Raw genomic sequence first — 57,105 nt, 5'->3', positions numbered from 1 at the left:
TGGATCGCACCGCGCGTCTCGAGTCGTCGCACGCGATCGACGCGATCATCACCCGCCTGGACGCGGGCGGCGGCACCGGCGCCGCCCGGCGGGAGCTGCAGTCGCTGCTGGTCGACCTCGCCGACAACGCCTTCGTCTCGACGATGTCGGGCGACATCGGCATCGCGATCCAACGCAACCTCGGGGTCATCCCGCTGCCGTTCGACGGCCCCGGCGAGCTCGCCGAGAGCTACCGCGAGCTGCGCGACGCGATGCTCGAGGGCGATGCGGACGCCGGCGAGCGCATCATCCGCGCGCAGTTCGACATCGCCGACGAGTGACCGCGGGCCCGTGAGCCCGCGGCTCAGAGCAGGCCGTGCTCGCGAGCGGCCGCGACGAGCTCGGAGCGCCTCGTGACGCCGAGCTTCCGATAGACGGCCTGCAGCTGCGTCTTGACGGTGTTCTCCGAGACGGCGAGCCGCTCCGCCGCCTGGCGCACGGACAGCCCCGAGCCGATCGTCTGCGTGACCCTCCGCTCCTGCGGCGTCAACGGCACGAACACGTGAGCGAGCGTCGGGCGGCGCATGCGCGGGCTGTGCATCGCGTTGAGCGACGGGCTGTCGGCGCGCCCGACCAGCGCCGCCAGCGCGGCCAGCTCGTCTTGTGAGACGAGCCCTAGCGCGGCCGGCAGCCGATGACGGTCCGCGAGGTCGACCGCGCGCCCGAACACCTGCCGGGCGGCGTCACGCGATCCGCTGCGCAGCTTCACGACCGCGAGCACCGCGAGCGCCTCGACCGCGAATCGCGGCATCACCGCGCCGGCTTCGTACGCCATGATCGCGGCGAGCTCGGCCGCCTGACCGTCGCCGCGATGCAGCAGAGCCGACGCGCGACGCGCCTCGACGAACGCCGGCCGCCGGCCCGGCTCCCCGTCGAGGACGCTCAGCGCCTGAGCGGGACGTCCGTCGAGCACCAGCCGATACGACTCCGCGTACGCCAGCGCGGCGCGATTGAGCGGAGCGCCCAGCAGCGCCCTCGGCGACACCTCGCAGACGCGCCGCAGCCGCTCGTCCGCGCGCTCCGCGTCGTCCCCGCCGAGGTGGATCGCGTACATGGAACCGGCACTCGCCGCGAGGATCCGGTGATCGAACAGGTGGTCCCCCGAGAGCGACGAGAGCGCCTCGAGCGCGCCGGCGAAGTCGAGTCGATCGCCGCGACGCATCGACTGCGCGATGCGTATGGGGGACGCTCCTGCGCCGTGCTCCGCATCGATCCGCCCCAGGATCTTGGCGCGCTCGATCCACTGCGCCGCGGCGCCGGAGCGCCCCGCGAACGCCTGCAGCCAGGCCATCTCCGCCGCTGCCCGCGCGGCCGTCTCATGGTCGTCGCGGGCGAGGGCCCAGGAGAACGCCTCGTCGAGCTGCTCCTCCGGTTGCGTGTCCCACCCCGTGTGCGGCATGGGGCCGCCCACCACGAAGGCGAGCGCCCACTCGAACATGAGCCGCGGCGCGAACGACGGCACCTCCCCGCGGCCGGAGATCCGATGGAACGCGTCCCTCGCCGCGAAAGCGCTCTCGACGGCGACCGCGATCTCCCCCGCGACGCGCGCGGAGCGGCTGCGTGCGGTGAGCTCCGCGATCTCCCGCCAGCCGGCGTCGTCGACCGCGGCATCGAGCGCGCCGGGCGGTGCGGACAGACGGCGGCGACCGAGCAGCTGGAGCCCGTCCCACCGCGGCCGCCCGGAGAGGAGATGCGGGGGGACGGCCTCCGCCACCGCCCGCAGGACCGCGACGTGGGCGGCTCGGAGGACGTCCCAGTCGGCCTCCGCGAGCGCGACCGCGCGGTCCCACTGGGAGTCCGCCAGCGCGAGGTACACGCCGCCGAGCACCCCGGCTGCCGGTCCGTTCACAGGAGTCCTCGCGTCCGCGCCACGACCGACAGCCCCTGGCGGTCGTGCACGCCCAGCTTGCGGTACAGCGAGCGCACCTGCGTCTTCACGGTGTTCGCCGACACCGTGAGCCGCGCAGCCGCCTCGACCACGGTGAGGCCGCCCGCGAGAAGCGAGAGCACCGTCCGTTCCCGCGCAGTGAGCCGATGATCGAGGCCGGCCGACGGGAACGCCACGGAGGTGTCCACGACGTGTCGCGCCAGCCTCGCCCCCGGGTCGGCGGCAGGCAGCACGGCGCCCAGCGCCCGCAGCTCGTCGGCGGGCACGATCGTCAGCGCGACGAGCAGGCGGTGCTCGTCGATCACCCGCAGCGCGCGCGAGAAGGTCTCGGCCGCGCGGCCGTCGTCCCCGCGCCGCAGCTCGATCGCCGCGCGGGCCACCAGGGCGTCGGCGCGCACCCGCGGCGACAGCGTCGGCGCTGCGAGGATGCGGGACGTGAGCGACGACGCGCGCTCGTGCTCCCCGAGCAGATGCAGGAGCGAGGCCGCGCGCCCCGCCTCGAAGCTCAGCTCCTGCGACGGCTGAGCGTCGGGAAGCGCCCGCAGCGCGCGTTCCGGCTGTCCCGACCGCTGCAGAAGGCGCGACCGTGCCGCCCCGAGGACGACGGCGTTGAGCCGAGCGCTCGTCCAGCCGTCGTAGACCGCCTCGATCTCCCCGTTCAGGTGCGCCAGAGCGGTGTCGGGGTCGCACAGCGGATCGTGCGCGTCCACCAGCGCGCCCAGCGCGCGCCGCAGCAGCTCGTGCTCACGGGCGTCCTCGATCGCCGCGAGCTCGGACCGCGCCCCGGCCAGATCGAGCTCGTCGAGCAGCAGCAGCGCTCGCGCGATGCGATCGGACTCACGGGTGCCCCGCACGTCCGGCTGATCCGCTCTCAGCTGCTCGAGGCGCAGGAGCCAGCCGAGCGACGCGCCCCGCCGGCCCGACACGGCGGCGAGCCAGGCGAGCTCCGCCGCGGCATCCATCGCCGCGCGCGGGTGACGGAGCTCCGTCGCGAGGGAGAACGCGCGCTCGAACAGCACGACGGCGTCGTCGGCGTGCCCCGCGAACGCCGAGATCTGCGCCCATTCCTGGTGGACCTCCGCGAGATTGAAACGCCCTCCCTCGAGGTCGCGGGGCGTGGCCGCCCGCAGCAGCTGTCGCGCCTGGGCCGTCAGGCCCAGGGCCTCGTCGAGCCGTCCGCGGGACCGTGCCGCCATCGCCCGCGCCGTCAGCGCGACGATCCGCTCGTTGGCGGAGGACCCCGGTGGCAGCGGCAGGTCGGGGGCGACCCATACCGTCGGCCGCAGCCGCCCGAGCGCCGCGTGCCTGAGTCCCTGCCTGACGACCGCCCAGGAGGGGTGCGCGCGCAGCACCTCGTCGGCGACGGCGCGGCGCACCTCTCCGCGGAAGCTGGACAGGAACGACCAGTGCCGCTCGGCGAGCGCGATGGCACGCTCGTGGTCGCCGGCGGCGAGGGCGCGGAAGATCGCGCTGACCCGCGGGTCCTCCGCCTGCTGCGCCATGCGATCCACATCTCTCGTCCGAAGGCACGCGTGGCCGGCGCCGGCTGATGCCCGAGATGCCATTGTGTCCGACGATCGGCTGATCGGACGAGAAAACCTCGGTCTCCGGGAGGCGATGCGACGGAGGATCCCCTCGCCACCGGCAGACTGCCGGTCGAGCGAACGCGCGCCCCGCGACGGGTGGAACGCTACCGGCGCGCCTCGGTGAGGGCGGCGTCGCGCTCGTCCCGCCACGACGATCGGTACGGATACGCCGCGTCCTTCTCATCGGCCTCGACGACCGCCGCGGAGGCGACCGCGAGCCGCCTGACCTCGTCGGCGTCCCGTCCGTGCCCCAGCGGGAAGGCGAACTTGCCGCGGAAGTGGGCCATCCAGAGGACGACGAGGTCGCGATCGTCCACGAGTCCCTCCGGCGTCCGCGTGCCCCTCTCGCTGCGGACGATGCGCCAGCCCGCGCCCCCGTCCGGCGCGGCGAGGAAGTCCGGGTCGTCGAGCCAGCGCCACTCGCCGGCGCTGCCCCGCGTCGGAGCACCCGATCGAGGACGCAGCGACCGTGCGAGAGCGTCGGGCGTCCACGGCGCGGGGAACCAGCTCGTCAGGCTGACCGAGAGCTCGAGCGGCGTGAGCCACTGCGTGTCCCGATCGTCGGGCCGCCGTCTCGGGCGTTCGAGCGCGAGCGACAGCGCGACGGTGGACAGCGAGGGGGCCCCGCCGTCGACGAGGGCCAGGTGGAGCTGGAGCTTCCGCGCATACGCCGCGTGCGCGCCCTCGTCCTCGAACGGGGGCAGCGGGATGGTCGGGTCGACCGGCGATCCCCACGGCGCGTCCTCCGCCCAGAACCCCATGACCGATCTCCCCTCCGGGCGACGCAGTGCCGGCCCCGCTCTGTCTATCAGCCGATGTCGGTCCCGTGGGCGCATTCGTCCCCGAACGCCAGACGGCCCGCCTCCGAGGAGGACGGGCCGTCTGGCTGATGGTGCACCCCCTGGGACTTGAACCCAGAACCCACTGATTAAGAGTCAGTTGCTCTGCCGATTGAGCTAGAGGTGCATGGTGCGGAGAGGATTTCTCGCTCTCTCGAACCGAGGGACTACGTTACCAGGCGGGTCGCCGTCGCGCCAATCGGCGCGGCCCGGCGCACGACTCGGGCGTGTCCGGTCGCGACATGCGCGCGAGCGCCGCCGGGTCACCGCACGGTCCGCCGGTATCCTGATCCCGTGAATCCCGCCGCGCCCACGTCCCCGGTCTCCCAGGGCGATCTCGGCGCGGACCTGCGCCTCGCGCTCGACCTCGCGGACGCCGCCGATGCCCAGACCCTGCCGCGCTTCGACGCGGCCGACCTCGACGTGTCCCGCAAGGCCGACAGCACGCACGTCACCGACTCCGACCTCGCGGCGGAGCGCGCCGTGCGCCGGCTCCTGGCCGAGCGGCGTCCCGAGGACGGCGTGCTCGGCGAGGAGTACGGATCGGACGACGCGGCGGGCTCCGCCGACGCGTCGTCGCGCCGGTGGATCATCGACCCGATCGACGGGACGGCCAACTTCCTGCGCGGCGTGCCGGTGTGGGGCACGATGATCGGCCTGCAGATCGACGGCACGATGCGTCTCGGCGTGGTCAGCTCGCCGGCGCTCGGTCGGCGCTGGTGGGGCGCGGAGGGCCTCGGCGCCTGGACCAGCGCCCCGGGCGGCGAGCCCCGCCCGATCCGCGTGTCGGACGTCGCGACGCTCGACGACGCGAGCGTCAGCTTCCAGAGCATCGCGCAGTGGGACGGCGCGGGCCGGCTCGACGCCCTCGTCGCACTGACCCGGCGCGTCTGGCGGGACCGCGCGTACGGCGACATCTGGTCGTACATGCTGCTCGCCGAGGGGCGGCTCGAGATGGTCGGCGAGTTCGACGTGAAGGAGTACGACCTCGCGGCGGCGGCGGCGATCGTCACCGCCGCCGGCGGCCGGTTCTCCTCGTTCGACGGCACGCCGACGATCGCGGCGGGATCGGCGGTCGCGACGAACGGCGTGCTGCACGACGCGATCCTCGACGTGCTGCACAGCCCGGCCTCTCCGGACACGGGCCCCCGATGACGACGCTGCGCCGCGTCGGCGGTCGGACCGCGAGCCTCCTGCTGGTGGCCGTGGCGTCGCTCGCGCTGGCATCGTGCGGCGCCGGCTCCCCCGACCCGGCCGACCCCGACGCGGCGCCGACCGGCATGCCCTCCGCCGACGCCACCTCCGGGCCCGCGAACCCCGACGCCCAGCCCACGTGCGACACGATCATCCCCGAGTCGCTCGTGTCCGATTTCGAGGGCTATGGGATGTCGTCGCAGGAGGAGCCGTTCCTGGTCGGCCCGGACCAGGAGCTCGAGGGCGGCATCCAGTGCACCTGGGGCAACCTCGACGTGGCGACCGACGACGTGCAGATCTACGGCTGGGCGCCGATCGACGCCCAGCGCGCCGCCGAGCTCCAGGCCTACCTGGAGGAGCAGGGCTGGGTGCGCGAGGAGGCGGACGGCTACGTCTACGTCAGCGAGGACCCCGAGCTCGCGATGCACGTCGACGACGACGGCTACGGCATGACCTACGCCTTCGGCGAGGACCACGTGCTGCTCGCGGACACGAAGCAGGGCATCACGCTGGTCACCTGGCGCTGACGCCGCGGCCCCCGCCGGTAGACTCGACTCCCGTGCTGATCGGCGTCATTCGTCCCACCGAATCCCAGGACCTCACCGCGGAGGGCGACTCCCTCGCCGCCATCGGCGACGCGCTCAGGACGCAGGTGCCGGAGGGGTGGCAGCTCACCGACTCCAAGGTGACCATGCCGAAGGGATCGACGATGCTGACGGCGGTCGGCCGCATGGCGCGCTGGGGCGAGACGCGCGAGATCCAAGGCGCCGACGTCGCGGCACTGGAGGCGCAGGTGCCGGACGGGTGGGCGCTGCTCTCGGTGCGCTCGACCGACTGACGTCCGGCCCCGAAAACGCGAGAAGCCCCGCGATCCTCACTGTCGTGAAGGATCGCGGGGCTTCCGCTCGATGCGACAACGTCCGTGGAGCTGGGGGGAATCGAACCCCCGTCCAGCGCCGAGTCTCTGGGGCTTCTCCGGGCGCAGTCTGTGAGAGCGTTCTGCTCGGCTCCGACCTTTGTCACAGACACCTAAGTCGACGAGCCCAGTCGAGGACGAGTCCCGCGTGACGTCTCGACACCGTCACGCAGCGAGATCCCTAGATGACGCCAGGATCCGTGTCGGGATCGACCACGGTCTGACGGACTATCGAGCTCGCTTACGCAGCGAGGGCGAAGTCAGTGCGCTTGGATTCGGCACTTATTGGTTTGCGGGGAGCGTTAACGAGATAACCCTGCATCCTCGGCCCGCTTCTCGCAGATTCACAAGCACTGTCGAAACCGATCAGCCCCGTGATTCCCTCGAAAGAAGGAGGCGTTGTCGCACTGTGGAGTTGCCATCCCGACGCTGACGCCGGGCCGTCTCGACGTCGTGCGCCGAGCTTCACAGACTACAACGGATCCCCCGGCGACGCCATTCCCGGCCGCCCCACGGCGCGCGTGCCGTCTCACGCGCCGCCCGCTCACGCACCGGCCCAGCCGTGCCCTAATGTGAGCGCATGGCAGACCCGTGCCCTTCCCCTTCCCCCGCGCGGCCGCGCGAGGCGCCGCGCCGCGACGGCATCGGCGAGCGTCTCTCACGGATGATCCGCATCCCCACCGTCAGCGCCGAACGAGAGACCCGCGGCGCGCAGCCGTTCGAGGACTTCGTCGCCTTGCTGGCCGAGCTCTATCCGCGCGCGCACCGCGAGCTGGAACTGGAGCGCATCACCGACCTCGGTCTGCTCTATCGATGGCCCGGCGCATCCGACGCCGCGCCCGTGGTGCTGATGGCGCACTTCGACGTGGTGCCCGCCGACGAGACGGACGGCTGGACGCACCCGCCGTTCGACGGGCGGATCGTCGACGGCTGGGTGCACGGACGCGGTGCGCTCGACGACAAGGGGCCGCTGCTGGTGGTGCTCGAAGCCGTCGAGGACCTGCTCGCGTCCGGGTTCCGGCCCCTCCGCGACGTCTATCTGTCTTTCGGGGGCAACGAGGAGACCTACGGCCACGCCGCCGCCGCGATCGCCCGGGCCCTGCACGACCGGGGCGTCGAGCCCTGGCTGGTCATCGACGAGGGCGGCGCCGTCGTCGACGCTCCCCTGCCGTTCGTGTCGGGCCGCGCGGCGATGATCGGCGTCGGCGAGAAGGGCGTCGCCACGTTCCGTCTCACGGCCCAGGGTGATGGCGGCCATGCGTCCGCGCCGCACGGTCCCACGGCGGTGGCGCGCGTGGCCCGCGCGGTCGCGCGGCTCGGTGCGGGCACGTTCCGCGCCCGCACGCCCGTCGCGATCTCGCGCATGCTCCGCGTCCTGTCCGAGCGCGCGAACGGACCGGCCTCCCTCCTGCTGCGCGCGCTCGCGGCGTTGCGCCCCGTCACGGCGCGGGCTTTCGCGGCCGCGGGCGGAGAGCCGGCGGCGCTCGTCCGCACCACGATCGCGGCGACCGTCCAGGACGGCGGATCGGCGGCCAACGTGCTGCCGGCGCGTGCCTCCGCGACGCTCAACGTGCGGATCCTGCCGGGCGAGACCGTCGACGGGACGCTGCGACGGATCCGCCGCCGCGTCGCCGACGGCGGGGTGACGGTAGAGGTGCTCGAGGGGAGCGACCCCTCCCCCGAGTCGCCCATCGACGGACCGCAGTTCGCCGCCATCGCCGCAGCCTCGCTCGCCGCCTATCCCGATGCCCTGCCGGCGCCGTACATCATGATGCAGGCCAGCGACGCCCGCCACTTCCACCGGTTCTGGCCCGCCGTGTACCGGTTCGCCCCGCTGGAGATGTCGGCGGCGCAGCGCGCCGGCATCCACGGCGTCGACGAGCGCGTCGAGATCTCGTCGCTCGAGCGCGGCCGGGACTTCCACGTGGCCCTGCTGTCCTCCCTCTCGCCGGCGACCTCGGCATGACTGCGGCCGTCCGCCCGCCCCGGGCGCGCCTGGGCGCGCTCCTCGGAGTCGTCGGTTTCCTCGCTTTCGTGGAGTTCACGAGCGGCGTCCTGCAGGGCTACTACACGCCCATGCTCACCGACATCGCGCGCAACCTCGGCGTCCACGACGCCGACGTGAACTGGCTGGAGGGCTCGCAGCTGATGCTGTCGGCGCTCGTCGTCCCGATCTTCGCGAAGCTCGGCGACATGGTCGGGCACAAGCGCATGCTGCTGGTGTCCACCGCGCTCACCGCCGCCGCGTCGCTCGCGCTGCCGTTCACCGACTCGTTCGCCGTCTTCCTCGCGGCGTGGGCGCTGCAGGGCTTCTACGTCGTCTGGCTGCCGCTCGAGATCGCCCTGATCTGGTCGCGGTCCCGCGCGACCGGCGCGGGCGCGCTGCTGACAGCGCGCGCCGCCGGCCTGCTCGTCGCGGCGCTCGAGGCCGGCGCGATCTCCGGCGCCCTCATCGGCGGGGCGTTGATCGACGCGCTGCCGCTGTGGATCGTTCTGCTGATCCCGGCGATCGCGGTCGTGGCCTGTTTCTTCGTCATCCTGCTCGGCGTCACCGAGTCGCCCGACCTGCACGGAGGCCGCTTCGACACGACCGGCGTCGTGCTGCTGACCCTCGCCCTGCTCGCCTTCACGGGCGGCCTGAGCGTCCTCCGCCTGGATGCGGGCATCTTCGCCTGGCTCCTGACCGCGGGCGGACTCGCGCTGCTCTGGCCGTTCGCGGTCTGGGAGCGGCGCACCCCCGATCCTCTGATCGATGTGCGGACGTTCGCAGACCCCGCGCTGTGGCCCGTGTTCCTGACCGCCGGGCTGTTCGGCGTGAGCGTGCTCGGCGCACAGGCGCCGCTGTCGACGTTCGCGCGCACGGACCCGGCCGTCTACGGGTACGGGCTTGGCACCACCGGCTTCGCGACCTCGCTCATCATCGGCCTCTATCTCGTCGCGATGATCGTGGGCGCCCTGTCCTATCCCGTCGCCGCGCGGCTCGGGACACCGCGGCGGGCGTTGATCGGCGCCAGCATGCTCGTGGGGGTCGGGTATCTGATGTTCCTGCCGTTCCACGACGCGTACGGACAGCTCGTCACCAACATGGCCATCGCCGGACTCGGCTCGGGCGCGCTCGTCGCCGCCCTGCCCGCCGCAGCGGCGGCCGCCGCGCCCGCGCGCGCCACCGGCCAGGCCACGGGCCTCACCAACGGCGTGAAGACCGTCGGCGGCGCGATCGCGTCCTGCGTGTTCGGCATCGCGCTCCTGAACGGCGCCCAGGGGGCGGCCGAGGGCACGGCAGGCTCGTTCGCCGGCTATGTGACCGTGTGGATCGTCTGCGGGCTCACGGGCCTCGCCGCCGCGGCCGCGCTCGTGCTGGTGCCGCGGAACGCGTTCACCGACCGCGCGGCGGGCGCCGTCGAGGTCGCCGGTCCCGCGGGAACCGCCTCGTAGGAGATATCCACGGCGTCGGAGCCGCTCGACCTCCAGGCTCCTACCCTGTGGATGACTCCTCTGCCGTGGCGGCGACGGACGAAGCGGATCCGGTCACCGGGCGGAGCGCGCGTTCCACTCGTCCCACTTCGACATGAGCTGCTCGATCGCCGCGTGGAAGCGTGCCGTCGCCGCGCCCGGCGAGGTGTCGCCGAAGTAGTGGCCGACCCAGTGGTGCAGGCGCTCGGTGGCTCCGGGGTCGGACAGCACGCGGTCGATCGCGTCCTCCACCCGCGGGGCGTCCTCGGCGCGCAGCCACTCGCACGCCGAGAGGTAGCCGCCCTCGTCGATCTCCGCCTCCGCGGCGACCGGGCGGGTGATGAGCAGCGGCCGGTCGGCGGCGAGACGGTCGTACACCATCGCCGAGATGTCGGCGATGGCGACATCGGCCGCGGCGAGCTGCCAGCCGAGCTCGGGCCCGTCGTCGTAGACGTGGTGCGCGGACGGGTCGGCGTCGTTCGCCGACTTCAGCGCCTGGATGATCCGCTGGTTCGCGGCGCCGAACTCGGCGTCGACGACCCCGCTGCGCGGATGCGGCCGGTAGATCACGCGATGACGGCCGGTGGCGAGGAGAGCCGTGACCAGGGCCTCGCCATGGCTCTTCACGGATCCGTACAGCGCGGCCGGCCTGTCGCCCTCCCACGTCGGCGCGTACAGCACCACGGTGCGCTCGTCAGGTGTGTACGGCAGCTCGCCCGAGTAGTGGTCGGCCTGCGGCCTGCCGATCTCGATCGCGCGACGCTCGACGTCGAAGTCCCACAGTGTGCGGGTCAGGCGCTCGCGCGCGGCCTGCCCGGCGATCAGCGCGTAGTCGTAGGCCTTGTACTGGTTCGTCGTCATGTACATCTTGTCCGACTCGCCGTGGTTGATGAACACGTGCCACCGCTCGCCGTAGCGGAACATCTGGAAGTTGCGCGTGTTCTGGTTCACGTACAGGACGATGCGGATGTCCTGCGAGGCGAGGAAGCGCTCCATGTCGCGCACGGACGGCACGTACGCCACGGGGATCGCGTCGTCCGCCAGCAGCGCGGCGGCGCCCGTGGCGTTGCGCGACATCACCACGACGGGGTGGGCCTCGGCCAGTCCTGCCAGCGGCCGGTACCACTGGCGCATCTGGTACATGTTCACCGCGCCGTCGGCGAAGTACACCGCGACGCGGTAGCTGCGCGGGGTGTGGGGCGGCCGCGCGGCGACCGCCGCACGGATCGCGCGCTTGGCGTCACGGGCTGCGAGGGCCTTCCGGAAGAGCTCGACTGCCTTCTTCACGTCCCGCGCAATGCCCATCCGACAAGCCTAGCCAGCGGGCTCTCGGCGCCCCTCGTGGGATGATCGTCGAATGCGTAACGATCCCGCCGAGCGGCCTCCGTCGTCTCCGCGGGACCGGCCCCGGCACGACGGGCGGCGCGACGCTCCCCCGGTGCCGGACGGATCCGGGGTCTCGTTCGTCATGCCCGTGCTGAACGAGCGCGCCTACCTGCGCCGCGCCGTCGAGACGGTCCTGGATCAGGACGTCGACGGCCCCGTCGAGGTGGTCCTCGCCCTCGGCCCGTCGAGCGACGGCACGACCGAGCTGGCGCGGACCCTCGCCGCGGAGGATCCGCGCATCGTGCTGGTCGACAACCCCGCCGCGGACATCCCGGTGGGCCTGAACGCGGCGATACGTGCGAGCTCGCATCCCACGGTCGTGCGGGTCGACGCGCACTCGGAGATCGCGCCGGGCTACGCGTCGCGCGCCCTCGAGATCCTCGCCCGCACGCGCGCGGGCAACGTCGGCGGGGTCATGCGCGCCGACGGCCGTTCGCCCTTCCAGCGCGCCGTCGCCCGCGCCTACAACTCGCGGATCGGTCTCGGCGGAGGCGCGTACCACGGCGGCGATCGGCCGGGCGAGGCGGAGTCTGCCTACCTCGGCGTGATGCGCCGCGCCGTGCTCGACGAGGTCGGGCTGTTCGACGAGTCCATCCGGCGTGGGGAGGACTGGGAGCTGAACCTGCGCATCCGTTCGGCCGGTTACCGCGTCTGGTTCGACCCCTCGCTGTCGGTCACCTACTGGCCGCGGGAGAGCTGGCATCGCCTGGCTCGCCAGTTCGTCGCCACGGGGACCTGGCGGGGCGAGCTGGTCCGCCGCTACGGGATGCGCAACTCGGCGCGCTTCTTCGCTCCGCCGGCGCTGGTGGTCGCCCTCGTCCTGAGCCTGCTGGTCGGTCTCCTGCAGGTGACGGGGGTGATCGCGGGCGCCCTGTCCGTGCTCGCATCCGCCGTCTACGTTCCGGTGCTGGCATACGTCCTGCTGGTCGCCGCGGTCGCTGTCGGGCCGGGCGGCGGGACCGGAGTGCGCGACAAGCTCTGGACGCTCGCGGTCCTGCCGACGATGCACCTCGCGTGGGGGGCAGGCTTCATCGCCGGCCTGCTGCGCGGCGCGCACGACACCGTCGACACCTCGCGCCTGGCCGGCCGCAACACCCCGCTCCCGTAGCGCGCTGCGCCTCAGCGGTCGATCAGTCCCTGGTCGAGGATCCGCGCGACCACGCGCTCGGAGGCCCGGCCGTCGTCGCGCGCGTTGAACCGGGCCGTCCAGGCCCGGTACCGCCCGGCGTGATCGGCCGTGCCGCTCTGGAGAGCGGCGATCAGCTCATCCTGCGAGCGCACGATCGGACCCGGCGCGTGGGCGACCAGGTCGAAGTAGAACCCGCGCAGCTCTCCCCGGTAGTGCTCCATGTCGGGCACGAGGAAGTACATGGGCTTGCCCGTCACCCCGAAGTCGAACATCACCGACGAGTAGTCCGTGATCAGCGCGTCGGCGGCGAGCAGCAGCGGCGCGGTGTCCGGGTACCCCGTGACGTCGACGACGCGCGCGCCGGCGAGGTCCTGGCCAGGCAGCAGCGTGCGGGAGTGGCCTCGCACGAGCACCACGGCGCCGGTCTCCTCGGCGAGCACCGCGGGGTCGAGGAAGTCGACGATCTCCGCGCGGTCGTCTCGCCAGGTCGGCGCGTACAGCAGCACCCGCTCGTCCGAGGCGATGCCGAGCTCGGCCCGGACGGCCGCGGGGTCGCCGTGCACGAGGACGTCGTTGCGGGGGTACCCCTCCACCCACAGCGGGCGGCCGAGGAAAGCGTACGCCTTGCGCAGGATCCGAGCGGCGTACGGGTTCTGCGCAAGCAGCACGTTCCAGCGCAGCGACTCCTTGATCACGGCGCCCGCACGCCGCGGGTCGAAGCCGGGGCGGTGGAGGGCGAGGCGTTTCAGCGGCGTCCCGTGCCATGTCTGCAGCACCTTCTGCCCGCGGCGCCGCGCGAACCGGCGGCGCAGCCAGTCGTTGACGACCAGCAGCCGGGCGGCGCTGCGCGCCCGCCACCAGTCGGGACTGCCCTCGACGACGGCGATGGCCCCCTCGGGCACGCGGACCGACAGGTCGATGACGCTCCAGTAGCGGGTCACGCTCGGCGCGACGCGCGCGAGCTCGCGGTCGATCGCGAGCGGGTTGCACCCCGCCCCGCGTCCGTAGAAGCTCTCGAAGAACACGGCGTTCTCGAGCGGCTCGGATCGATCGACGTAGCGCCGTTCGAGGGCGCCCTGGGCCTCGGCCCCGTCGTACACCGGGTCGACGGGGGCGCCGATCACGAGGCGGTCGCCGCGCAGCTCCGCGCGCACCCCCGCGAAGACCCGGGGCGGGATCCGCACGTCGAGGGCTCGGTCCGCGCCGCCCTCGACGTCGATGCGGACGACGTACTCGCCGGACGGCAGGGGGAGCTCCGGCCCACCCCACCGCGAGGCGCGCAACGGCAGCCGCACCGTCCAGGTCTTGCCGCCGCCGGTGATCCGGCCGTCGACGTGAGCCCGGCGCCCCTCCAGCGCCGCGGAGGACGGGCGGGCGCCGGTTCCCCGGATCACGAGCAGCGCGTCGTCCGGCTCGAACCGGGCGGTGGGCTGGGAGGTCATCTGGTCGCCTTCCGTGGGGAGGTCTCGGTGCGCCGCACGATCGCGTCGTACACGCGCTCGGCGCTGCGTCCATCGCGGTGAGCGTGCACGCGCTCGCTCAGAGCGGCCGAGCGCGCGGTCGCCTCCGCAGCGGCCTCCGCATCGCCCAGCAGCCGGTCGAGGCGCGGAGCGAGCGCGGCCCAGCTCTCGGCGGCGTCGCCGCCGGCGACGTCCTCGAACCGGCCGTAGAAGCCTCGCCGCCGCGCGTAGACGGCGACGTCCGGCGCGAGGAACAGCACCGGCAGCGGCACGAGCGCGACGTCGTACGCAAGCGAGGAGTAGTCGGTGACGAGCACGTCCACACCCGCCAACGCCGGCGTCACGTCGGCGAGCAGATCGGCTCCGAGCGCGCGCACATGCCCCACGTCCGCGGGCGGGCGGTACTCCCCCGCCCCCAGACGATGCGAGCGCACGAGCAGCACGGCGTCGTTCCGCGCCATCACGTCCTCGATCGCCCGCCAGTCCTCCGCGCCGGGCACAGCGGGATCGGGCTCGCCGTCCCGCCACGTGGGCGCGTAGAGCACGAGCCGCCCGTCAGCGGGCAGGTCGGGGATCAGCCGACGGATCAGGGCTCGGCCCTCCGCCCGCCGCTCGGCATCCGACCCGCGGGACAGCACATCGGCCCGCGGCTCTCCGGTGACGACGATCCGGTCATCCGGCAGCCCGAACGCCGACTCGAGACGCCCGCGCACGAGGTGGGACGCCGCCGGCATGAGGTCGATGCGGCGCGCGGCGGTCCGGTACATCCCGCGCAGCGCCACTCGGAGCGCCGGCGCGAGGAGCCGCAGCGGGCCGCGCGTGTCGTCGAGCGGGCTGCGCACCGTCTCCGGGGCGTCGAGCCCGATGCGCTTGAGCGGGACGCCGTGCCACAGCTGGGCGACGAACCCCCCGCTCACGGCGTAGGGGTTGACGTCGCCGAACCCGTAGGCCACCACGAGCACCCCCGCTCGAGCCGTCTCCCAGAATCCGGCGAACGAGGACTTGCGCACGGCCCGCATGCCTCGTGCCCGCGCGTCGCGCAGCTCGTCCTCGTCGTCCGACAGCCACACCGCGTCCCGTCCGCGGTCGACGGCGACCCGCCACAGCTCGAGCGGCCCGTCGCCCAGGCCCGCACCGCAGCCGAAGGCCCAGCGGTCGGTGCGCGGCGTCACCGCGGTGACGAGCCGGCCGAGCGCATACAGCGGCAGCCGCGCGATCTTCCGCGCGTTGCCCGCGCCGAAGGAGAAAGACGCCACCCCGCGAGCCTATGACATCCGATCCAGCGGATGTCATGGCTCGCGGGGCGGCGTCGATCACCGATGACGCTGTGCGGGCGCGTGCCCGAAGGCGCGGTCGCGGCGCTACTGACCGAGGTCCCCGAGGGTCACGTCGATCGTCTGCTCGCTGCCGTCTCGCACGTACGTCAGCGTCGCGTCGCTTCCGCCGGCAGCGGCACGCACCTGCGCCGTCAGGTCGACGGCGGATCCGATCCGCACGCCGTTGAACTCCGTCACGATGTCCCCCTCACGCAGGCCGGCCTTCTCGGCGGCTCCGCCCGAGGTGACCTCGGCGATCAGGGCACCGGCCGTGGTCGCGTCGCTGTCGACGCTGGCCGGCTGCACGCTGGCGCCGAGCAGGCCGTGTGTGGCCTCCCCGTCGTTGATCAGCTCGTCGCTGACACGCTGCACCACGTTCGAGGGGATGGCGAAGCCCACGCCGATGGAGCCGGACTCCTCGCTGTCGCCCGAGGACGCGATCGCCACGTTGATGCCGATCAGCCGACCCTGCGAGTCGACCAGCGCCCCGCCCGAGTTGCCGTGGTTGATGGCGGCGTCCGTCTGGATCACGGCGATCGAGATCGACTCGTTGGGCACGCTCTGCTCCTCCTGACCGTTGTCGAAGCGGAACGGGCTCTGCTGCTCCTCCTCCGGGGTCTGCTCGGCGTCGTCGCCCGACTCGGGCGCCGCGGAGGACGCGATCTCGATGCTGCGGTTGAGCGCGCTGACGATGCCGGTCGTGACCGTGTTGGACAGGCCGAGCGGCGCGCCCACGGCGGCCGTCGTGTCGCCCACGTTCAGCTGGGACGAGTCGGCGAACTCGATGGGCGTCAGTCCCTCCGCGTCCACCAGCTTGATGACGGCGAGGTCGTAGGTCGGGTCGGTGCCGACGACCTCCGCCTGGTAGATGTGACCGTCCGACGTCGTGACGCGGATCTCGGGGTCGGCGGTCGCGCCGCCGAGGGTGACGACGTGCGTGTTCGTCACCACGTACCCGTCCTCGCTCAGCACGACGCCCGAGCCGCTGCCGGCCTCCGAACCACCGCTCACGTCGATGGTCACGACGCTCGGCAGCACCTGGGTGGCCACGGCCGTCGCCTCGTTGACGGAGCCGGGGTTGTTCACCGTGATGCTGGACGGGCCGCTCGCCGCGCTGGTCGTCGTGCCGGAGCCGAACAGCTGAGTGCCGGCGAACGATCCGCCGAGACCGGCGGCTCCGCCGACGAGGGCTGCCGCGACGAGGAGCGCGGCGACGCGCCCGGCACCCGACTTGCGGCGCTCGGGCTTCTCCTCGACCGGCGCGATGCGCGTGTCGTACGGAAGGGGCTCGGTCGCCTGCGTCTGCTGGGCGCCGTACGCGGCGGGTCCGAACGCGTGGCCCGGCGCGGCGCCCGCGTACGGATGCCCGGACGTCTGCGGCGCGGAGGGCGCGGCGAAGCCCTGCGAGGCGGCGCCGGGGATCGGGGGGCGCGGCGGGATGTACATGCCGGGCGGGACGTCGCCGGCGGGTGCCTGCGGCGGAGTGCTCGCCGGGGACGCCGTCGTCGGCGCCTCCGGGACGGAGGTCTCGGCGGCCGAGGTCTCGGCGGCCGGGGTCTCGGGGGTGGAGGCGGCGGGCTCCTGGGGGTCCAGGTTCTCGTCGGAACGATGCGTGTCCATGAGTGCTCCTTCTTCCAAAGCCCTTACAGGGTCACGCCGCAACCTTTGCGATGCCTATGACGACGATAAGTCGACTGTGTGACTTCCGACATCCTGAGCGGCACCGGCGCGCCGGTAACCTGGCGTGATGCGAGACGTGGCGGGCGCCTGGAGAAGAACTGCCGACGGTGCCGGGCTGCTGAGCCCCGACGGCGCCGTGGCGAGCACCATCTTCGCAGAGATGACGGCGCTGGCGGCGCGCACGGGCGCGATCAACCTCGGCCAGGGCTTCCCCGACGAGGACGGTCCGTCGGAGGTGCTCGACGCGGCTCGGGAGGCGATCGCGGGCGGCGCGAACCAGTACGCGCCCGGGATCGGGATCGCGCCGCTGCGGGAGGCGATCGCCGACCATCAGTCGCGCTTCTACGGCATCGCCCTGGACCCGGACACCGAGGTCGTCGTGACGACCGGCGCGACGGAGGCGCTTGCGAGCGCGCTCCTGGCGCTGGTCGACGGGCCGGAGGACGAGGTGGTGGTCTTCGAGCCCTACTACGACTCCTACGCCGCGTGCGTCGCGCTGTCCGGGGCGACGCTGCGCACCGTCCCGCTGCGCGCGCCCGACTTCCAGCCCGACCTCGACGTGCTGGCCGACGTCGTGAACGAGCGCACCCGCGTGATCCTCGTCAACAACCCGCACAACCCCACCGGGGCGGTGTTCGATCGCGCGGTGCTCGAGGAGGTCGTCCGGCTCGCGCACGCCCGCGACGCGATCGTGGTGACCGACGAGGTCTACGAGCACCTGACCTTCGACGGCCCGCATGTGCCGGTGGCTTCGCTGCCCGGCGCGCGCGAGCGCACGCTGACGATCTCCTCGGGCGGCAAGACGTTCCGCACGACGGGGTGGAAGATCGGCTGGATCACGGGGCCGGCCGAGCTGCTGACGGCGGTGGTGACGGTCAAGCAGTTCCTCACCTACACCAGCGGCTCGCCGTTCCAGCCGGCGATCGCCGCGGGCCTGCGGCTGCCGGACGCGTTCTTCGACGGCATCGCGCAGGACATGCGGCGAAAGCGCGACGTGCTCGGCGCCGGGCTGCGCGCCGCGGGCTTCGAGGTCTTCGAGCCCCGCGGCTCGTACTTCACGGTCGCCGACGCGGCTCCGCTCGGCGCGACCGACGCGCAGGCGTTCTGTCGCGGCGAGCTGGTCGAGCGCGCCGGCGTCGTCGCCATCCCCATCACGGCGTTCGTCACACCCGGTCGCCGCAGCGAGTATGCGACGCTGGTGCGCTTCGCCGCGTGCAAGCGCGTCGAGGTGCTCGAGGAGGCTGCGGCGCGCCTGGCTTCCCTGTCGGGCTGACGAAGCCCGGTCAGCGCGGCGCGACGCGATAGCGTCGAAGCTCGAGCGCGGGGTTGACGCGACGGACGTTGTCGATCGCGTCCCGGTCCGCCCAGCCGACCACGACGTCGGTTCCCGTGCCGATCGCCGCCACGGTCACGCCTTGCGGGTCGACGACGACCGACCGGCCGACGCCGAGCGTGGGCGGATGGTCGGCGGCCGCGACATACATCGTGTTCTCGATCGCCCGCGCCGACAGCAGCGTGGTCCAGTGCATCTCCTTCAGCGGGCCCCGCACCCATTCCGCGGGCACCAGCGCGACGTCGGCGCCCGCGTCGGCGAGCATCCGTCCCACCTCGGGGAAGCGCAGGTCGTAGCACGTCATCAGTCCGAAGCTCAGCCCGCCCGCCTTGAACGTCTCCGGCGCTGTCAGCTCGCCCGGCTCGATCCAGTCGGACTCGCGCTGCCCGAACGCGTCGTAGAGATGCTGCTTCCGATAGCGGGCGACGATGCCCGTGCCGTCCACCGCGACGACCGTGTTGCGCACCCGGTCGCCCTCGGCGCGCTCGGCCATGCCCGCGACGAGATGAACGCCCAGGTCGCCGGCCAGCGCAGTGAGCTGGCGCACGAAGGGACCGTCGAGGTCCTCGGCGTTCTCGGCGAACGACGCGTCGAACGGATCGGTGAAGAAGCTGGAGTACTCCGGGAAGAGCACGACCGCCGCTCCCCGGTCGGCGCCTCGGCGCGCCAGCTCGGCGATGGTCGCCCGGTTCGACGCCGCATCCGCCGTCGGGGCGAACTGCGCGACTCCGATGCCCACCGCTTCCGGCCCTGTGTCGGTCATCTCTCTCCCCTTTTCTCGTTCGCGCGAGCGATCCGTCCGCCCCCTGGACCGCAGACCTGCCTCATGCCGACTCCTCGCCGCGGCGAGCGCGCAGCGCCACGGGCACCACGACCCACACCACGACCACGAACGCCGCCAGCAGCCCGCCCGAGATCCACGCGGACGTCGGACCCACGACGACGTCGAAGACGAACGCCACCACTCCCACCAGCAGCAGCGAGACGATCACCAGCGCCGTCAGCAGCGCGGCATGCCCGTAGTCGACGATCATGCGCTTCGCCCCCTCGCGGAACATCAGCCGGTGCAGCGCGACGGGCGCCAGCGCGATCACAGCGCTCAGGGCGGACAGCACCACCAGCACGAGGTAGAGCGCGCGCTGCGCGCCGTCGAGGTCGAGGAAGGCAGGCTGGAAGGCCAGCGCGAGAAGGAAGCCGGTGAGGATCTGGGTGCCGGTCTGCAGGACGCGGAGCTCCTGCAGCACCTCTATCCAGTTGCGGTCCGATCTCTCGGCCGGCGTCTCGTCGCGCTGGGCATCGTGCCCGCGTTCGCCGATCATGCGCCCATCCTGCCGCCGAGGCGGCGTTCCGACAAACCGCTCCGGTCGATGACGAAGCCCGGGTCCGGCGACGGATGATCCGCCACGGACCCGGGCTCAGGGTCGCGTCCTCCCCCCGGAGGCGCGGGTCCCGACGGCCGATGAGCCGGCACGGTGGCATCCCCCCGGACGCCATCGCACCCGTTCAGGGTCCCACCGCGCGCGCGATGCCGACATGGGTTGTTCTCCCCACCTGCCGCCGCGTGCCCGGCGCCCCCTCGCTGCGGTCGATCCGCGTCGTCCCCTCGTCGGGGCGGGAGATGCGCGCTAGCCGTCCGTCGGAACAGGGTCAAGCCTCTGCTGCGGCGACGACCGCGCGGCGAGACTGATCACCCACGTCCCAGAATCGGAGCATCTTCGTGTCCGTCACCAGCACCACCCGCGCCACCGCACCGCACTCCCACCGCCCCTCCCTCACCCCGCGTGGCCCCGTGAGCGAGGCCGTGATCACCCGCCTCACGGGCGCACCCGACGACGAGCGGCTCGAGGCGCTCGCGCAGGACGCCGTCACCGCGACCGCCGACATCGTCGAGGACGATGACCTCCAGCTCGCGCTGTTCGCGCTGTACGCCTCCTCTTACGGCTCGCTCGACGAGCTCTCGCCGGAACTCGAGTGGGATCCGCGGCTCATCGCCACGCGGCGCATCCTCGAGCAGGCGTTCGAGCAGCGGCTGCGCGCCATGGTGCCGATGCCCGACCTGCCCGAGCCGAGCGTCGACGCGGTGGCCCGCGCGCTGTTCGCGCTCACCGAGGCGGACAGCGGACCGAGCCTGTCGCGCTATCTCGCGAAGAAGGCGACGGCGGAGCAGGCGCACGAGTTCTTCATGCAGCGGTCGATCTACACCCTGCGCGAGGCCGACCCGCACTCCTGGGCGATCCCCCGCCTGCACGGCCGCGCGAAGGCCGCGCTGGTCGAGATCCAGTCCGACGAGTACGGCGGCGGGCGGGCCGACCGCGTCCACGCGACCATCTTCGCCGCCGCCATGCGCGGCGCCGGGCTGGACGACACCTACGGCGCCTACGTCGACGACGTCCCGGCCGTGACCCTGGCGTCCCACAACACGATGTCGATGTTCGGCGTCAACCGCAGGCTGGTGGGGGCGATCGTCGGTCATCTGGCGGCGTTCGAGATGACGTCGTCGATCCCGAACAGGTTCTACGGCGACGGGTTGCGCCGTCTGGGGTTCGGCGAGGACGTCACCGACTACTTCGACGAGCACGTCGAGGCCGACGCCGTGCACGAGCAGATCGCCGGCCGAGACCTCGCCGGCGCGCTGGCCGAGGATCGTCCCGACCTGCTGCCCGACATCATGTTCGGGGCCGCAGCCTGCCTGGCGGTCGACGGCTGGGTCGGCGCTCACATGCTCGACGCCTGGCAGGCCGGCGAGTCCTCGCTGCGGGCGGTCGGCCATGCGTGACGAGCGTCCGTCGATCACCCCTTACCCGGACGGGCCGATCCTCGTCCGCGGCGACGTGGACCTGCGCGACGCTGACGGCGAGCCCATCCCGCGCAACCGGCGGACGATGGCGCTGTGCCGGTGCGGTCTGTCGTCGATCAAGCCGTTCTGCGACGGCACGCACAAGCCGGCCGGGTTCCGCACGGACGACTGACTCACGGCGTTCGCCCGGGGAGGCCGTCTCCGACGTCTCACCCGCCCCGTCGAGTGACGGGGTCCGGCAGCTCCTGCCAGAATGGCCCCGACCGTCGTCGCCGCGCGCGACGCCGGCGCCGACGGGAAGGAGCGCGTCGTGAGCACGGTGGACCCGGAGCTGCGCTGGTGGAGGAACGCTCGTACGTTGCGCGTGGTCGCGATCGTGCTGTGGTGCGCGGTGTTCGCCACGTCGCTGGTGACCGGCTGGTCGAACGCCCTGTACCTCGCAGGCGGGCGATGGGTCGAGTGGGCGGGCGCGGAGTGGCTGGTCGGCGTCGAAGGCGTCACCGAGCCCGTCGCTCGGATCGCCGAGGCCTCCACGCTCGTCGTCGTCTGGCCCGTGCTGATCGCGGCCGTGGTCGACGGCTACGCCCGGCACCGGCGCGGCGGCGGGGAGGCCTGGTGTCTTCCGCTCGCGTTCGGCTGGCCCCTGCTCGGCCTCGGTCTGGGCTCGCTCGCCGCGGTGGCCTCCGGCCCGGTGGCGTGGCCGCTCCCGGCGCTGCTCGCCGCGGTCGGCGGGATGGTGCTCGCCATCCACCCCGTGGCCCGACGCGTGCTCGCCGCACGCGCGGCACGCCAGGACTGGACTCGCGCGCACGGAGTGGTCGCGCAAGCGGTCGTCACGAAGGTCGACGTCGAGACGATCGCCGGGATCGATCGCTGGCGGGTGACGCTGCGCTACGACGACCGGGCCGGACAGACCCGCTGGCATCGCTCCTCCATCGCCTTCCAGGAGCGCGTCGCCCCGCGCGTCGGCGACCGTTACGAGGTCCGTTACGACCCCGAGCACCCCGGCCGGCGCGCGTCCATCCACGTGGACCTGTCCAAGACCAGGGGCGCTCTGCGCTGAGGCGAGGACTTCACATGACCGGCATTCAGGCGGACCGAGGGACACGAGCGGCGAGAGGGACACGCGCGGGACTCGTGCTCTCGATCGGCATCGCGCTCGGCATCCTCGCCATCGCCGTGTACGTCCTGGGGGCGCGCGCCGCCGCCCCCGTCGGCCCGTCCACCACGGCCCCGAGCGCGATGCTCGTCGCCGGGTTCGCCGCGGCGTCGCTGATCTGGATCACCGGTGCCGCCTGCGTCGCACACGCCCTCGGTGTGACACGGCCGGATCGCGCCGTCGCCTCGCGTGTCGCGACCTTCGCCCTCGGCGCGGTGCCCATCGGGTTCGTGGGGACGGTGCTGCTGCTCTACGCGCCGGCGGTGCCGGTGCTCGCAGCCGCCGCGACCGGGCTGGTCACTCTCGCGCTCATCCCCCTCGGAGCGACGTTCGCGGTCTTCTCGCGGCTCCGCTGAGACGTGCCTGCAGCGGGGCGCGCCGTTCGCGTTCGACCCCTCGAACCCGGCCGTGCGGCTGGCCGACGCTAGGGTGAGCGGATCATGGCCAGACCGACGGACGACGAGGTGGACGACCGGATGACGGCCGCCCCGTTCTCCCCCCGGGCCATCGGGCGTGCGAGGGGGTGCGCGCGGCCGGCCAGGCGGTTCCGGGCTCGCCGCCCCGTGGACACCGCATCGGATACGTCGCCGTGACCGTCGCGCTGGTCCTGTTCCTCGCGGTGCCCCTGCTGCTCCTCGGTGCCGGCGTGGCCGGCATCGTCGTCGCCGTCGTCTCCCTGCGGAGGCGGCCTGCCGCGCGCGCCCGGAGTCCTGCGGATCGTGGCCAGCGCCGGGCTGGTGGTGTGCGCGTGCCTCGCGACGGCAGGTCTCGTCGCCGACGTGCAGTACGCGGTCGTCCTCCTCCCCCTCACCGCCCTGGCGCTGGCGACGGTCTGGAGCCTCGTGTTCTTCGGCGCCGCGTGGATCGTCTCCGAGGTCGGCAGACGCCGGCCGCGTTGAGCGGCGCCCGAGCCGCCACGACGTGAGAGCATGCAGACGATGGACACCGACATACGCGAGGAGCTGCGCCTCCTGCGCGCTCGCGCCTTCGGCCCCGCGGCCGACATCGACCGCGATCCGGCCGCGCTGCGTCGCCTGCGCGAGCTGGAGGCGCTGTCCGCCGTCGGCTCTCCGGAGAAGCCGGAGCCGGTCGAGGATGAGCCGGAGCCGGAGCCGGCCGAGGAGACGCCGGCCCCTGCCGCGGAGCCCGCGGAATCGCCGTCGTCGACGCCGCTCGCGGAGGCCGTACCGCCGGCACCGACGGACGCACGGGAGGACGCGGCAGAGCCCGACGCGCCGCGCCCCACCCGCGCGAGATTTCCCCGCCACATCGTCGTGCTGTGGGCCGGATCCGTCGTCGCGGCCGCCGCGCTGGCCGCGGGAGCGGCCTACGGGCTCGCGAGGATCTCTCCCGTGGCGGTGTCGAGCGGCGCGCCGCAGATCGCCACGCTCGAGCCGACGTCGTCGATCGAGGTCCCTCCGGGCTGGGTCGGCGCCGGCCCCAGCTCGAAGGTGTGGGAGTTCCACGATCTGGTCCTCTTCGAGACGACGTCGGGGTTCTCGAACTCCGGCGGCATCGGCTGCTTCACGGCGCTCGCGGCCGAGGAGCTGCCGGAACGGGACGCCGACACCAGCAGCTGGTCGCTCAGCGGCGGCCTGTACGCCGGCTGCGCGGTCGGCACCTTCCCGGCGACGATCAGCATGCGCGTCGACAGCAACGCCCCGGAGCAGCTCCGCGCGACCTACCCCGACAGCGCACTGCAGTTCGTGAAGGACGGCGACCGCATCGGCGTCTTCCTCGACCGCGGCTGACGGCGAGAGCGGGAGGCACTACTCACGCCAGCCAAAGGGAAAGGCCCGGAATCCGAGAGGATTCCGGGCCTTCTTTGTTGCGGGGGCAGGATTTGAACCTACGACCTCTGGGTTATGAGCCCAGCGAGCTACCGAGCTGCTCCACCCCGCGGCACAAGAGAAAACATTAGCACGGGATCGGGGCACAGGCCAATCCGAGGTGACACCGATGCGCCCCGGGCGTGTCACCCACGGTTTGCCCGGATGCTGCGCGCTGCCCGGAACGGCATCGACCGCGAGAATCCCTTCCCGCGCCGAGAATGCGGGTGGTCGCTGCATTGTCGGCGCGAAGAGGGATTGTCGCGGATGAGAACAGCCACGGGCGAGGACGATCCTCTGCGGATGCGTCCTCGCCCGTGGCGAGCCGAAGGCCTGCGGTACTACTCCTCGAGCTCCAGCAGGCGGCTCACGGCGTCGGTGAGACGCTCGTCCGCCTCGGCGTAGGCGACCATGTCGCCGTCCTCCAGCGCCGCCTGCTTCTCGGACAGCGCCGTCTGGGCATCGGAGAGCGCCTGCGCGTACTCGTCGCCCGCGACCGGCGGGGTCGTCTCCTCCGGCTGCTCACCCTGGTCCTCGCCGTCACCGGCGTCCGGATCGGCGGGCTCCTCCGTCGGATCCGTCGGAGTCACGTCGTCGTCGCCGGTCGCGGCGCCCGAGTCGCCGCCGAACAGCTCGTCGAGGGCCCCGGCCAGCGTGTCCTCGAAGGCCAGCTGGTCGCCGAACGCCACCAGCACCTTGCGCAGCAGCGGATAGGTCGTGCCGCCCGTGGACTGGACATAGACCGGCTGCACGTAAAGCAGGCCGCCGCCGACCGGCAGGGTCAGCAGGTTGCCGAGACGGACGTTCGAGTTTCCGATCTGCAGCACGTTCATCTGCGACGCGATGTCCGCGTCGGAGTTGAACATGTTCTGCACCTGTCCGGGACCCGGGACGGTGGTGTCCGCCGAGATCTCGAGCATGCGCAGCTTGCCGTAGTCGTCGCGCTTCTGGCCCGCCTCGTCGCCCGCATCCGAGTCGACCGACAGGTAGCCCATCAGCACGTTGCGCTGGCCGCCATCGGGGATGAACGTCGTGAACATCGAGAACGTCGGCTCGTCCTGGCCCGGCATCCGCATCGACAGGTAGTACGGCGGCTGCAGCACGTCCTGGTTGGCCGGGTCGCTCGGCGTCGCCCAGGCGTTGTCGCGCTGGTAGAACTGCCCCGCCGTGTCGACATGGTAGGTGCCGAGCATCGCGCGCTGCACCTTGAACAGGTCGGTCGGATAGCGCACGTGGCTCATCAGCTCGCCCGACATGTCGTCGATCGGGAGCACGGTCGAGGGATAGACCTTCTGCCACGCCTGCAGCACCGGGTCCTCCTCGTCCCACGCGTACAGCTTGACCTCGCCGCTGTACGCGTCGACCGTGGCCTTGACCGAGTTGCGGATGTAGTTGATGTCATCGATCCGCAGGCTCGGCTGCGGGTTCGTCGAGTCGCTGATCGCCGACGACAGGCTCACACCCGTCGAGTACGGGTACGTCGAGCTCGTCGTGTACGCGTCCACGATCCAGACGATGCGGCCGTCCACCACGCTCGGGTAGGGGTCGCTGTCGATCGTCAGGTACGGAGCGGTCTTCTGCACGCGCGTGGCCGGATCGCGGTCGTAGAGGATCTGCGAGTCGGCGTTGACGTTGTCGGAGAAGAGGATCTGCTCCGACTGGAACTTCATCGCGTACAGCAGCTTGTGGAAGAAGTTGCCGACGCTCGGCCCGCCCTCCTCGTCGAAGGTCGTGCGGGTCTCGCTGGCGCCCTCCTGACCGCGCGGGTAGTCGAGCTCCATGGGCTCCGACCCCTCCGGTGCGCCGACGATCGAGTACAGGGGCGAGTTCTCGCCGAAGTACACGCGCGGCTCGTAGTCGAGCTCCGACAGGAAGCCCGACGACGGGATGTCGCTCTCGATGAAGACCGGCTCGCCCTCGTTCGTGCGCTCGTTGCCCTTGGCGGCGACGAGACCGTACCCGTGCGTGTAGACCATCGTCGTGTTCTGCCAGGTCTGCGCGCTCTGGTCGAGCTGCCCGAGGTCGAGCTCGCGCACCGCGACGACCGTATCCTGGGTCTCGCCGTCGATCTGGTAGCGGTCGACGTCCAGCCGCTCGTTGAAGCCGTAGTACTGCCGGTACTGCTGCAGCTGCCGCACGGTGGGGCTGATGATCGCCGGGTCCATCAGGCGCAGCGAGGCCGTCGTGTCCGCGTCGTTGCGCAGCTGCCCCTCCTCGGCCTCGGTCTCCGCGTTGAACTCGGTCTTCTCGATGCCGTCCAGCCCGTACGCGGCACGCGTGCCGTCGACGTTGCGCTGGTAGTAGTCCATCTCGTAGTCGCGCTGGTTCGGTCGCACCTGGAACGTCTCGACCGCCCAGGGGTAGCCCAGGCTCACCACGAGGGACGTCACGATCAGCAGCGCGGTCGCGATCAGCGGGTAGCGCCAGCGGCCGATCACGGCCGTCACGAAGAAGAGGATCGCGACGAGCGCGGCGACCACGGCGAGGATCGTCTGGCCGGGGATGACGGCGTTCGCCTCCGTGTAGGCGGGGCCGGTGATGCGGTCGCCCGCCGCCACCAGGTTGGCGTAGCGGTCGAGCCACAGGCTCCCCGCCTGCACCAGGAGGTAGACGCCGGCCAGCACGGCGAGCTGGATGCGGGCGGCCTTGGAGATGCGCATCTCCCCCTGCCCGATCCGCACCGATCCGTAGAGGTAGGACACCGCCGCGGTCACCAGGAGGCTGATCAGGATGACCGCCGAGGCGAAGCCCGCCACCGACTGGTAGAACGGCATCGCGAACATGTAGAAGCCCGTGTCGAGCCCGAACTCGGGGTCGGTCTGACCCGTCGCCCCGCCGTTGAGCCACAGCCACGTGGTCTCCCACTGGGCGGAGGCCGCGAAGCCCGCGAAGAAGCCGAAGAAGACGGGGATGCCCCACATGGCGAGGCGACGCAGCGGCTCGACGACCTCCTGATACCGGTCGAGCTGCGAGCTCAGCCGCGCGTACACCGGCCGCAGCCGGTAGGCGAGGAAGATCGCCAGCCACACGGGGCCGGCCATGCCGACGAAGCCGACGACGAACATCACGACCCTCGCCAGCCACTGCGTCGTCAGCACGTTCGCGAAGCCGAGCTGGTCGAACCAGAGGAACTCGGCGTAAAGGTTCGAGAACGCGAAGAAGGCGACGACGAGAGCCACGATCACCGCAAGGGAGATCGTGACGATGCGTCGGAAGGGGGACGGCGCGGCCGCCCTGGGCGCGGAGGTCGTGGTCACCCTGCAAGCCTAACCAGAGAACCTTATGCACCGGCCGGGAGCGCCTGGCTGCCGCACCCCGGGGAACGCGAGAGCGGACGGGGCCGCGGTGCGCGCAGGGCGTCCTCGACCCCGTGCCGACCTCAGCCCGCGGTGCAGACGGGCAGCTCCCCCGTGTCGCCGGCGGAGATCGCGTCGAGCGCGGCGAGCGAGTCCTCGAGGGTCTCGACCGAGAACACCTGCAGACCGTCCGGCACGTGCCCGACGACCTCGTTGCAGTTCGATGCGGGCGCGAGGAACCATTCGGCGCCGGCGTCGCGCGCGCCGTACAGCTTCTGGCGGATCCCGCCGATCGGCCCGACGGTGCCGTCGGCGGCGATCGTGCCGGTTCCGGCGACCGCCTCACCGCCGTTCAGCGCACCGGGCGTCAGGACGTCCACGATGCCGAGCGCGAACATCATCCCCGCGCTCGGGCCGCCGACGTTGTCGAGCTGGATCTTGACGTCGAACGGGAAGTCGAACGCGGTGGTCAGCGTGATGCCGACGAGCCAGGCCGTCTCGCCCTCGATCGTGCTCTCCTCCGGCGTGACGCTCACCGACCCCTGCTCGCCGTCGCGCTCGTACTCGATCTCGACGGGCGCGCCGCCGCCTGCCTGGATGGCCTCCCGCAGCTCGGTCGCGTCGGCCACGGCCGTGCCGTCGGCCGAGAGGATCCGGTCGCCGGGCTCGATGAGGCCCGCGGCGGGCGCGTCGTCGCCCGCGATGTCGGCGACCTCGACCCGCGCGCCGACGTCGTAGCCCAGCTCGCTGAGCGCCGCCGCCGTGGCCTCGGCCTGGGAGTCCACCATCAGCACGGCGTTCTCCTCCTCGCGCTGCTCGGTCGTCACCCCGGCGGGGAACACGCTCTCGATGGGGACGACGGCCCGGGAGGGGTCGAGCCACGCGAGGGCGAGCTCGAACCACGACGGCGTGCGGTCGCGGTTGCCGACCACCTGCACCGTCGTCAGGTCGAGCGTGCCTTCCGTCTCGTACGTGTCCGCTCCGGAGACCTCGATCAGGGGGACGGCCTCGCCGTCGGCCGACTCGGCGGTCCCGATCGTGTCGTACACCGGGCCGGGGCGCTGGATCACGTACGCGGTCGGCAGGAACGTCAGCACGACCAGCACGAGCGCCGCGATCACGAGCGCCCACATGCCCGCCACGGTGCGTCGCGGCAGCGAGCGCGCGCGGATCGGCTCCGATCCATCGAACAGCGTCACATCTTCCCCTTCGGCGCCGTCGTTCGCGGGCGGCGTAAGGCAGGCGCTGCGGGGGCCGAGGCGGGCGAAGACGGGTGAGACTAGCGTAGGACCACCGAGCATCGACCGGCTGAAAGGCGGCTGACGTGCCAGATGACGACCGCTCCCCCGAGGAGGAGTTCCAGGAGCTCATGCGCCAGCTCTTCGGCGCTTCGGGCAGCCAGCTCGACCCGGACTCGATCGACCCGAGCCAGTTCGCGCGTATGGATCCCGAGCAGCTCGCGCGGCTCACGGGCATGCCCATCGACCCGGCGACGCTCTCACAGGTGATGCAGAACCTGCAGAGCGCCTTCCGCTCGTCGGGTGCAGGGATCGACTGGGACTCGACCAAGCGGCAGGCGCTGCACATCGCCAACCAGGACGGCCTGAGCGTGACGCAGGGCCAGCGTGCCGACCTCGAGCAGGCCTTCCAGCTGGCGGGCCTCTGGCTGTCGGAGGCCACGTCGATCGCCGACCTCGCCGACGCCCCGCGCGCGATCACGCGAGGCGAGTGGGTGGAGCGCACCCTGCCCGTGTGGCAGGAGCTCGCCGAGCCCGTGGCGACGAGCGTCGCCGATGCCCTCACGGAGAGCCTCAGCTCACAGGTGCCCGACGAGATGCAGGGCTTCGTGAAGAACGCGGGCCAGGTGATGCGCAGCCTCGGCGGCTCGCTGTTCGCGACCCAGCTGGGACACGTCGTCGGCCGGCTGTCGCTCGAGGTCGTCAGCGGCGGAGACGTCGGCATCCCGGTCCTGCCCGCCGGCAGCGCCGCGATCCTGCCCCAGAACTTCGCCGACCTCGGCGAGGGCCTCGAGATCCCCGACGACCAGCTCGCGCTGTACGTCGCAGCGCGCGAGCTCGCCCACGCCCGTCTGTTCCGTCACGCGAAGTGGCTGCGCCTGCACGTGCTGTCGCAGGTGACCGAGTACGCGCGGGGCGTGCACATCGACACCGAGCGCCTCGAGGAGCTCGCCTCCCGCTTCGATCCGTCCGACCTGGACGAGCTGCGGCAGGCGCTCGAGAGCGGTGCCCTGCTGCCACAGCAGACCGAGCCTCAGAAGCTGGCCCTCGACCGTCTCGAGAACATGCTCGCGCTCATCGAGGGGTGGGTGGATGTGGTGACCGCCGACGCGACCTCGCGCATCCCCAGCCTCGAGCGGATCGCCGAGACCATCCGACGCCGGCGCGCGGTGGGCGGGCCGGCCGAGGACGCCCTCGGGGCCCTCGTGGGCCTGAAGCTGCGCCCCCGCCGCCTCCGAGAGGCCGCCGCGATGTGGCGCGCCGTGACGGACGCCGTGGGCATCGAGGCCCGCGACGCCCTGTGGGACTCCCCCGACTTCATGCCCGAGGCGTCGGACATCGACGACCCGTCCGGTCTGATCGCACGACTCGAGGCCACTGCCCGCGGCGAGGCGCCGCAGCGCGACGAGCTCGACGACGCCCTCGAGCGCCTGCTGTCCGAGGCGGGCACCGACGGCGCATCCGGCGACGCCGAGCCGGACGCCGGCGGACCCGACGACGACCGGCAGGACGAGGACGGGCCGGACGACGGCCCCGCGGGGCCGCGCCCGGTCTGACCGTCGTCCCCAGGCGTCCCGTCCGGCGCCGGCGGCCGGGACGCCTGTGGACAAGCAGCCTGCGGCGCCCTCCGGCCGAAGACGATGGGCGCATGACGTTCTATCGGCTCGACCCAGCCCTCCCCGCTCTCTGGCGCGACGAGAGCACGCTGCAGCTCGGCACGCACGCGGTCGTGACGGTCGACGACCCGGCTCCCTGGCAGCAGCGGGTGCTGCACGCGCTGGAGCACGGCGCCGACACCGCGACGCTCGAGCGGCTGGCCGCCCTGGCGGACGCGACGCCGCGCGATCTCGCGGCGTTCCTCGCGACCTTGCGCCCCGCCCTGCAGCCGCCCCCGGCTCCCACCAGGGTTCAGCTGCAGGCGGCGGACGGCGTCGCCGCGGCGATCTGCTGCGACGTGGCCGAGGCGCTCGGAGCCGCCGGCATCGCCGCCGACTGGGTCGCCCCCTCGGACGCGGCCGACGCCGACGCCGTGGTGCTGGTGTCCCATCACCTCACGCCGCCGCACCTCCCGTCGCGCCTGATGGCGCGCGACACCCCGCACGTGCCGATCGTCTTCGACGGCGGCGGTGTCACCGTCGGCCCCTACGTGCGACCGGGGCGGACCGCCTGCCTGGCGTGCCTGGCGGCGCACGAGCGCGATCGCGACCCGGCGTGGCCCGCGATCGCATCCCAGCTGCTGGGCCGACGGCCCTCTCCGGTGCCGCGATCCCTCGCGATGGAGGCCGGCACCCTCGCCGCACGCCTGCTGCGGGACGCGCTCAGCCCGCCCGCGACGGGCGTGACGGCCTCGGTGCGCTCCCGCTCTGACGCCCGGCGGGCGTGGCGCTCGCACCGCCCGCACCTCTCGTGCCTGTGCCGTGGCGCCGCGGCTGCGAGTGCCGAAGCGACGGGCCGATCTCCGCGAGGAAGCGCGACGGCGCCCGCTCGCCTCTCCCTGGCCGTTGGGCATCCGACATCCGTGCCCACGAGATCGACAGGCTTCGCGCGGCCCGCGTGATGCCGACGTACGCCAGACGGCGCTCCTCGTCCACGCCGTCGAGCGACGAGGCGTACGAGATCGGCAGCAGCCCCTCCGAGAACCCCAGGATGTGCACGTGCGGCCACTCCAGGCCCTTCGCGGCGTGCAGGGTCGAGAGGGTGACGGTGCGCATGGCCGGCTCGTGCTGGTCCTTCGCGCGCGCCATCAGGTCGTCCGCGAAGCCACGCAGAGTCGTCCCCTCCGGTGCCGCCTCCGCCAGCCGCAGCAGAGCCGCACGCGCCTCCCAGGCGTCGCGCAGCGCGCCGCCCGCCGCCGGGGGCTCGTCCTGATGCCCGAGGCCCCGAAGCGCGCTGCGCACGTCATCGAGGAACACCGAGCCGTGCGGCGCGACCGCCGCGGCTCGGATCGCCAGCACGGCCTGGCGCACCTCCGGCATGTCGAAGAAGCGGGTGCCGCCGAGCACCGTCGTCGGGATGCCTCGCGCGGCGAGCGACTGCTGGATCAGTGCCGACTGCGCATGCGACCGGTACAGGATCGCGACCTCGTCGGCGGTCGCCGAGGCGAGCTGGCGCGCGACGGAGTCGGCCACGCCGTCCGCCTCGTCACGGTCGTCGTCGTACGCCGTCGCCACGGGCGCCGGCGCGCCGCCGTCGGAACGCGCGGCGACCAGCGTCAGCGCGCCGGGCCGCCCGCGCATGAGGGCGTTGGCGACGTCCAGCACCGCCGGATCGGAGCGGTAGTTGCGCTCCAGGCGCACCACCTTCGCATCCGGATACCGCGACCCGAACTCGAGCAGGAAGCGCGACTCGGCCCCGGTGAACGAGTAGACCGTCTGGCTCGCGTCGCCCACGACGCACAGGTCGCGCCGCTCCCCCAGCCAGAGCTCGAGCAGACGGTTCTGCAGCGGCGAGACGTCCTGGAACTCGTCGACGGTGAAGTGCCGGTACTGCTCTCGGACGGCACCCACGACCCGCGGCTCCGCCTCGAGCATCCCCGCGCACGCCAGAAGGACGTCCTCGAAGTCGAGCTGCCGTCGTTCGTCCTTCAGACGCTCGTACTCGGTCATCAGGGCGACGAGCGCGTCGCTCCGCAGCGCGCCCACCGTCCGTCCGAGACGCGCGTACTGCTCGATCGTGCGCATCGTCACCTTGCGCCACTCGATCTGCGACGCCACGTCGCGCAGCGTCGCGCGGTCCGGCCTCAGCCGCACCGCGTCGGCCGCGTGGGCGAGCAGCTTGACCTTGTTGTCGACGATGCGCGGGGCCTCGTCTCCGGCCACCTGCGGCCAGAAGTAGTTCAGCTGCGACAGGGCCGCCGCGTGGAACGTCTTCGCCGACACGCCCTCGATGCCCAGCCCTCGCAGGCGACCGCGGAGCTCGCCGGCGGCCTTCGCCGTGAAGGTCACCGCCATCACGCGCTGCGGCGAGTACGCGCCCGTGTCGACGCCGTGCGCGATCCGGTGCGTGATGACGCGTGTCTTGCCGGCGCCGGCGCCGGCGAGCACCACGACCGGTCCACGCAGCGTCGCGGCGGCCTCGCGCTGGTGCTCGTCCAGGCCGTCGAGCGGCGATCCCGTTTCGCTCACGCGGTCCTCACCTCGCCTCGCCCGATCGTCCGGCGCTGCCCGTCGGATGCCGTCGGGTCCACCGGGGCATCAGGCATCGCCCTCGTCGTGCCACTGCCTGATGAGGAGGTGCGCGATCGAGGCGGGACCCGGCAGAGCGGTGTCGCCGCGTCCCGCCAGGGCCGCGCCGATCTCGTCGCGGGTGAACCACCGCAGGGCCACGATCTCCTCGCCGTCGGGCCGCGCCTCGTCCGGGTCGACGGCGACGGCATCGAAGCCGAGCATCAGGGAGTGGGGGTACGGCCAGGACTGCGAACGGCGGTAGCGCAACGCGCTCACGCGCACGCCGGCCTCCTCGAGCATCTCGCGGTGGATCGCCCGTTCGAGAGACTCCCCGGCCTCGACGAAGCCGGCGAAGCAGGAGTGCATGCGGCCGCCCCAGCTCGCGTTCGCCCCGAGGAGCAGGCGGCGGCGCTGCGGGTCTGTGATGGCGACGATCACGGCCGGGTCGTTGCGCGGGAAGTGCTCGCGCCCGCACGACGTGCACCGTCGTGACCAGCCCGCCTGGCGCAGCTCAGCGCTCGCGCCGCACACGGGGCAGAACCGGTGACCGGTCAGCCAGCGACCGAGGCTGAGGGCGGCGACGAGCGTGTCCGCCTCGTCCTGCGCCAGCTCGCCGCCGACCTCGCGGAGTGCCGCCCAGCCTCCGGGCGACTCCAGAGGCTCGGGCTCGGTCGGCGCGAAGGCCGCCACCAGCACCGCGGCACCGTCGGCGGCGCGGCCGAGCAGACCCCACTCGGCGCCGTCCGGCACGTCCGCGGGCGGGATCGCATGCAGGTGCGTGTCGGCTCCTGCCGCGCGAGGCGCACGGTCGCCGCGCACCACCACGACGAGGGTCGTCGGCTGAGCGCGCAGATCGTCGATCAGCCCGGGCGTGTCTCGCTCCGACGCCGCGAGATCGCTGACTGCGACGGCGGGGGAACGGGTCATCTACTGCCTCTCTCGCGGGCGTGGCGCCGGGAGACGCCGGGGCGTGCGACCTACCCTGGGGGCATGGCACGCTCTCCTCTCACTCTAGCGGCGGCGGTGTCCGCGGCCGTCCCGGACGCAGAGGTCGTCGGAGCCCGACGGCTCACGGCGGCGGGCGGCGGGCGCTTCGACGCCGCAGTCGCGACGCTGCGCGACGGACGCGAGCTCGTGGCACGCGTCGCGACGGAGGACGGCATCGATCAGGAGATCGCCGCCGAGACGGTCGCGCTGCGCGCTCTGACGCCTGGTGTGCGCGGCATGCTGCCGTTCCGGGCACCCGAGTACGTGGGCGCGGCCGGTATCTCCGGCGCACGCGCCGTCATCACCACCTTCGTCCCCGGTTATCTCATCGACGCCGAGGAGCTCCCGCCCGGTGAGGGCGCGGCGACGTCGATCGGGCGCGCCCTCGCGGCGATCCACGCCCTGCCCCCGTCGGTCGTCCGCTCCGCGGGTCTCCGCGAGCGCACGCCCGAGCAGACCCGCGACGACGTGCGTCGGGTCGTCGACGCCGCCGGGCGCAGCGGTCGCCTCCCGGTCCGCCTCACGGTGCGCTGGCGTGACGCCGTCGACGACGACAGGCTGTGGGCGTTCGAGCCGTCGATCTGTCTCGGCGGCACGCAGGCGACGTCGTTCCTGTTCCTCGACGACGACCGCGGCGCGCCCGCGGTCTCGGGTGTCCTCGACTGGCACGGTCTGTCGATCGACGACCCCGCGGTCGATCTGCGGTGGGTCGCGTCGGCGCCGGACGCGGCGCGGGACATCGCGCGGGCCTACGGAGAGGCCGCCCACCGCGCGCCCGATGCCGCCGTGCATGTGCGCGCGCGCCTGCACGCCGAGCTCGAGTTCGCCCGTTGGCTCGTGCACGGGCTCGAGGCCCACCGCACCGATGTGGTCGACGACGCGGCCGCGCTGCTCGAGTCCCTCGCGGAGGGCGTGCGCGACGACGTTCTGCTCGCCGACATCGACGACGAGGGGCGCACCGACATCGACGACGCGCTGACGGTGCTCGCCAACCTCCCGGCGACCTCCTCGGCGGCGGCCGACACGTCGATGCAGACCGACGCGTACGACCCCGACGAGCTCTCCCTCACGCCGGACGCCTCGTGGAGCGCGGACAAGCGCGCTCGCGCGGCCTCCGCGGCCCAGGAGACCCAGCCGATCGACCCGTCCGAGTTCGTCGGCCTCGCCGACACGGCGACCGATGCGATCCCCACGGTCGACGACGGCGATCAGCCGTCCGCCGGCCGACCGGCGCGCGCCGACCGCGCCGCGTCCCAGCGCTGGACGAGCTCCTCCTCCGAATAGACCCGGTCGCCGCGGATCACCAGGTCGTCGGCGACGTAGTACAGCGCGACGTCGATACGTTCCAGCGGCACCCCGTGCCGACGGTGATAGGCGAGCCGGTACAGCGCGAGCTGCAGCATCCGCTGCTCTCGTTCGGCGGCGGTGCGCGGCGCCTTCCCGGTCTTCCAGTCGACGATCTCGATGCGCCCGTCCCGCTCGTAGACGGCGTCGAGCTTGCAGATGACGATGTGGCTCGGGCCGCCTTCGGCCCCCCGCATCGCGAAGTCGATCTCGGTCTCCACCTCGATGGGCCTCAGCGGGGCCCATTCGCTGCGCAGGAACGTCTCGCGGAGAGCGGCCAGAGCCGTCTCGTCCTCGACCGACACCTCGGTCTCGGTCCCGACGGGCGCGTCCCCGCCCCAGAGATCCTCGTCGGTCTCCCACAGCGCGTCATCGGTGGACGCCGCCGCGCCGGCGACGCCGGATCGCTGTTCGACCCACTGGTGGAACAGCGTGCCGATGCGCGTCTGCGTGTAGGGACGTTCGGGCATCGGACGGCTCACCTCGGAGACCGTCGCGGCGAAGTCGGCGACGTAGTCCTTGAAACGCGAGGCGGGGATGCGGGTGGGGGCGGCCGCCGCCCTGCCCCGCTCACGCTCCTCGCGCTCGGCGAGCAGACGGCTCAGTCGCGGCGACGGCGATGCGCTCTCCGCGTCGCGCACCCGCCGCGCCGCGTCCACCACGCGGTCTCGACGCCTGCCGAGCGGCTCCATCGGCCACTCCAGCGTCGTCGCGGTGCCGGTGTAGGGGTTGTCGTCGCGGTCGACCGTGCCGACGGCGTCGAGGCCGAGTCGCTCCATGACCTCGACGAGGAACTCGCTGGGCACGCGGGGGCGGGACTGCCCCGCCCAGTGCGATCCGGTCAACAGGAGGTCGCCGCGGGCACGGGTCGTGGCGACGTACGCGAGCCGTCGTTCCTCCTCGCGCTGATGAGCGCGGTTCGCATCCGCGAATCGCGCCAGCGCGCCGCGCTTGTCCGGGTCCTTCGACTCGCTGATCAACGAGTCGAGCTCGGCCTTGCGTCGCTTGTCCTCGTCCTCGACTCCCGCGCCCGCGGTGAGTGGATCCCAATCGAAGGCGGGCAGCGCGGCCCTGTCGCCGCGCAGCGCATAGGGAAGCACGCCGAACCCGAGCCACCCCGCGGTGTCCTTCGCCGTGCCCGGCAGCTCGCCCTCGACCAGCCGCACCACGGCCACGGCGTCCCACTCGAGCCCTTTGGACCCGTGGATGGTCAGCAGCTGCACGACCCCTGGCTCCGGCGGCTCGGTCCGCGGCATCAGCTCGTCGGCCTGCTCGGCGCGATCGAGCCATGCCAGCAGACTGCCGATCGTCCCGCGCTCGTCCGCGGACAGGAACCCCCGCACCTCGTCGACGAAGGCCCGCAGCTGCGTCGAAGCGACTCGTGCGGGCCCGCGGGTCTCGTTGGCGGCGAGCTCGATGTCCAGACGCAGCTCGAGCTCGATCAGGCGGATCAGCTCGGGGATCGGCTGACCGACCTGTCGGCGCAGGCGCTCGAGCATCGCCCCGGCCTCGCGGATCCGAGAGCGGCCCTCCGGGGTGATGCCCTGCACCAGCCGGTAGTCGTCGCGCATCGTGCGCACGACGTCGACCGCGTCCACGATCGACACCGCCTCGTCGGCGCCGTTCGAGGTGCGCAGGCGCGCCCGCAGCTCGTCCGGCAGCGGCGCGAGCCCTGCGTCGCGGCGGGCGAGCTCGGAGGCGAAGTCGTACAGCGCCGCCATGTCGGCCACCCCGACCCGGAAGCGCGGCCCGACCAGCAGCCGGATCAGCGGAGACCCGGAGGTGGGGTCGTGCAGCACCCGCAGCACCGACAGCACGTCGACGACCTCGGGCGTGGACAGCAGGCCGCCGAGCCCCAGGATGCGATGCGGGATGCCGCGCTCCCCGAGCTTCGCGGCGAAGAGGCTCATGTGACGCTTGGAGCGGAAGAGGATCGCGCCAGTGTGCGGCTTCGCCGCACTTTGTACGCCTGGCGGCTTCGCCGCACTTTGTACGCCTTGCGGCTTCGCCGCGGTTTCCACGCCTTGCGGCTTCGCCGCGGTTTCCACGCCCTGCGGCTGCGCCGTGCTCGCGCCGTGCTCCGCACGCCGCCTCTCGAACCACTCGGCGACGGCGTCGGCCTCTTCGTCGACGGTGTGCGGGAACGTGACCTCGACGCGGCCGTCTCCGGCTCCGGGCCGGGGCTCGAGCTCGGGGACCCGGAAACCGCGGTCCGCCTGCAGGGGCCTCAGCACGCGGTTCGCGACCGAGAGGATGGCGCGGTCGTTGCGCCAGCTGGTCATGAGGTCGTACTGGTCGACCTTCCGCTCGTCGCCGAACTCCCGTCCGAAGGCGTAGAGGTTGTCCGCGCTCGCTCCCCGCCAGCCGTAGATCGACTGGTGGGGATCGCCGACTGCCATCACCGCGGCTCCGCGAAACACGGCGGCGAGGAAGCGCGTCTGGATCACGGACGTGTCCTGGTACTCGTCGAGCAGCACCACCCGGTACTGGGCGCGCAGCTCGTCGCGCACGGACGACGCCGCCTCGACGATCTGGAAGGCGCCGTCCACCTGGTCGGCGAAGTCCAGCACTCCCCGTCGCTGCTTCTCGGCGATGTAGTCGCGCACGAGCCGCACCAGGATCGGCATCGTGGTGAGGTTCGCGTGCGGCCGCTTGGCCTTGTCGTGAGCGACGTACGGCTCGAATCGGGCGGCCTCCCGCCGCGCGAGGCGCTCGAGCTCGTCCAGGTCGACGCGGTGGTCGAGGACGTCGGCGGCGAGGCGCTGCACCGCGTCGACGACGCCGGCGACCGACCGTTCGATCTCGTCGAGCCCAGGCAGCTGGGCGCGCAGCACGACGTGCCGGGCGATCAGCCAGGAGGCCGACGTGTTGAGCATCCCGGCCTCGGGGTCGCGGCCGATGCGCGCGGCGTGCTCGCGCACGATCGTGTCGGCGAAGGCGTTGTAGGTGGCGACGCGGGGCCGGATCATCAGGGAGTCGACGCTGGTCGCCGCGGCGGGATCCCAGCCGGTGTCGTAGGACCGGGCCAGCTCGTCCAGCACGCGTCGACGCACGGCGCTGCGCTGCGCGGGCGTCGCCGCCGCCTCGATGTCGGAGAGCTCGTGACGCTCGACGATGCGGGCCAGGTGCGGCAGGAGGCCACGTCGCCCGAACTCGTCGATCAGGGCGAGCCGTGCCGAGATGCGCTCGTCGAGCTCGCCCGCCGCCTTGCGCGTGAAGGTCAGTCCGAGGATCTGATCGCGTTCCACGTGTCCGTTCGCCACGAGCCAGACCACGCGCCCTGACATCGTCTCGGTCTTGCCGCTGCCCGCGCCGGCGACCACCAGCGCGGGAACGGGGGGCGCCTCGATGACGCGCTGCTGCGCGGGCGTCGGTGTCGGCAGGCTGAGCGCCGCCGACAGGTGCGCCGCGCTCAGCCCGTGTCCGGCGCTCCACGTCGCGGTCGCAGCGTCGTGCAGCGGGTTCGTGGTGCTCACGAGCTCACCGCCGGGACCGTGTGGATGCGGCAGTTCGGCACGTAGGGCCCTTCCACGGTGCAGTGCTCGTCGACCCGCGCCGTGAAGGCGCTGGCCGACATGCCTCGCGCGGCCTCCGCCACACGACGCAGGAACGCGGCGCGCGTCTCGTCGTCCAGCCGGTGCTGGTGCGCGACCCGGTAGTCGCTCTTGCCGATGGCCCCGTCGAGCACGACGAGGCGCGCACCGACGAGCCCCGCCGCGTCGGCACCGGGCACCAGCCCTTCCTGCACCGCGACCTGATAGGCCGCGAGCTGGGCGTGGTCCGCGACCTTCGCCTCGGTGAGCGGCTCGTTCTTCCCGCTCTTCAGGTCGACGACCGCCACGCGGCGCGGGGCGCCCTCGTCGACGCTGCGCATCCGGGTCCACCCGGCCGCCGCGCCGCGCGCCGCCGCGTGCTCACCGCCGCCGGGCGGATAGGTCTCGACCCGGTCGATCACTCCGCTCACCGTCGCGCGGCCGGGACCGGCCGCGTCGTCGCCCGCGTGCACGCCGAGCATCTCGGCGTCGTCGCCGCCGTCGATGTCGACCGCGAACCGGAACTCCGCCTCCGACACCACGTGCTCTCCGCCCTCCGCGGCGACCGTCCGCAGGTAGGCGTGCAGGCGGTCGACGAGCCTCTCGGCGCGGCGTCTCTCCTTGGCGGCGATCCACGGGGTCTCGAAGTCGAGCTCTCCCCACCGCTCCTCCACCACCGCTCGCAGCGCCGCGAGGTCTCCGTCGGGCACCCGCTCGAGCGCCGCGTGCAGGATGATGCCGATTCCGGCGCTCGGGGCGGTGACGGTGTCGCCGCCGAGCGCGGAGACGGCCCAGTCGAGCCCGCACCGCTCGAACGCCTCCAGGCGCGACGGCGACACCCGTGCGCCACCGGTCTGGAGGTCGCGCAGCGGCCCGTCCGTCGACGGCGGGAGGATCCCGTACCAGTGACGCGGATCGGCACCGGGCACGCCGGCATCCGCGAGCAGACGCAGCTGAGCCGCCGCGTCGGCACGCTCCCCCTCGTCGGTCGACGCGGTGAGGGCGCGGCGGTGCAGCGACACGAGACCCCGGAGAGTCAACGGATGCTCGACGCGTGCCGCTGAGGTCGGGTCGGGCGCGGGCAGGAAGGACAGCAGCGCGCTGGGCCCCGTGTCGTCGTCGTCGACCGCGGTCACGACCAGCCGCGACCGGGCGCGCGACGCCGCTCGCACGAACAGCCGCAACTCGTCGTGCAGGACGGCGCGGCGACGATCCAGCACGCCGTCGTCGCGGGGCGCCGTGCCGGCGCGTGCCGCGTCGATCAGCGCCGGCAGGCGCCACCCTTCGAGCAGTCCCCCGCGCAGCCTCGTGTTGGGCCACACGCCGTCCTGCACGCCGGCGATCACGACCGCCTCGAACTCCACGCCGAGCGCGTTCGCCGGGGTGAAGAGGCTCACGGCCCCTCCGCGGTCGGGGGACGACAGCGTGTCCTCGGGGACGTCGCTGCCCAGGATGTCGCGGACGAAGGGCCCCGGCCCCTCCTGAGGGTTGCGCTCCACGGCTCTCTTCGCCGCGTCGAACAACGCGACCAGCCCGTCGAGGGCTCGCCCCGTCTCCGCGCTGAGCGCTCCCTGCGACTGCGCCTGCTCGTGCCATGCCGCATCGAGCCGCCGCCCGTCCGCGGCGCGGGCGCGATCCCACACCGTCCACAGCAGCTCGTGGACAGTGGCGCCGCGCGCGCCCTCGTCGTGGAGCATGCGGAGCGTCTCGGCGAATCGGCGCGCGACCCGCGCCTCGGGCGAGTCGATGAGGTCGAAGGTCGCTGGAAGCCCGAGCGCCTCGCGCAGCAGCTGCCTCGCCGGGCGGCTGCCGCCCGACGCCAGCTCGCCGTGGCGCAGGCTCGCCCTCAGCCGCCGCAGCCCCACGCCGTCCAGCCCGCCGTACGGTGACCGCAGCGCCGCGAGCAGCCGTTCATCGTCGCGGTCGTCGTGCTCCGCGAGACCGAGGTCGACGATCTCCACCAGGTCCCGCACGGCGCTCTCGCTGCCGAGCGGCCGCTGCACGCCCGCCGCGCGGGTCGGCACCTCGCGCGCGGCGAGCTCTGCCTCCAGGGTGGTGATCTGTCGGGTGTCGTGAGCGATCACCGCCATACGCTCCCACGGCACGCCCTCGAGCAGGTGCCACTCGCGCAGCACCCAGGCGATGCGGTCGGCCTCCTCGTAGGGAGACGGCGCGACGTGTGTCTCGATCACCCCGCTCACGTCGGTCTCCGGCCCGGGCGGCTGGCGGTGCGCGACGACCCCGGCGGCTCCGATCGACTGGGTCGCCGCGCGCACCAGCCGGGTAAGAGCGGGGTGAGCACGGTGCGCCTCGCGCAGGACGTGCCGAGCGCCGAGCGCGGCCGTGAGCTGCGCGAACAGCTCGGGCGTCGCGCCGCGGAACGCCCCCGACCCGATGTCGGGATCGCCGAACCCCACCACTGCCACGCCGCGCTCGCGCAGCGCTTCCACCACGGCGATCCCGCCGCGCGTGAGCTCCTGGGCGTCGTCGATCAGCACGACCTCCAGCCGCTCCAGCCCGGCGATCGCCGCTCCTCGGCGAAGAGCGACGGCTGCCTCCGCGTACAGCTGGGAGACGTCGCGATGCGTCGCTCGCATGCCCGAGAGCACCTCGCGGTACTCCGTGACGAACGACGCGACCGCGGACCAGGCGTCGACGCCCAGAGCGGCGAGCTCAGCAGGCTCGACTCCGAGCTCGACGAGCTCGCTGAGGAACGCCCGCAGCTCGGAGCGGAAGTCCTTCGAGGCGCGCACCGGCGCGCCGAGGTGCGGCGGCCACGAGGACGTTCCCTCGCGCTCGTCCTCCTCGACGCCCGCGAGCATGTCGGCGAGGATGCGGTCCTGATCGGCTCCGGTCAACAGCTTCGGCGGCTCGTCGCCACGGCGCACCGCCTCGGCGCGCACCACCTGGAACGCGAACGATCCGATCGAGCGCGCCAGCGGCCCCGGCGTCGCGACGTTCACGCGGACCCCGAGCTCGTCGCGGAGACGCGTGGCGGACGCGCGCGTCGGTGTCAGCACCACGACCTGGTCGGCGGCGAGGCCCCGGTCGAGAAGCCGCGCGACGCGCTCGACCAGCACGGCGGTCTTGCCCGAGCCCGGTGCGCCGCCGACCGTGCCGGAGGCCGACGCCGGCAGCTCCAGCACGGTGAGCTGATCCGCGTCCCAGGCCCGTCCGGTCATGCCCACCACGCTAATCGGCGGCCCGGACATCGGCCGTGCGCGACGGCGGGGCGTTCGCCCTCAGCGTTCACGGGCCGGCCCGTGGCGCCGCCTGCCATAGAGTTGTCGCAGGGCCCGCTCCGGGTCTCAGCGCGACGAAAGGCAGTCACCCGTGGACATCCGCATCGGCATCACGAACACCGGCCGCGAGCTCAGCTTCGAGTCGTCGGAGAGCGCCGATTCGGTCAAGGGAACGATCGCCACAGCGCTCGAGCAGGGCGCCAGCCACCTGTCGTTCACCGACGTCAAGGGCAACTCCTACATCGTGCCGACCGCGAACCTCGCGTTCGTCGAGGTCGGCAGCGAGGAGACCCGCCGCGTCGGCTTCGTCGCCTGACGCGCGTGTACATCCTCCTCGCGCTGATCGCCGCCGTCGCCATCGGCGTCGGCGTGCACTTCGCGCTGCCGCGGCGCGCGCTGCGAGGCATCACACTGGCCCCCTCGCTGGCGGGCGGCACCGCCGCGATCGTGTACGCGGTCTGCACGTGGACGGGCCTCGGCGAGGCCAGCCCGTGGACCTGGCTGGCGTCCCTCGCGGCCGCCTCCCTGGTGTCCTGGGCGGGCGCTGACGCGATCAGCCGTGTGCGCGCCGCGCGCGACGCCGCTCAGGCCCGCAGACTCGGCCTGGCCTGACCCGCACGGGCCGGCGAGACGCGTTCCGCCTCAGCCGACGCACGATCCGGTGGACACCGGCTCGACCGCGTCCCCGAGCTGCGCCAGGACAGGCAGCACCTCGGCCGTGGACATCGCGTAGCCCACGTCGGCCTGGAACTCGTCCCGAGCGAACACCACCCCGGCCACGGCGCCGTCGGGGGTGAGGAGCGGTCCGCCCGAGTTGCCGGGATGCACCTCGGCGGCGAGCGCATAGACCTCCCGCGAGGAGGCGGCAGCGCCGTAGATGTCGTCGATCGGAGCGGAGCCCACCATCGTGACGCCGGCGTCGACCAGTCGGAACGGGCCGCCGTAGGGATAGCCGAGCACCGCCGCTGCGGCGCCCGCGGCGAGCGGCTCCGTCACGGACAGCGGCGCCGCGTCCACGTCGGCGGCGATCACCGCCAGGTCGTCGACGGGGTCGAAGTACACCACCGTGCCGTCGCGGGCCGGCTCCCCCGGCAGCTCGACGATGGGCGTCTCCATCCCGGCAACCACGTGGGCGTTGGTCATGATCAGGTCGTCCGCCACCACGAACCCCGTGCCGGTGGCTCCCCGGCCGCACGAGGGCACGACGCCGTGGACGCGCGCGACCGACGCCGCGGCCTCCCGGAGCGCCGGGGCCTCGATGTCCACGGTGCCGGGATCGGCGACGTCCGTCCCTTCGAGTCCCTCGTCCAGCAGCCCGTCGATGGTCGGCAGGACCGTGTCGCCGAGCACGGCGGAGTGTAGGCGCGCCATGGCCTCCGCCGCGGGCGCCGGTGTCAGGCGATCGATCGTCCTCAGCACCGTCGACGACGACACCGCGGCGGACACCACGGGGATGCCCGCAGCCGCGATGCCCGAGCCGGCCAGCGCGATCGCGAGCCCCGCGGCCACGACGGCGAGGGCGCCTCCCAGCAGCCGCTCGATCGCCTTCAGGCGCAGGCGGTCGGCACCGCGCCGGATCACCGCGCCGACGAGCGATCCCAGAGCGGCTCCCACCGCCAGCAGCGCGACGGCGGCGGCGACCACCGCCACCGGACGCCACGCGGAATCGGTGACCGCCTCCGACACCATCGGCAATGCCCAGGGCGCGATGAGCCCGCCCGCCACGAGCCCGCACAGCGCGCCGAGGGCCGAGAACAGTCCGGCGCGGAGCCCGGCGACGAGCGCCGCGATCAGCAGGATCGCGATCAGGAAGTCGACGACGAGCACGGGCTCTCCTCTCGGGCGGGCGGGCGGGCGGGCGGGCGGGCGGGCGGGCGGGCGGGCTCACCCTAACCCGGCGCACCCGCGTGCCCGCTCGGAGGACGCCCTGCGCCCGCCGGTGGTCGCCTGAGCGACCGCTCAGCCCTCGCACGCGCGGTAGAGACGATCCGGATCGCCCTCCGGCAGCAGGTCGAGGTCCCGCAGGATCGTGAGTCGCGGGTTCGGCGCCTCGGCGCAGCGGGTGTCGAACTCGTCGTCCGACAGCTCGTACTCGACGTCGATGACCTGAGTGCCGTACGCCGCGGCGTACACGTCGCACTCCTCCGTGGCGAGGCACTCCTCCACGACCGCGAAGTCGAAGCCGAGATCCGGACCGCGCTCGGCCAGCTCCGCCGAGTTCTTCTGCGCGACCGCCAGGCCGCTGTCGTGGGCGAGGTCGATGTACGACGCGGCGAGGGCCAGGCCGCCCTCCTCGCTGAGAGCCGCGAACCGCGTGTGCGCGTCGAGGTTGTCGAGCTCGACCGCGTCGAACCCCTTGCGCGCGCACTCCTCGATCTCCGCTCCGCGACGGGCGAGGATCGCGGCACGGGCCTCGTCCGTCCGAGTGTCGAGCGCGTACTCGTCCGGCCATTCCGGGTCGGCGACCGGGCCGCCGTCCACCTCGAGGATCGCCGCCGGGGCGTCGGCGCGCCATTCCGGCAGCTCGCCGGGCTGTGTCTGGAAGCCGTTCACGTAACAGACGGAGTACACACCCGCCGCGGGCTGCGCGGTCACGTCGCGCACCACGACCGTGACGCCGTCCGGCGGTGTCGAGGCCCCGCCGAGCTGATAGTCCACGCCTCCCTCAGCCGGGAGTCCGGCCGGCGCGACGGCCCCGCATGCGCTGAGGGCGAGCGCCGTGCCGGCCACCACGAGCGCCCCGGCGGCGCGGGTCGGGATGAAGGCAGGCATCCGGTCTACGACGCGAGCCCGAGCGCGTCCATGCGGCGGGCGTGCGCCGCCATGAGCGCGGTGAAGACGGGCTCGACCTTCTTCTCGTCGTCGACGCCCAGACGCTGAGGGCGCAGTGCCGCGCGCGCCACCAGAAGCGTGTCGCCGACCAGCCGCCGCGCCCACATCGACAGCAGCGAGCGCATCTCGTCGTCCGCCTCGATGGTGGTGCGGACGAGCTCGACGAGCAGCTCCCTGTCGCTGTCGACGTTCAGAATGCGCGCGATGCGGCGTCCCGTCTCGCCGTAGCTGGCTGCGAGCGTCCGGTAGAAGTCGTCGAGCATGCCGGCCGTGATGTGCACCGAGAGCATGGTCTCGCGCGGCCGTGCGCCGATAGTGGCGCGGCGGAACACGTCCAGCTGCTCCTGGAAGGGCCCCATCACCGCAGCCGGGTCCTCACCGCGGCCGCGGATGACGTCGATGATCGCGCGGTGCTTGACGAGGGCCGCCCCCGCGGCGAGCGAGAGGGCCTCCTTCTCCTCGAGCTGCGGCGTCGCGCGGATCAGTCGGCTGAGCGTCTCGAAGTATCCGAGCTGCAGGTACGCGGCCTGCCCGAGGAACGTGGAGGCGTCCGGCGCGAGCTCCTCGAAGTCGACGCGCGTCGCGTCGCCCATCTCGCCGCGCGGACGCAGCCTGAGGATGCGCGCAGGCGGGCGTCGGCGCCAGAACTTCCAGTTCACCACGTGCTCAAGACTACGGCGTGGCACGAGCTCACCCGACGCGCCCGGGCGCCCCCAGGAGCGGGTCGGGGCGCTCCGGTAGGCTGGTGCGGTCCCCGACGTCGGATCGGGGCCCCGCGCCTGGAGCTGACAAGGGCGTGGATCGCACTTCATCACAGGCAGCGCAGACTGCCGGACAGGTTCGGAATATCGTGACGACCTTCGCCGAACTCGGCGTCGACCAGGACATCGTCGAGTCGCTCGCATCGAAGGGGATCGTGGACGCGTTCCCGATCCAGGAGCAGACCATCCCGCTGGCACTGCCGGGCCAGGACCTCATCGGCCAGGCGAAGACGGGCACCGGCAAGACCTTCGGCTTCGGGATCCCCGTCGTGCAGCGTCTCGGCCAGAACCCCGAGCCCGGAGTGAAGGCGCTCATCGTCGTGCCGACTCGCGAGCTAGCCGTGCAGGTGTACGAGGATCTCGACCTGCTCACGTCGAACCGCGCGACCAGCGTCGTCGCGATCTACGGCGGGAAGGCGTACGAGGGGCAGATCGACCAGCTCAAGGCGGGCGCCCAAATCGTCGTCGGCACCCCGGGCCGCCTGATCGACCTCGCGGGACAGCGCCTGCTCGACCTGTCGAACGCGACCGAGGTCGTCCTCGACGAGGCCGACAAGATGCTGGACCTCGGCTTCCTCGCCGACATCGAGAAGATCTTCCAGAAGGTCGCCCAGGTGCGTCACACGCAGCTGTTCAGCGCGACCATGCCGGGCCCGATCGTGGCGCTCGCGCGTCGCTTCATGTCGAACCCGATCCACATCCGCGCGACGGATCCGGACGAGGGCCTGACGCAGGCGAACATCAAGCACGTCATCTACCGCGCGCACTCGCTCGACAAGGACGAGATCATCGCCCGCGTGCTGCAGGCCGAGGGCGCCGGCAAGACCGTGATCTTCACCCGCACCAAGCGCGCGGCGCAGCGCCTGGTCGACGAGCTCGGCGACCGCGGCTTCAACGTCGGCGGGGTGCACGGCGACATGGGCCAGGAGCAGCGCGAGCGCTCGATGGCGGCGTTCAAGGCGGGCAAGGTCCTGGTTCTGGTCGCGACGGATGTCGCGGCGCGAGGCATCGACGTCGACGACATCACGCACGTCATCAACCACACCATCCCCGACGACGACAAGACGTATCTGCACCGCGCCGGACGCACCGGGCGCGCCGGCAAGACCGGCATCGCGATCACGTTCGTCGACTGGGACGACCTGCACAAGTGGGCGCTGATCAACCGCGCGCTCGAGTTCGGTCAGCCGGAGCCGACCGAGACCTACTCGTCGAGCCCGCACCTGTACACGGACCTGGACATCCCGGCCGGCACCAAGGGCCGTCTCACCACCGCTCCCAAGGCCGAGCGCCACGAGCGTCGCTCGCAGGGCGGGTCCGCCCAGAACCGGTCGGCGCAGGCCGGGTCGGATCAGGGAGACCGCACGCCCCGTCGCCGTCGCCGCGGCTCGGGCGAGGGCGGCGATGCCCCGGCATCCGCCGACCAGAGCGCCGAGCGGCCGGAGGGCGCGGGCACGCACGACGGCGAGGGCAAGGAGCACCACGACGGCAAGCCCGCGGCCGCCCGTCGGCGTCGGCGTCGCCGCCGCTCGTCGGGCAGCACGGCGCAGGGCGCCTGACCGCCCTTCCGCGAGAATCCCTCTTCGCGCCGAGAATGCAGCGACCACGCGCATTCTCGGCGCGAAGTCGTATTGTCGCCGGGACCTACGCCGGGTAGACGGGAGAGGTGCCCGTCGCCCGCTCGATGATGCGCTCGACCATCGCGTCGCTCGTCGTGTTCTCGCCGGGGATGTTCGGCTTGCCCCGGCCGTGATAGTCGCTCGAGCCCGTGACGATCAGGTCGCGGTCGGCCGCGATGCGGCGCAGCACCCGCTTGCCGGCCTCGGTGTTCTCGCGGTGGTCGATCTCGAAACCGGCGAGCCCGGCGTCGATCAGCGCGTGCAGCACGGGTTCGGGCATCATCCGCGAGCGGCCCGACGGCGTGGGGTGCGCGACCACCACGACGCCCCCGGCCGACGTCACGAGCTCCACGACACGGAACGGGTCGGGGGCGTAATGCGGCTCGTAGTAGCCCTCGCGCGGATGCAGGATGCCGTCGAACGCCTCTCCCCTGTCGCGCGCCAGTCCGCGCGCGACGAGCGCGTCCGCGATGTGCGGACGACCGACCGTGGCGTCGCGCGTCGTCTGCGCGAGCACGTCCTCCCACGTCAGGTCGTAGTCGCGCGAGATGTTCGAGACGATCCGCTCCGCCCTGCCGACGCGGTCGCCGCGGATCCGGTCGGTCTCCGCGCGCAGCGCCGTGTCGTCGGGATCGAACAGATACGACAGCAGGTGGACGCTGCGCCACTCGTGCTTCGCCGAGAACTCCATGCCGGGCAGCAGCGTCATGCCGAGGGATCCCGCCGCCTCCGCGGCCTCCGCCCATCCGGCAGTCGTGTCGTGGTCGGTGAGCGCCACGGTGCGCAGACCGTGGCGGTGCGCCGAGGCGATCACCTCGGCGGGCGGCTCCGTCCCGTCCGAGCGTGCCGAGTGGAGGTGCAGGTCGCTCGGGCCGCTGAACCGCGGTGCCCGGGACCGCGCGCCCTCGACTTCTGCCACAGAGCGATCCTAGGGCGTCCGGAGCGCCGGACGCCCATCGGCCGCACGGCCACGGCTCGCCGGTTTCCCAGGAGCGCGGCCTAGGTTGGAGGGCGTGCTGCGCGTGCTGGGGGTCCTCGTGACGGTGGTGTTCGCGTGTGCGACCGCCGTCGTGACCTGGCCCCAGTTCTTCCACCTCGAGCAGACCGTGCCGTTCGCCCAGATCGTGTCGATGCGGGGCGTGATGGTCGGCGCGTTCGCCCTGATCACGCTGGTCTTCCTGCTCTTCGCGCTGGCGCGGCCGATGCGCGGCTTCGCGATGTCCATGGCACTCGTGGCGGGTATCGGGGCGATCGCCGGCGGCCTCATCCTGGCCCAGCGCGGCTACGGCGACACGCTTCCGCCCGAGACCGAGTCCAGCGTCCGCGTGATGACCTGGAACACCGCCGGCGATGCGACGGGCGCCGAACAGATCGCCCAGACCGCGGTGGCGATGAACGCCGACGTGGTCGCGCTGCCGGAGACGGCACAGAGCGTGGGCGAGGACGTCGCGGTGCAGATGCGCGAGCTCGGACGACCGATGTGGGTGCATCACGTGCAGTACAACGAGGACGTCGTCGACGGCCCGCAGTCCTGGGTGACGACCATCCTGATCACGCCGGAGCTCGGCGACTACGCCGTGATCGACTCGTCCCGCGAGGGCACGAGCAACATGCCGAGCGCGGTCGCCATGCCGGTGAACGGCGACGGCCCCACCATCGTCGCCGTGCACGCCGTGGCGCCGCGGCCGCAGTACATGAGCTCGTGGAGCAGCGATCTGCGCTGGCTCGCCGACCAGTGCCCGGCCGGAGAGAACGTCATCCTCGCGGGCGACTTCAATGCGACCCTCGACCACACGCCGTCCCTGGCGGTGGACGGAGCCGACTTCGGCTACTGCCGCGACTCGGCCGCTGCCAGCGGCAACGGCGGGGTGGGCACGTGGCCCACGGACGTCCCGGCGCTCCTCTCGACCCCGATCGATCACGTGATGCACTCGGAGGACTGGGAGACCACAGGCTCGGTGGTGCTCACCAACCTCGACGACGCGGGCAGCGACCACCGCCCGCTGGTCGTCCAGCTCGAGCCCGCCGGCTGACCCCGTCGCGCGGGGCTCCGACGGTCAGCGGGCGGAGACCCGGCGTCCGCCGCGCAGTGCGCGCGCCGCGCGCCAGGCGAGCCGCCATCCGACCAGCTGCACCAGCAGGGTCAGCACCGCCACGATCACGAACGCCACGGCGGTGCCCTGCCCGGACAGTGCCCGCAGCAGCATCCCGCCCGTCACCGTGACAGCGAAGGCCACGCCGCCTGCGGCCAGCGTGTCGGGTCGCAGCCGGCGGACGAGGATCAGCGCCCACCCGCCCGCGAGGCCGACGACGAAGGGCCACGCGGTCTCGACGAAGCCCGCGCCGAGTGCGGGCTCTTCGTGCGATGCGCGCCCGATCGCGCAGAACGCGAGAACCAGCAGCAGGTCGATTGCGAACACGAACACCGGATGGACGCGTCGCGCGTTCGATGAGGCCATGCCCTCAGCGTAGGCGGCACGCGTGCACGGTGAGAGACTGGAGGCATGAGCGAGACCGGCGAGAGCACCGAGACCGAGAAGCAGCCCGCGGGCACGACCAACCGCAAGCAGCCGTTCCCCCAGGGCTTCCTCCACACGATCTCGGAGGGATGGGCGGACCGCCCCGAGCAGCTCCCGCCGCTCCGCGCGCAGGCCTCGTATGCGGCCGCGCGCCGTGCCGCCGTGTCGCGGGCGTTCCCCGGAAAGCGCCTCGTGATCCCGGCAGGCTCGCTCAAGCAGCGCAGCAACGACACCGACTACCCGTTCCGCGTGCACTCGGCGTTCGCCCACCTGACGGGCTGGGCCGCCGATTCCGAGCCCGACTCGCTGCTCGTGTTCGACCCCGCCGAAGGCGGCCACGACGTCACGCTGTACTTCCGTGAGCGGGCCGATCGCACGACGGCCGAGTTCTACTCGAACGCCACGATCGGCGAGTTCTGGATCGGGCCGCGCCCGGCGCTGCCCGGGGTCAGCGGCGAGCTGGGCCTGGCGACGGCGCACGTCGACGAGTTCCGCGCTGCCGACGGCGACCTGGTGGTCGACCAGGACGAGGAGCTCACGTGCTTCGTGTCGGAGCTGCGCCTGCGCAAGGACGACTACGAGGTCGAGCAGCTGCGCCTGGCCGTGCAGGTGACCGCCTCCGGCTTCGACGACATCGTGCGCGAGCTGCCCCGCATCGTCGAGCACCCGCGGGGCGAGCGCGTGGTGGAGGGCGTGTTCCACCAGCGCGCGCGCAGCGACGGCAACTGGGAAGGCTACGACACGATCGCGGCGTCCGGCCCGCACGCGTGCTACCTGCACTGGACGCGCAACGACGGAGCGGTCCTGCCGGGCGACCTGATCCTGATCGATGCGGGAGCCGAGGTCGACAGCCTCTACACCGCCGACATCACGCGCACGCTGCCGGTCAGCGGCACGTTCACGCCGATCCAGCGCAGGATCTACGAGACCGTGCGAGAGGCGGCGGACGCCGCGTTCGCGGCGGCGAGGCCGGGAGTGAAGTTCCGCACGCTGCATGAGGCCGCGATGGAGGTGCTCGCGGCACGCACGGCCGAGTGGGGCCTGCTCCCGGTGAGCGCAGAGGAGGCGCTCGACGCCGACAAGGGCGGCCACCACCGTCGCTACATGGTGCACGGCACGAGTCACCACCTCGGGCTCGATGTGCACGACTGCGCGCAGGCGCGCCGCGAGATGTACTACGACGGCGTGCTGGAGCCGGGCATGGCCTTCACGATCGAGCCCGGCTTGTACTTCCAGATCGACGACGTCACCGTGCCCGAGGAGTACCGCGGCATCGGCGTGCGCATCGAGGACGACATTCTCATGACGGAGGACGGCCCCGTCAACCTGTCGGCCGATATCCCCCGCAGCGCCGACGACGTCGAGGCCTGGATCGCCCGGCTCCGCGCCTGACGCCCCGCCCTGCCCGTCCCGCGGGGGATCAGCGGACGAAGGCGGACAGGAACGGGGCGAGCGAGGCGCCGATCTCGTCGGCGGGGCGCCGGCGACCCTTCACCTCGAACGAGTGGTTGGCTCCTTCGACCCACTCCACGCCGGCGTCGCGGCACGTCGCGACGGCCTCGCGGAACTGCTCGAGGGGCTGGATGAAGGGGTCGTTCTCGCCCTCGACGAACAGCTGGGGCTGGGCGACGAGCGGCAGGTGGTCGGCGCGCGGCCGCTCGGGCTTCCCGGGCGCGTGCAGCGGGTAGCCGAGGTAGGCGAGCCCCCGCACCGGGAAGTCGCCCTCCGCTGCCGCCATCGATGCCATCCGTCCGCCGTACGACTTGCCGGCGGCCCACACGGGAAGGCCCGTTCCCGCCGCGTGCGCCACGACCGCGCGCCAGGCGGAGATCGCGTCGGCGGGGCGACCGGGCATCCGTCGCACGGCCTCGACGTACGGGAAGTTGAAGCGGATCACGGTCACGCCGTCGGCGGCGAGAGCCGACGCGAGCCCTTCGAGGAACGCGTGCCGCATGCCGGCGCCGGCGCCGTGCGCGAGCACCACCGCCGCCCGTGGCTCGGCCGCCGAGTCGACCGCGACGCTGATCTCCACCGGACCGGCGGGCAGCGAGACCTTCACCGAGGCCTGCTCGGTCACGAGCGGTCGGTGTCCCGGCTCTCGGGCGCCTCGCCGTCACCCGACTGCTGCGCGTCGCCCGTCGCCTCGTCGCGCCGCGGCTCCATCCCCGGCGGGACGTAGGCGGGCGATGCGGCAGGGGCCGCCGGCGGCTGTGCTCCCCCGGTCTGTGCGGCGCCGGAGGACGGATCGATCCGCACGCCGTAGCGCGGCGGCTCGTCGAGAGAAGCAGCGGGCACCGGAGCGGACGGTCGCGCCGCGGCGCCCAGCTCCTGACGCGCCTTGCCGAGGCTGCGCGGCAGGACGGTGACCTCGTAGTGGTCGGCGGAGACCTGCATGACGCTCGCGAAGTCGCGGCGGCGGCGCAGGAGCGCGTAGCTGATGAGGCGGAACAGCATCCCGAGGGCGATGCCGACGAGCAGCACGCCGGCGAACGTCGAGATCGGAAGACCGGGCGACCAGATGACCACCATGGCGGCGAAGAGCAGTCCGAGCAGCACGCCGTTGACCGCGCCCGACCAGGCCGCCTGCGCGTACCCGAGCCGACCGGTCACCTTCTCGATCGAGCGGAGCGCGGTGCCGACGATCGCGATGTCCGCCGCGGGGACCTCGGCGGCGATCAGGCGCGACACCGCCTTCTGCGCCGCGTCGTACTCCTTGAAGCTCGCCACGGTCTCGCCGACCTCGAACGCCCGGCCCATCCCGCTCATCATGCTCATGCGCGTCATTCTCCCACGCGCCCTCGCCCGGCACGGCCCGCGTTCGCGGTGCGCGGAGCGGCGCCCGCGCGCCTACGCTGGCGGGATGAGCATCCCCGATCCCGATCCCGCCGCCGTCGCCGCCTTCTGGGACCGTGCCCGCGCCGCGATCTCTGTGGCGGAGCCCGAGCTCTCGCTCCCGGACGCGCCGCCGCAGGCGTGGGGATTCGGTGCGACGCCCGCTCACGCGGACGCCCTGCTGGCGCTGGTGCTGACCGGCACGAAGACGGGCACGTCGAGCGACGCGCGAGGATACCCGGCGACCGGCGAGCCCGTTCCCGTCGCCGGTCAGCTCGACGTGGTCCTCGACGGGTCGGGCGCTCCCCGAGCGGTCATCCTGAACACCTCGATCGACACCGTGCCGTTCGACGACGTCGACGCCGCCCACGCCCGCGCCGAGGGCGAGGGCGACCGGTCTCTCGCCCACTGGCGCGACGTGCACGAGCGCTTCTTCACCGAGCACGCGGAGCACGATCAGGGCTTCTCGCCGTCCATGCCCGTCATCACCGAGCGTTTCCGCCTCCTGTACCCCTGAGAGCGCTCGCGCGGGGGCTCGCGAGGGCGGGGCGCGGACTACGCTGGAGGGCATGAGCACGCAGAGGGTTTTCGCGGCGCGCCTGGCCGGCTGCCCCGTCTTCGACCCCGCGGGCGACCGGCTCGGCAAGGTCCGGGACGTCGTCGTCGTCTACCGAAGTAGCGGCGCGCCCCGAGTGATCGGCCTCGTCTGCGAGATCCCCGGGCGCCGTCAGGTGTTCGTGTCCATCGGTCGCGTCACGTCGATCTCTTCCGGGCAGGTCATCACCACCGGGCTCATCAACGTGCGCCGGTTCCAGCCGCGCGCCGACGAGGTGCGCGTGCTGGCCGAGGTCGTCGGTCGCCGCGTGCACTTCGTCGACGGCAGCGGCTCGGCGGTCATCGAGGACGTCGGGATCGAGCCCAATCGCGTCGGCGAGTGGGCCATCGGCCAGCTGTTCCTGCGCAAGCCGAAGACGAGCGCCTCGCCGTTCGCCAAGGGGCCCACGACGTTCGCGACGTGGGCGGAGGTGCGCGAGCACCACACGCCCGGCGAGGCGCAGTCGGCGGAGGCGCTGGCGGCGAGCTACGCCGAGCTGCGCCCTGCGGATCTCGCCAACACGCTGCTCGACCTGCCCGAGGAGCGGATGATCGAGGTGGCCGAGGAGCTCTCCGACGAGCGGCTCGCGGACGCCCTGGAGGAGATGCCCGAGGACGAGCAGGTGCACATCCTCGAGAAGCTCGGGGACGAGCGCGCCGCCGACGTGCTCGACGCCATGGAGCCCGACGACGCGGCCGACCTGCTCGCCGAGCTCGAGCCCGAGCGCTCCGAGGAGCTGCTGCAGCTCATGGAGCCCGAGGAGGCCGAGGACGTCCGCATGCTGCTGCGCTACGGCGCCGACACCGCGGGCGGCCTGATGACCACCGAGCCGATCATCATGTCGGCCGACGCGACGATCGCGGAGGCGCTGGCGACCATCCGGCGCCACGAGCTGCACCCCGCGCTCGCGGCGAGCGTGTTCGTCACGCTGCCGCCGTACGAGACTCCCACGGGGCGGTTCCTGGGCGCCGTGCACTTCCAGCGCATGCTGCGCTACCCGCCGCACGAGCGGATCGGCGCGATCCTCGACGACACGATCGACCCGGTCGCCGCGACGGCGACCGCCGCCGAGGTGGCGCGTCGCCTGGCCAGCTACGACCTCGTGTCGATGCCGGTCGTCGACCAGGCCCGCCGTCTCGTGGGCGCGATCAGCGTCGACGACATGCTCGACTACCTGCTGCCCGACGACTGGCGCTCGCAGGACGTCGACGAGCCGTTGCCGGCCGCCCCCGCGACGGGCCCGATCCAGACGACGAGGCGCTCCTGATGGCCCCCCGCGACATCTCCCGCCCCGACACCGTGCGCGGCCGCACGCCGCGCCTGGCCTCGTCGTCGCCGAGCCGCGACCGTGACCGGTTCGGACGCGCCACCGAGTGGATCGCCCGCGCCATGGGCACCCCGGCGTTCCTGATCGGCCTGACGCTGTTCTGCGTGGTCTGGATGCTGTGGAACTCGCTGACGCCGGAGGGCTGGCGCTTCGACTCCGCGGCACTGGGCTTCACGGCCCTCACGCTCGCCCTCTCTCTGCAGGCGTCGTACGCCGCACCGCTCATCCTGCTGGCGCAGAACCGCCAGGACGACCGCGACCGCGTCCAGATCGAGCAGGACCGCCAGCGCGCCGAGCGCAACCTCGCCGACACCGAGTACCTGGCGCGCGAGATGGTCGCGTTGCGCCTCGCCCTCGGCGACATGGAGGAGCGCGCGATCACGCGGGACGTGCTGCGCGAGGAGCTTCGGGCGCTGCTGGAGGAGCTCGACACCCGTGCCGCCAAGGACGAGCCGGCCGCTCGCTCGGACGAGGCGTGACGACTCTCACGGAGCGGGTGCGCGACGCGGTGGGCCGTGTCGCGGACCCGGAGCTGCGTCGTCCGCTGTCGGAGCTCGACATGGTCCGGGGCGTCGAGGCGACCGGCGTGGACGTGCGGGTGTCGATCGCGCTGACCATCGTCGGCTGTCCTGCGGCGGATCGCATCGAGACCGACGTCCGACGCGCGGCCGAGTCGGTCGACGGGGTCGGGGCGGTCGCGATCGACGTGGGCGTGATGACGCCCGCCGAGAGGCAGGCGCTGACGTCGCGGCTGCGACCGGCGCGCGGCATGCCGTTCGGGCCCGACTCGCTGACGCGCGTGATCGCGGTCACCAGCGGCAAGGGCGGCGTCGGCAAGTCGACGGTCACGGCCAACCTCGCGGTGGCGCTGGCACGGCGAGGTCTCGCCGTGGGGCTCGTGGACGCCGACGTGCACGGCTTCTCGATCCCCGGGCTGCTGGGGCTCTCGAAGGGCGGGGAGGTCACCCAGCCCACGCGCGTCGACCAGCTGATGCTGCCTCCCGTCGCCCACGGCGTGAAGGCGATCTCGATCGGGATGTTCCTGCAGACCGGCGAGGACGGGGCGTCCGGCCAGGGAGCGGTGGCCTGGCGGGGCCCGATGCTGCACCGCACCGTCCAGCAGTTCCTGACCGACGTCTACTTCGGCGACCTCGACGTGCTGCTGCTCGACATGCCGCCGGGGACGGGCGACGTGGCGATCTCGGTCGGTCAGCTGCTCCCCCACGCCGACGTGCTGGTCGTGACGACGCCGCAGGCGGCCGCCTCCGACGTCGCGGTGCGCAGCGGCCTGGTCGCGCGGCAGACAGGCCAGCGCGTGATCGGCGTGGTCGAGAACATGGCCGCCATGGCGCTCCCCGACGGCACGACCCTGGACCTGTTCGGATCGGGCGGCGGGGCCGAGGTCGCGGCGGCGCTGTCGGCCTCCGGCGAGTCGGTGCCGGTGCTCGCATCGATCCCGCTCAGCCCGGCGCTGCGCGCCTCCGGCGACGCCGGCGATCCGGTCGTGGTGTCGCACCCCGACGATGCGGCGGCCGACGAGATCACCCGCCTCGCCGAGCGGGTCGCCGCCCTGCCGCGCAGGCTGGCTGGCCGGCTGCTGCCGGTGGCGGTGCGCTGAGGGCGACCGCTCAGGTCGCCTCGGCGTCGAACGGCGGCGGCGAGGCAGCCGAGAAGCTCTGCCGTGTGAGCGGCCCGTCGACGCGCGGAGGGGCGATCACCCGCGGCTCCGCGGCGGCGGCCGGAGGTGGCGCGTCGTCATCGAGCAGCGCCTCGCGGATGATGCGGCGCGGGTCGTACTGACGGGGGTCGAGCTTTCGCCAGTCGACCTCGTCGAACTCCGGGCCCATCTCCTCGCGCACCCGCGTGCGCGCGCCCTGCGCGAAGTCGCGGGCACGGCGGACGAACTGGGCCAGGACCTCCGCGTAGCGCGGCAGGCGTTCCGGGCCGATGAGCAGGGCGGCGATCGCGAGGATCACCAGCACCTTCTCGAAGGTGAGCCCGAAGAACATGGCGTCCAGCCTACCGGCCGTGCCTGCGCGGTCTCCGCAGGCGACGACCGTATTCTGGAGGGGATCCAGGAGGTTCGGCATGAGCGAGCATGATGCGATCGCGCGATTCGCGCGCGAGACGGTCGTGGAACCGGAGCACATCGCACGGGCACGGCTGCACGCGCTCGAGCTGGGCGCCGCCCCGGTCAGCGCGGGCGTCGGCGCGCAGTGCGCGGTGATCGCCGCCGCCTCGGATGCGCGCTCCGTCATCGAGATCGGCACGGGCGCCGGCGTGTCCGGTCTGTGGCTGCTGCGGGGAGCCCCGAAGGCCGTGCTGACCACCATCGACAACGAGCCGGAGCACCTGGGCGCCGCTCGGCAGGCCTTCTCTCACGCGAAGGTGCCCTCCTCACGCGTGCGCCTCATCACCGGCCGCGCGTCCGACGTGCTGCCGCGCATGAACGAGGCCTCGTACGACGTCGTGCTGGTCGACGCCGACCCCGAGAACGTCATCGACTACGTCGAGCACGGGCTCCGGCTGGCGCGCGCCGGGGGCACCGTGCTGGTGCCCCGCGTGCTCAGCGGACGAGTCGCCGACCCCGTGCAGCGGGACGCCGTGACGTCCGCCTACCGCACGCTGCTGCAGGAGACGCAGTCCTCCCCCGCGGTCATCGCCGCGATCTCGACGTTCGGCGAGGGCCTGCTGCAGCTCACCACCGTCGCGGAGTAGACCGCCTCGCAGACGGAGAAGAGGTGCGGGCCCCCCCGGGGGCGGGCCGCGTCTAGTGCCGCGGGGGGGTGGGGGCGGGGGTGAACCCCGCC

Annotated in this window: 49 protein-coding genes, 2 tRNA genes and 1 other RNA gene (1 of these 52 only partly in view); 26 read left to right on the top strand and 26 right to left on the bottom strand. The window is 72.9% G+C overall.

Going from position 1 to position 57,105, the window contains the following annotated elements; all coding sequences use genetic code 11:
• Positions 1-320: the 3' portion of a GntR family transcriptional regulator gene (locus tag K5S26_RS03250; protein ID WP_221855882.1), read on the top strand. Its footprint begins 310 nt before the window's first position; only the last 320 of its 630 coding nucleotides appear in the window; the start codon falls outside the window, past its left edge; the stop codon is at positions 318-320.
• A gap of 23 nt (positions 321-343) precedes the next feature.
• Here K5S26_RS03250 and K5S26_RS19110 read toward each other — a convergent pair whose 3' ends face one another.
• From K5S26_RS19110 to K5S26_RS03230, 4 genes are all read right to left on the bottom strand, one after another.
• The gene (locus K5S26_RS19110; RefSeq protein WP_221855880.1) at positions 344-1,888 is read right to left on the bottom strand and encodes a helix-turn-helix transcriptional regulator; all 1,545 of its coding nucleotides are present in this window, start codon (positions 1,886-1,888) and stop codon (positions 344-346) included.
• Positions 1,885-3,429, bottom strand: coding sequence for a helix-turn-helix transcriptional regulator (locus tag K5S26_RS03240; protein WP_221855879.1), 1,545 nt, complete (start codon positions 3,427-3,429; stop codon positions 1,885-1,887). The genes K5S26_RS19110 and K5S26_RS03240 overlap by 4 nt, the downstream gene beginning before the upstream one ends.
• Before the next feature lie 188 nt (positions 3,430-3,617).
• Entirely contained in the window at positions 3,618-4,274 is a 657-nt protein-coding gene (locus K5S26_RS03235) for a hypothetical protein (protein WP_221855877.1), read from the bottom strand.
• A gap of 129 nt (positions 4,275-4,403) precedes the next feature.
• Positions 4,404-4,479, bottom strand: a tRNA-Lys gene (locus K5S26_RS03230).
• A 167-nt stretch (positions 4,480-4,646) separates the two neighbouring features.
• On the opposite strand from K5S26_RS03230, the gene K5S26_RS03225 reads away from it, so the two are divergent.
• From K5S26_RS03225 to K5S26_RS03215, 3 genes are read left to right on the top strand one after another with little or no spacing between them, the layout of a single operon-like run.
• Positions 4,647-5,507 carry an inositol monophosphatase family protein gene (locus K5S26_RS03225; RefSeq protein WP_221855875.1) on the top strand — a complete coding sequence of 287 codons (861 nt, stop codon included), beginning with the start codon at positions 4,647-4,649 and terminating at the stop codon, positions 5,505-5,507.
• Entirely contained in the window at positions 5,504-6,073 is a 570-nt protein-coding gene (locus tag K5S26_RS03220) for a hypothetical protein (RefSeq protein ID WP_221855873.1), read from the top strand. Before K5S26_RS03225 ends, K5S26_RS03220 begins: the two co-directional genes overlap by 4 nt.
• Before the next feature lie 32 nt (positions 6,074-6,105).
• Entirely contained in the window at positions 6,106-6,384 is a 279-nt protein-coding gene (locus K5S26_RS03215) for a hypothetical protein (RefSeq protein ID WP_221855871.1), read from the top strand.
• 82 nt (positions 6,385-6,466) lie between these two features.
• Here the strand turns inward: K5S26_RS03215 and ssrA are convergent.
• Positions 6,467-6,836, bottom strand: a transfer-messenger RNA (tmRNA) gene (gene ssrA / locus K5S26_RS03210).
• A gap of 290 nt (positions 6,837-7,126) precedes the next feature.
• Here ssrA and K5S26_RS03205 point away from each other — a divergent pair.
• Both K5S26_RS03205 and K5S26_RS03200 read left to right on the top strand, forming a co-directional pair.
• A complete protein-coding gene (locus K5S26_RS03205) occupies positions 7,127-8,428 on the top strand; it encodes a M20/M25/M40 family metallo-hydrolase (RefSeq protein ID WP_246603420.1) in 1,302 nt (433 codons plus the stop codon).
• The gene (locus tag K5S26_RS03200; protein WP_221855867.1) at positions 8,425-9,897 is read left to right on the top strand and encodes an MFS transporter; all 1,473 of its coding nucleotides are present in this window, start codon (positions 8,425-8,427) and stop codon (positions 9,895-9,897) included. The genes K5S26_RS03205 and K5S26_RS03200 overlap by 4 nt, the downstream gene beginning before the upstream one ends.
• A gap of 93 nt (positions 9,898-9,990) precedes the next feature.
• On the opposite strand, the gene K5S26_RS03195 is transcribed toward K5S26_RS03200, so the two are convergent.
• Complete coding sequence (locus K5S26_RS03195) at positions 9,991-11,220, bottom strand: CDP-glycerol glycerophosphotransferase family protein (RefSeq protein ID WP_221855865.1); 1,230 nt, start codon at positions 11,218-11,220, stop codon at positions 9,991-9,993.
• A gap of 163 nt (positions 11,221-11,383) precedes the next feature.
• Between K5S26_RS03195 and K5S26_RS03190 the strand changes: the two genes are divergently transcribed.
• On the top strand, positions 11,384-12,409 hold the full coding sequence (locus K5S26_RS03190; RefSeq protein ID WP_246603559.1) for a glycosyltransferase: 1,026 nt from the start codon (positions 11,384-11,386) through the stop codon (positions 12,407-12,409).
• A gap of 11 nt (positions 12,410-12,420) precedes the next feature.
• Here the strand turns inward: K5S26_RS03190 and K5S26_RS03185 are convergent, their stop codons facing one another.
• The 3 genes from K5S26_RS03185 to K5S26_RS03175 form a co-directional block, all read right to left on the bottom strand.
• Positions 12,421-13,872, bottom strand: a complete 1,452-nt coding sequence (locus K5S26_RS03185) for a CDP-glycerol glycerophosphotransferase family protein (RefSeq protein WP_221855861.1) — start codon at positions 13,870-13,872, stop codon at positions 12,421-12,423.
• A complete protein-coding gene (locus K5S26_RS03180) occupies positions 13,869-15,146 on the bottom strand; it encodes a CDP-glycerol glycerophosphotransferase family protein (protein ID WP_221855859.1) in 1,278 nt (425 codons plus the stop codon). The genes K5S26_RS03185 and K5S26_RS03180 overlap by 4 nt, the downstream gene beginning before the upstream one ends.
• A gap of 105 nt (positions 15,147-15,251) precedes the next feature.
• Positions 15,252-16,826: a S1C family serine protease gene (locus K5S26_RS03175; RefSeq protein WP_221855858.1), complete on the bottom strand. Its 1,575-nt coding sequence runs from the start codon at positions 16,824-16,826 to the stop codon at positions 15,252-15,254.
• A 127-nt stretch (positions 16,827-16,953) separates the two neighbouring features.
• Between K5S26_RS03175 and K5S26_RS03170 the strand changes: the two genes are divergently transcribed.
• Positions 16,954-18,159 carry an aminotransferase class I/II-fold pyridoxal phosphate-dependent enzyme gene (locus K5S26_RS03170; RefSeq protein ID WP_221855856.1) on the top strand — a complete coding sequence of 402 codons (1,206 nt, stop codon included), beginning with the start codon at positions 16,954-16,956 and terminating at the stop codon, positions 18,157-18,159.
• 10 nt (positions 18,160-18,169) lie between these two features.
• On the opposite strand, the gene K5S26_RS03165 is transcribed toward K5S26_RS03170, so the two are convergent.
• Together K5S26_RS03165 and K5S26_RS03160 are read right to left on the bottom strand one after the other, a co-directional pair.
• Positions 18,170-18,982: a carbon-nitrogen hydrolase family protein gene (locus K5S26_RS03165; RefSeq protein ID WP_221855854.1), complete on the bottom strand. Its 813-nt coding sequence runs from the start codon at positions 18,980-18,982 to the stop codon at positions 18,170-18,172.
• Between the two features lie 61 nt (positions 18,983-19,043).
• Positions 19,044-19,538, bottom strand: coding sequence for a DUF6328 family protein (locus K5S26_RS03160; protein WP_221855852.1), 495 nt, complete (start codon positions 19,536-19,538; stop codon positions 19,044-19,046).
• 470 nt (positions 19,539-20,008) lie between these two features.
• Between K5S26_RS03160 and K5S26_RS03155 the strand changes: the two genes are divergently transcribed.
• From K5S26_RS03155 to K5S26_RS03130, 6 genes are all read left to right on the top strand, one after another.
• Positions 20,009-20,995, top strand: coding sequence for an iron-containing redox enzyme family protein (locus tag K5S26_RS03155; RefSeq protein WP_372454380.1), 987 nt, complete (start codon positions 20,009-20,011; stop codon positions 20,993-20,995).
• The gene (locus tag K5S26_RS03150; RefSeq protein ID WP_221855849.1) at positions 20,988-21,188 is read left to right on the top strand and encodes a CDGSH iron-sulfur domain-containing protein; all 201 of its coding nucleotides are present in this window, start codon (positions 20,988-20,990) and stop codon (positions 21,186-21,188) included. The genes K5S26_RS03155 and K5S26_RS03150 overlap by 8 nt, the downstream gene beginning before the upstream one ends.
• Positions 21,189-21,326: 138 nt before the next feature.
• Positions 21,327-22,079, top strand: coding sequence for a DUF3592 domain-containing protein (locus tag K5S26_RS03145; RefSeq protein ID WP_221855847.1), 753 nt, complete (start codon positions 21,327-21,329; stop codon positions 22,077-22,079).
• A gap of 14 nt (positions 22,080-22,093) precedes the next feature.
• Positions 22,094-22,531, top strand: a complete 438-nt coding sequence (locus K5S26_RS03140) for a hypothetical protein (RefSeq protein WP_221855845.1) — start codon at positions 22,094-22,096, stop codon at positions 22,529-22,531.
• 363 nt (positions 22,532-22,894) lie between these two features.
• Positions 22,895-23,074 (top strand): hypothetical protein, encoded by a 180-nt coding sequence (locus K5S26_RS03135; RefSeq protein ID WP_221855843.1) that lies wholly within the window; start codon positions 22,895-22,897, stop codon positions 23,072-23,074.
• A 39-nt stretch (positions 23,075-23,113) separates the two neighbouring features.
• Positions 23,114-23,926 carry a hypothetical protein gene (locus K5S26_RS03130; RefSeq protein WP_221855841.1) on the top strand — a complete coding sequence of 271 codons (813 nt, stop codon included), beginning with the start codon at positions 23,114-23,116 and terminating at the stop codon, positions 23,924-23,926.
• A gap of 77 nt (positions 23,927-24,003) precedes the next feature.
• On the opposite strand, the gene K5S26_RS03125 is transcribed toward K5S26_RS03130, so the two are convergent.
• From K5S26_RS03125 to K5S26_RS03115, 3 genes are all read right to left on the bottom strand, one after another.
• A tRNA-Met gene (locus tag K5S26_RS03125) sits at positions 24,004-24,077 on the bottom strand.
• A 268-nt stretch (positions 24,078-24,345) separates the two neighbouring features.
• Complete coding sequence (locus tag K5S26_RS03120; RefSeq protein WP_221855839.1) at positions 24,346-27,261, bottom strand: UPF0182 family membrane protein; 2,916 nt, start codon at positions 27,259-27,261, stop codon at positions 24,346-24,348.
• 122 nt (positions 27,262-27,383) lie between these two features.
• Complete coding sequence (locus tag K5S26_RS03115) at positions 27,384-28,499, bottom strand: YlbL family protein (protein ID WP_372454378.1); 1,116 nt, start codon at positions 28,497-28,499, stop codon at positions 27,384-27,386.
• Between the two features lie 170 nt (positions 28,500-28,669).
• Here K5S26_RS03115 and K5S26_RS03110 point away from each other — a divergent pair, with 170 nt between their 5' ends.
• The gene (locus tag K5S26_RS03110; protein WP_221856042.1) at positions 28,670-30,094 is read left to right on the top strand and encodes a zinc-dependent metalloprotease; all 1,425 of its coding nucleotides are present in this window, start codon (positions 28,670-28,672) and stop codon (positions 30,092-30,094) included.
• A 762-nt stretch (positions 30,095-30,856) separates the two neighbouring features.
• Here K5S26_RS03110 and K5S26_RS03105 read toward each other — a convergent pair.
• Together K5S26_RS03105 and nudC are read right to left on the bottom strand one after the other, a co-directional pair.
• Complete coding sequence (locus K5S26_RS03105) at positions 30,857-32,662, bottom strand: ATP-dependent helicase (protein ID WP_221855837.1); 1,806 nt, start codon at positions 32,660-32,662, stop codon at positions 30,857-30,859.
• A gap of 69 nt (positions 32,663-32,731) precedes the next feature.
• Positions 32,732-33,631, bottom strand: a complete 900-nt coding sequence (gene nudC, locus K5S26_RS03100) for an NAD(+) diphosphatase (RefSeq protein ID WP_221855834.1) — start codon at positions 33,629-33,631, stop codon at positions 32,732-32,734.
• A 63-nt stretch (positions 33,632-33,694) separates the two neighbouring features.
• Between nudC and K5S26_RS03095 the strand changes: the two genes are divergently transcribed.
• On the top strand, positions 33,695-34,975 hold the full coding sequence (locus K5S26_RS03095) for a phosphotransferase (protein ID WP_246603418.1): 1,281 nt from the start codon (positions 33,695-33,697) through the stop codon (positions 34,973-34,975).
• Here the strand turns inward: K5S26_RS03095 and K5S26_RS03090 are convergent.
• Together K5S26_RS03090 and K5S26_RS03085 are read right to left on the bottom strand one after the other, a co-directional pair.
• Positions 34,900-38,511 (bottom strand): ATP-dependent helicase, encoded by a 3,612-nt coding sequence (locus K5S26_RS03090; RefSeq protein WP_308122735.1) that lies wholly within the window; start codon positions 38,509-38,511, stop codon positions 34,900-34,902. The two genes, K5S26_RS03095 and K5S26_RS03090, sit on opposite strands and share 76 nt — an antisense overlap.
• The gene (locus K5S26_RS03085; RefSeq protein ID WP_221855832.1) at positions 38,508-41,750 is read right to left on the bottom strand and encodes an ATP-dependent DNA helicase; all 3,243 of its coding nucleotides are present in this window, start codon (positions 41,748-41,750) and stop codon (positions 38,508-38,510) included. The genes K5S26_RS03090 and K5S26_RS03085 overlap by 4 nt, the downstream gene beginning before the upstream one ends.
• 151 nt (positions 41,751-41,901) lie before the next feature.
• Between K5S26_RS03085 and K5S26_RS03080 the strand changes: the two genes are divergently transcribed.
• Together K5S26_RS03080 and K5S26_RS03075 are read left to right on the top strand one after the other, a co-directional pair.
• The gene (locus tag K5S26_RS03080; protein WP_221855831.1) at positions 41,902-42,126 is read left to right on the top strand and encodes a DUF3107 domain-containing protein; all 225 of its coding nucleotides are present in this window, start codon (positions 41,902-41,904) and stop codon (positions 42,124-42,126) included.
• 5 nt (positions 42,127-42,131) lie between these two features.
• On the top strand, positions 42,132-42,422 hold the full coding sequence (locus tag K5S26_RS03075; RefSeq protein WP_221855829.1) for a hypothetical protein: 291 nt from the start codon (positions 42,132-42,134) through the stop codon (positions 42,420-42,422).
• A gap of 30 nt (positions 42,423-42,452) precedes the next feature.
• Here K5S26_RS03075 and K5S26_RS03070 read toward each other — a convergent pair whose 3' ends face one another.
• The 3 genes from K5S26_RS03070 to K5S26_RS03060 all read right to left on the bottom strand — a co-directional run bounded on the left by K5S26_RS03070 (position 42,453) and on the right by K5S26_RS03060 (position 45,304).
• Positions 42,453-43,637: a MarP family serine protease gene (locus tag K5S26_RS03070; RefSeq protein ID WP_221855828.1), complete on the bottom strand. Its 1,185-nt coding sequence runs from the start codon at positions 43,635-43,637 to the stop codon at positions 42,453-42,455.
• 132 nt (positions 43,638-43,769) lie between these two features.
• Entirely contained in the window at positions 43,770-44,582 is an 813-nt protein-coding gene (locus tag K5S26_RS03065) for an endo alpha-1,4 polygalactosaminidase (protein WP_221855826.1), read from the bottom strand.
• Positions 44,583-44,587: 5 nt separating this feature from the next.
• A complete protein-coding gene (locus tag K5S26_RS03060) occupies positions 44,588-45,304 on the bottom strand; it encodes a ferritin-like fold-containing protein (protein WP_221855824.1) in 717 nt (238 codons plus the stop codon).
• Positions 45,305-45,492: 188 nt separating this feature from the next.
• Here K5S26_RS03060 and K5S26_RS03055 point away from each other — a divergent pair, with 188 nt between their 5' ends.
• Complete coding sequence (locus K5S26_RS03055) at positions 45,493-46,962, top strand: DEAD/DEAH box helicase (RefSeq protein WP_221855822.1); 1,470 nt, start codon at positions 45,493-45,495, stop codon at positions 46,960-46,962.
• 85 nt (positions 46,963-47,047) lie between these two features.
• Here K5S26_RS03055 and K5S26_RS03050 read toward each other — a convergent pair whose 3' ends face one another.
• The gene (locus K5S26_RS03050) at positions 47,048-47,941 is read right to left on the bottom strand and encodes a PHP domain-containing protein (protein ID WP_221855821.1); all 894 of its coding nucleotides are present in this window, start codon (positions 47,939-47,941) and stop codon (positions 47,048-47,050) included.
• Between the two features lie 94 nt (positions 47,942-48,035).
• Here K5S26_RS03050 and K5S26_RS03045 point away from each other — a divergent pair, with 94 nt between their 5' ends.
• Positions 48,036-49,055, top strand: coding sequence for an endonuclease/exonuclease/phosphatase family protein (locus K5S26_RS03045; protein ID WP_221855820.1), 1,020 nt, complete (start codon positions 48,036-48,038; stop codon positions 49,053-49,055).
• Between the two features lie 24 nt (positions 49,056-49,079).
• Here K5S26_RS03045 and K5S26_RS03040 read toward each other — a convergent pair whose 3' ends face one another.
• Positions 49,080-49,481: a DUF3054 domain-containing protein gene (locus tag K5S26_RS03040; RefSeq protein ID WP_221855819.1), complete on the bottom strand. Its 402-nt coding sequence runs from the start codon at positions 49,479-49,481 to the stop codon at positions 49,080-49,082.
• Between the two features lie 45 nt (positions 49,482-49,526).
• Here K5S26_RS03040 and K5S26_RS03035 point away from each other — a divergent pair, with 45 nt between their 5' ends.
• Positions 49,527-50,933 (top strand): aminopeptidase P family protein, encoded by a 1,407-nt coding sequence (locus K5S26_RS03035; RefSeq protein ID WP_221855818.1) that lies wholly within the window; start codon positions 49,527-49,529, stop codon positions 50,931-50,933.
• Between the two features lie 28 nt (positions 50,934-50,961).
• Here K5S26_RS03035 and K5S26_RS03030 read toward each other — a convergent pair whose 3' ends face one another.
• Positions 50,962-51,618, bottom strand: a complete 657-nt coding sequence (locus K5S26_RS03030; protein WP_308122734.1) for an alpha/beta hydrolase family protein — start codon at positions 51,616-51,618, stop codon at positions 50,962-50,964.
• The gene (locus K5S26_RS03025) at positions 51,615-52,316 is read right to left on the bottom strand and encodes a YflT domain-containing protein (RefSeq protein ID WP_221855817.1); all 702 of its coding nucleotides are present in this window, start codon (positions 52,314-52,316) and stop codon (positions 51,615-51,617) included. Before K5S26_RS03025 ends, K5S26_RS03030 begins: the two co-directional genes overlap by 4 nt.
• Before the next feature lie 85 nt (positions 52,317-52,401).
• Here K5S26_RS03025 and K5S26_RS03020 point away from each other — a divergent pair, with 85 nt between their 5' ends.
• The 4 genes from K5S26_RS03020 to K5S26_RS03005 are packed head-to-tail and all read left to right on the top strand — an operon-like array spanning position 52,402 to position 55,913.
• A complete protein-coding gene (locus K5S26_RS03020; RefSeq protein ID WP_221855816.1) occupies positions 52,402-52,890 on the top strand; it encodes an ASCH domain-containing protein in 489 nt (162 codons plus the stop codon).
• Positions 52,891-52,942: 52 nt separating this feature from the next.
• Positions 52,943-54,235: a magnesium transporter MgtE N-terminal domain-containing protein gene (locus K5S26_RS03015; protein ID WP_221855815.1), complete on the top strand. Its 1,293-nt coding sequence runs from the start codon at positions 52,943-52,945 to the stop codon at positions 54,233-54,235.
• Positions 54,235-54,774, top strand: coding sequence for a DUF1003 domain-containing protein (locus K5S26_RS03010; RefSeq protein ID WP_221855814.1), 540 nt, complete (start codon positions 54,235-54,237; stop codon positions 54,772-54,774). Before K5S26_RS03015 ends, K5S26_RS03010 begins: the two co-directional genes overlap by 1 nt.
• Positions 54,771-55,913: an Mrp/NBP35 family ATP-binding protein gene (locus tag K5S26_RS03005; RefSeq protein ID WP_221855812.1), complete on the top strand. Its 1,143-nt coding sequence runs from the start codon at positions 54,771-54,773 to the stop codon at positions 55,911-55,913. Before K5S26_RS03010 ends, K5S26_RS03005 begins: the two co-directional genes overlap by 4 nt.
• 10 nt (positions 55,914-55,923) lie before the next feature.
• On the opposite strand, the gene K5S26_RS03000 is transcribed toward K5S26_RS03005, so the two are convergent.
• Entirely contained in the window at positions 55,924-56,304 is a 381-nt protein-coding gene (locus K5S26_RS03000) for a twin-arginine translocase TatA/TatE family subunit (RefSeq protein ID WP_221855810.1), read from the bottom strand.
• Between the two features lie 79 nt (positions 56,305-56,383).
• Here K5S26_RS03000 and K5S26_RS02995 point away from each other — a divergent pair, with 79 nt between their 5' ends.
• The gene (locus tag K5S26_RS02995) at positions 56,384-57,013 is read left to right on the top strand and encodes an O-methyltransferase (RefSeq protein WP_221855808.1); all 630 of its coding nucleotides are present in this window, start codon (positions 56,384-56,386) and stop codon (positions 57,011-57,013) included.
• The last annotated feature ends 92 nt before the right edge of the window (positions 57,014-57,105 follow it).

Source organism: Microbacterium marinilacus (assembly GCF_019753765.1).
In the GTDB taxonomy this organism is placed as follows: domain Bacteria; phylum Actinomycetota; class Actinomycetes; order Actinomycetales; family Microbacteriaceae; genus Microbacterium; species Microbacterium marinilacus.
Note: the sequence above shows the minus strand (reverse complement) of the source record. Positions and strands in the feature narration are given on the sequence as shown.

Excerpts from the sequence above, each read along its gene's own strand:
- nudC (WP_221855834.1), bottom strand. The coding sequence starts at position 33,631 with ATGACCCGTTCCCCCGCCGTCGCAGTCAGCGATCTCGCGGCGTCGGAG.
- K5S26_RS02995 (WP_221855808.1), top strand. The coding sequence starts at position 56,384 with ATGAGCGAGCATGATGCGATCGCGCGATTCGCGCGCGAGACGGTCGTG.
- K5S26_RS03195 (WP_221855865.1), bottom strand. The coding sequence starts at position 11,220 with ATGGGCATTGCGCGGGACGTGAAGAAGGCAGTCGAGCTCTTCCGGAAG.
- K5S26_RS03035 (WP_221855818.1), top strand. The coding sequence starts at position 49,527 with ATGAGCGAGACCGGCGAGAGCACCGAGACCGAGAAGCAGCCCGCGGGC.
- K5S26_RS03165 (WP_221855854.1), bottom strand. The coding sequence starts at position 18,982 with ATGACCGACACAGGGCCGGAAGCGGTGGGCATCGGAGTCGCGCAGTTC.
- K5S26_RS03235 (WP_221855877.1), bottom strand. The coding sequence starts at position 4,274 with ATGGGGTTCTGGGCGGAGGACGCGCCGTGGGGATCGCCGGTCGACCCG.
- K5S26_RS03130 (WP_221855841.1), top strand. The coding sequence starts at position 23,114 with ATGGACACCGACATACGCGAGGAGCTGCGCCTCCTGCGCGCTCGCGCC.
- K5S26_RS03015 (WP_221855815.1), top strand. The coding sequence starts at position 52,943 with ATGAGCACGCAGAGGGTTTTCGCGGCGCGCCTGGCCGGCTGCCCCGTC.
- K5S26_RS03150 (WP_221855849.1), top strand. The coding sequence starts at position 20,988 with ATGCGTGACGAGCGTCCGTCGATCACCCCTTACCCGGACGGGCCGATC.
- K5S26_RS03010 (WP_221855814.1), top strand. The coding sequence starts at position 54,235 with ATGGCCCCCCGCGACATCTCCCGCCCCGACACCGTGCGCGGCCGCACG.
- K5S26_RS03095 (WP_246603418.1), top strand. The coding sequence starts at position 33,695 with ATGGCACGCTCTCCTCTCACTCTAGCGGCGGCGGTGTCCGCGGCCGTC.
- K5S26_RS03170 (WP_221855856.1), top strand. The coding sequence starts at position 16,954 with ATGCGAGACGTGGCGGGCGCCTGGAGAAGAACTGCCGACGGTGCCGGG.
- K5S26_RS03220 (WP_221855873.1), top strand. The coding sequence starts at position 5,504 with ATGACGACGCTGCGCCGCGTCGGCGGTCGGACCGCGAGCCTCCTGCTG.
- K5S26_RS03240 (WP_221855879.1), bottom strand. The coding sequence starts at position 3,429 with ATGGCGCAGCAGGCGGAGGACCCGCGGGTCAGCGCGATCTTCCGCGCC.
- K5S26_RS03205 (WP_246603420.1), top strand. The coding sequence starts at position 7,127 with ATGATCCGCATCCCCACCGTCAGCGCCGAACGAGAGACCCGCGGCGCG.
- K5S26_RS03160 (WP_221855852.1), bottom strand. The coding sequence starts at position 19,538 with ATGATCGGCGAACGCGGGCACGATGCCCAGCGCGACGAGACGCCGGCC.
- K5S26_RS03200 (WP_221855867.1), top strand. The coding sequence starts at position 8,425 with ATGACTGCGGCCGTCCGCCCGCCCCGGGCGCGCCTGGGCGCGCTCCTC.
- K5S26_RS03110 (WP_221856042.1), top strand. The coding sequence starts at position 28,670 with ATGCGCCAGCTCTTCGGCGCTTCGGGCAGCCAGCTCGACCCGGACTCG.
- K5S26_RS03175 (WP_221855858.1), bottom strand. The coding sequence starts at position 16,826 with ATGGACACGCATCGTTCCGACGAGAACCTGGACCCCCAGGAGCCCGCC.
- K5S26_RS03000 (WP_221855810.1), bottom strand. The coding sequence starts at position 56,304 with ATGTTCTTCGGGCTCACCTTCGAGAAGGTGCTGGTGATCCTCGCGATC.
- K5S26_RS03020 (WP_221855816.1), top strand. The coding sequence starts at position 52,402 with ATGAGCATCCCCGATCCCGATCCCGCCGCCGTCGCCGCCTTCTGGGAC.
- K5S26_RS03140 (WP_221855845.1), top strand. The coding sequence starts at position 22,094 with ATGACCGGCATTCAGGCGGACCGAGGGACACGAGCGGCGAGAGGGACA.
- K5S26_RS03185 (WP_221855861.1), bottom strand. The coding sequence starts at position 13,872 with ATGACCTCCCAGCCCACCGCCCGGTTCGAGCCGGACGACGCGCTGCTC.
- K5S26_RS03040 (WP_221855819.1), bottom strand. The coding sequence starts at position 49,481 with ATGGCCTCATCGAACGCGCGACGCGTCCATCCGGTGTTCGTGTTCGCA.
- K5S26_RS03190 (WP_246603559.1), top strand. The coding sequence starts at position 11,384 with ATGCCCGTGCTGAACGAGCGCGCCTACCTGCGCCGCGCCGTCGAGACG.
- K5S26_RS03065 (WP_221855826.1), bottom strand. The coding sequence starts at position 44,582 with ATGCCTGCCTTCATCCCGACCCGCGCCGCCGGGGCGCTCGTGGTGGCC.
- K5S26_RS03085 (WP_221855832.1), bottom strand. The coding sequence starts at position 41,750 with ATGACCGGACGGGCCTGGGACGCGGATCAGCTCACCGTGCTGGAGCTG.
- K5S26_RS03025 (WP_221855817.1), bottom strand. The coding sequence starts at position 52,316 with ATGAGCATGATGAGCGGGATGGGCCGGGCGTTCGAGGTCGGCGAGACC.